We start from the raw sequence: 57671 nt of genomic DNA on the forward strand, positions 1-57671 counted from the left end.
CTGGAGGCAGCGCTTCGCCGATCGACATCAGCCAGCGCAGCGTGGACAGGCGCGCCGGGTGGACGTCGCTATCGAGCATCGCGCGCAGCATCGATGGAACGATTTCAAGCAGTGTGATGCCATCGTCGTCGATGGCCTGCATCAAACGTTGCGGGTCGTGCGCGACCGCGTCGGGCAGGATGTGCACCGTTGCCCCGAGCAGTGGCGCCGCCAGGAACTGCCAGACCGAGATGTCAAACGCGGGCGACGCCGTTTGCGCCAGGCGGTCATGCTCGCCAAGCCCGATGGCTGGCAGCTTTCCGAAGATATTATTGAGCATGCCGCGCTGCTCCACCATCGCCCCTTTCGGCTTCCCGGTGGATCCCGAGGTGAAGATGACATAGGCCAGGTTGCCGGGTGCGCTGGCCGCCAGGGGCGGCGACGCGTCGCCGTGGTGCGCACAAGCGCGCGCGTCGAGGCAGACAGGCGCCCTGTCGGTCATTGCCAGTACCTGGTCGGCCAGGGCCGCGCCGTCGCCGGCAACGAGCAGCAGCGGCGCGCCGCTCAAGCCGAGCAGCTCGGCCAGACGACGCGGCGGGTGGCTCACGTCGAGCGGCTGGAAGGCGGCGCCGGCTTTCAGGACGCCGATCATCATGGCCAGCAGATCGAGACCGCGTTCGGCCATCAGCGCGACGATGGTGTCGGCCTGCGCTCCGCGAGCCAGCAAGGTGTGGGCGATACGGTTGGAGCGCTGGTCGAGCTCCGCGTAGCTGAGCGAGTGGCCCGAGCACACAGCCGCAATGCGCTCGGGGTGGTGCGACGCGGCCTGCGAGAACAGCTCGGCATAGCTGCGATGGAGCGGGAAGTCGTGGGCACTGCTGTTCCATGCCGCCATTGCCTGCTGTTCGGCGAGCGGCAGCATGCCGAGTTTGCCGATGGCGCTTTCCGGGCATGCGATCATTTGCGAAAGCAGTTCGCGCAGATGCCCCATCATGCGGTCCATGGTGGCGGCGCCAAAGCGCGCCAGCTGGTAGGAAATGCGCAGGCCCAAACGTTCACCCGGCATCGCCATGACCGTGATGGGGTAGTTGGTATGGCTGCGGTCATGCAGCATGTCGATGTTGGCATCGAGCGCGCCGGCCGCTTCCTGCGCGCCGAATGGCGCATTCTCGAACACGACCAGCGTGTCGAACAGCGAGCGTCCGCGTTCGACCGCGCTGCAGCCCTGGATGTCCACCAGGGGCGTGTGTTCGAAGTCGCGCAGTTCCAGGTTGTGGGCCAGCAGTTGCCGCAGCCAGTCGGCCAGCGGCTGTTCGTCGGGGATCGCCACGCGTAGCGGCAGGGTGTTGATGAACAAGCCAACCATCTCCTCGGCGCCCTGCAGATCGGCTGGACGTCCGGCGACGGTGACGCCGAACAGCACTTCGGGCGCGCCGCTGTAGCGCGCCAGCAGCAGCGCCCATGCGCCCTGGACCCAGGTATTCGGCGTGAGCTGGTGCTGCTGGCAAAGCTGCTGCATGCGCCGGGTCTGGTCGACGCTGAGGAGGGCGTCGACGTCGGCGCAGCCGCGCGTCGCACCGGCCGGTTCCGGCGCGGCGACAGGAAGGCTGGTCGGTTCGGTGAAGCCGGCCAGTTCGTTCGTCCAGAATGCAGCGGCCGATGCGCCATCCTGGGCGGCCAGCCACGCAATATAGTCGCGGTACGGGCGCACCGGCCCCAGCGCGGCTGGCTCGCCGCGCAACGCGGCCCGGTACAGGCCAAGCAGGTCTTCCATCACCAGCCCGAACGACCAGCCGTCGCTGAGAATGTGATGGTAGCTGCGCGCGAGTTCGAATTGATTGTCCGCGAGCTGGAACACGCGCAGGAAGGTAAGGGGAGCGCGCGCCAGGTCGAAGCCGCGCATCGATTCGGCGGCCAGTTCGGATTCCAGTTGGCGTGACTGTGCATCGGCGTCCAGCATGCGCAGGTCATGCCATGCGAACGATGGCGCCAGCTCGCGCTGCACGTACTGCACCGGCGCCAGGTCGCCCTGCCACCAGAAAGCGGTACGCAGGATCGGATGGCGGGCCAGCAATTGGCTCCATGCGGTTTCCAGCGCCGCGCGGTCGAGATGACCTTCCCAGCGATAGCGCTGCTGGACCAGGTACACGCCGCTGTCGGGCGCCATCAGCGTATGCAGCAGCATGCCGTGCTGGGTGGGAGCCAGCGGATAGACGTCTTCCACGACGTTCCAGTCCAGCGGCAAGCTGGCCGCGTCCACGCACAGTGGAAATTCGGACGAGTCGGGGCGCGCTTGCGGGTCTTCGCACAGGGACGCCAGTTCAAGCAGACGGCCGACCATGCGCTCGCCTTTGCCGGTCAGTGGCCCCTGGCAGTCGAGTACCAGTTGTCCGTGGTTTACGCTGGCGCTGATGTGCAAGGCGTGGCCGCTGGCAGGGGCGCGGCTGGCGGCCAGTGTGGTCTCGAGGATGGCGTACGGTTCGCGGTGCGAGCCCCAGTCTCCGGTGAAGGCGACGCCGATTTGCGGCGCGGGCAAGGCAAGGAGCGGCTCTTTCAGATAGCTGTTGTCGGACAAATAGCGAAGCACGCCGTAGTCGCGTTGCGCGCTTGCGAGCTGCGTTTCGATGGCGCGCAGCTGTTCCAGCGGGCTCGATTCGGCAGCCATGCGCAGAAAGCATGGGACGTTGTGGGACAGTGCGCCGGCGATGCGCTGATCGCCTGGCCTGCCCGCGGGCAGGTCGATCAGCACGATCTCGCCCGCGAATTCGGCGGTCAGCGCCATCGCGATCAGCGTTGGCCAGCCGAGGTGCATGCGTTGGCGCAGGCGTTCCAGCTGCGCCGTCTGGCCGGTGGTCAGCGTGTACGCTGCCGGTTGGGATACGGCCGATGGGACGTCGACGCGCGCTACGTCGGTCTCGGCGAAACCGAGCCAGTGCTCCCATGCGTCATCGAGGTCGTCTCCATGGGCATGGCTATCCTGCTGCGCCGCCCACTCGGCGAAGTCGAGCTTCGATGGCGACAATGCCAGCGGCCGCTCGAAAGCGGCCTGCGACAGGGCGAGGTTCAGGTCCTCAAGCAGGACGGGCCACGATTCTTCGTCCGCCATCAATCCGGGGGCGGCCAGCAGCAGGGCCTGCGATGTTCCCGTATCCAGCAGCCAGGCCTGGAGACCGGCAACCGGGGCGGCCAAAGCGGCGAGGGCGCTTGCGTCGTCGAGCATGGCTGGCGCTACCTGCCGTTGCTGAACCGCTGCTGCTGTTGCGGCCAGGCTTTGGCGCCACTCGCCGCGCGCATCCTGGGCAATCTGCAGTTGGAGGCATTGATGGCGAGCGCACAGCGCCGCAAGCGCCACCTTCAGATGCTCCAGCGTTACCGGGCGTTCCAGGGCGATGCAACGCCAGGTGGCGGGAGGGACGCCATGTTCAAGGCGCGCGCGCTGGCCCGCGGAAAGCGGCAGTGCCCGGGTAGGCTCAGGTGCCGCGTCGGGCAAGCCCGATGATAAATGCGCGCTCAGTTGCGCCACGCTCCGGTGCGCGAACAGCTGCTTGGGTGTGATCTTGATGCCGTTCTGATTTGCCCTCGCAATGATTTGCAGGCTCAGGATGGAATCGCCGCCCAGCTCAAAGAAGTCGTCGTCGATGCCGATCTGGTCGCGTTTCAACACGTTCTGCCAGATGTCCGCCAGCGTTGCTTCCAGGTCGTTACGCGGCGCGATATGCTGGCGGGCCGACGACGCGCGGCTGTCCGGCAACGGCAATGCGCGCGTATCCGGCTTGCCGTTGGCGGTGAGGGGAATCGCGTCGAGCTGGATGAAGGTGGACGGGATCATGTGTTCCGGCAGGCGCGCCGCAAGGTCGCTGCGCAGTTTGTCGGACGACAGGGAGCCATTGGCGACGACATACGCCAGCAGGCGGGGGCCCTGGTCCGGCACTTCCGCAAGGCGCGCAAGCACCTGTACGATATGCGGCGACAGCTGCCGGATCTGCGCTTCGACTTCACCGAGTTCCACGCGATGGCCGCGGATCTTGACCTGGCTGTCCACGCGTCCAATGAATGCCAGCTCGCCATTGGCCAGCCAGCGTACGCGGTCGCCGGTGCGGTACATGCGCCGGGCGCCGCCGGCAAACGGATCGGCAACGAAGCGCTCCGCCGTCAATGCGGGCGCGCCCAGGTAACCCGTGGCAAGCGCTTCTCCGCCTATGTACAGCTCTCCCGGAATACCCATGCCGACCGGCTTGCGCTCGTCGTCCAGTACATACAGGCGACGGTTGGGAAGCGGTTTGCCGAGCGGGATGGCGGCATCGAAGGCATGGCCGTCGAGCCGGTTGACGATGGCGCCCACCGTGCTTTCGGTCGGGCCGTAGTGGTTGAAGATGCGCAGCGCTGGCGCCAGCGCGGCGATTTGACCCAGAAGTGCCGATTCGAACGCCTCGCCTCCGAAGACCAGCGTGTGGCGGGGAAGCAGATCGGCCGATGCATGCGCCGCCAGCAGGCCGCGCAGATGGCTCGGCGTGATTTTAAGGACGTCAACCTGCTCGCGCCGCATGAAGGCCGCCAGGGCGGCTGGCTGGAATGCGGTGTCTTCGTCGACCAGAACCAGCGTGCCGCCGCCGCACAGGGCGCCGAACAGCTGCGTGTGGCCAAGGTCGGCCGCGATGGTCGACACCAGCGCGAAGCGGCTTGCCGGTGGCAGGGCCAGCGTGTGCAGCACCCCATGGACATAATCGACGATGGCGCGGTGCGGCAGCAAGACACCTTTGGGCTGGCCGGTGGAGCCGGACGTGTAGATCAGGTAGGCCGCATGGTCCGGATGCAGTGATGCGATTTGCGGCCGGACGTCGTGCCCGGTGATCGATGCGAGACGGATGGTGGCGAGTGGCGTCGGCGGGTTCCAGTCATCCTGGCAGATGACGTAGCGCGCGCCGCTGTCGGCCAGCAGGCCGGCCAGGCGGGCCGGCGGCTGTTTCAAGTCGAGCGGAAGGTAGCAGCCGCCAGCCTTGAGCGTGGCGAGCATCGCAACGACGAATTGCGGCGAGCGCTCCAGCGCAATCGCCACGACCTCCCCGGCTTCAAGACCCAAACCGAGAACATGGTTCGCCAGCCGGTTTGCTTGCGACTCAAGTTCCGCATAACTGATCGTCCCTGCGGGACTCGTCACGGCCGCCTGTTGCGGCGCTACGTCGGCATGGCGCTCGAACAGCTGGTGCAGGCAGCATGCCGGCGCGTCCAGCGGCGTTCCGGTTCCCCACGCGATCAGGCGATCCTGTTCGATGGCATCGGCGCGGGCCAGCTCCTGGACCGGGGTGAGGGCATGGGCGGGCATGGCGCGCAACTGCGCGTGCAAACGCGCGATCATGGCGCGCACTTCGGTCTCGCCGAGGCGGGAGCGGTCGTAGCTGAGCGTGAGCTCCAGCCGTTCACCCGGTGCGACGATCAGCGACAGCGGATAGTTGTTGCGGCCCTGGGTCAGTGTGACGCTGCCGGTGTCCGGCGCTTCATCGCCGGTGCTGAACGTCAGCCCGCCCGCGCCGCTGCCGAGCGCTTCATCGAGGGGGAAGTTTTCGAAGACGAGAATCGATTCAAACAGGCTTTGCCCGGATGCGATGGCACTGTAGTTGCGCAGTTTGGACAATGGCGTGTATTCAAACTGGCGCAGTTCGATGTTGGCGTCTTGAATGCGGCGCAGCCACTCGCCCAGAAGCGGGCGGTCGGACCAGCCAGTGCGCAGCGGCAGCGTATTGATGAACAGGCCGACCATGTCGTCGGACCCCTGCAAGGCATCCGGCCTGCCGCCCGAGGTCACGCCAAAAAGCACTTCTTCGCGTCCGGCGTAGCCGCCCAGGAGTAGCGCCCATGCGCCCTGTACAACCGTGTTGAGTGTGACCTGGAGCGTGCGCGCGAGCGCGGCGATGGCTTCTGTTTCCTGGTCAGAGAGCAGCAGATGCTGTTCGGCGCAGGGCGCGCCGGCCGGAACCTCACGGCTTGCCACCAATGCCGGCAATGGCGTCGGTTCGGTGAAGTCATGCAGCTGGCCGCGCCAGTAGGTTTCCGCAGCGCCGGCGTCCTGCTCCGCCAGCCATCCAATGTAGTCGTGATAGGCGCGCACGGGTGCCAGGGCAGGGCTGGCGCGGCGGCTCAGGGAACCATAGATATCCAGCCAGTCGCGCAGCGCAAGGCCAACGCTCCAGCCATCGAGCAGGATATGGTGGAAGGTCCACACCATGTGCCATCGCTGTTCGGCCATGCGTACCAGGCAAATGCGCATCAGCGGCGCCTCGTCGAACGCGAAGGCCGCGTTGCGCTGTTCGAGTTCCAGCGCGGACAGCGCCTGGCCGGCGTCCGCGCGGGTGCGCCAGTCCAGTTGCGTTAGCGGGAGCGGCAGTTCGGTGTGGACGACCTGAAAAGCGTCATCCAGGTCCTCCCACACGAAGCCGGTGCGTAGTACCGCATGGCGTGTCATCAGCTGGCGCCACGCATCGGCGAACACTGTGGCGTCGAGAGCTCCCTCGATGGCCAGGCTGACCTGCTGGTGGTACACGCGCGATGCCGGATCGTAGTTCTGATGAAACAGCAGTCCCTGTTGCAAGGGTGACAGGGAGTAGACGTTCTCGATATTCTTCATTTCAGTTTGCTGAGTAATTTGTTAAGTGTCTGCTGGTTCATGCCTTTGGCCATCGGGAAGTCCGACGGCGTAAAGGCGCCGCTGCTGTGCTGGCAGTGATCGATCAGCTGGCGCAGGCGCTTCATGAATCCGAGGAGAAGCTGCTGTTGTTTTTCCTGCCGCAGGCGCTGGCCGCTGAAGCGCCATTCGACCTGCAGTACGTCCTGCTGGATGGCGGCGACGATCTCCAGTTCGTGCGTGCGCTGGTTGGACGGCGCCTGCTCGAGCGGGGTTGCTTCCGTCGCCAACGACAGCATGGCGTTGCTGTCGCCGCCATCAATGCGGCCAAGGTAGTTGAACAGCACCGGGCTGCGAGGGCGCTTGCCAAGCTGGCCATTGTCGCCAGCCAGGTAGCGCAGCGCACCGTAGCCGAAGCCATGCTCGGGAATGGCGCGCATCTGCTCCTTCACGGCCTGGATGACCTGCGCATCCGCCGCACCGGTGGGCAGCGACAGGTGTACCGGGTACAGCGTGGTGAACCAGCCCACGGTCCGGCTCACGTCCAGGTCCGCGAACAAGGATTCGCGTCCGTGGCCTTCCAGGTCCAGCGTGATGCCGTCGGCACCGCTCCATTCGCACAGAGTTGCGGTGAGCGCGGCGAGCAGCAGGTCCTGGACCTGGGTGCGGTATGCCTGGTGCGTTTTGTGCAGCAGGTCGGCGGTGGAAGCGGCCGAGAGCTTCTCGAGCAGCGCAACCTGGTCGCGGCCACGATTGTCGCCGTCAGTGCTATCGACCGGCAGCGGCGTGGCGGCTGGCTGCGCCTCCCAGTAGCCACGCTGGGCCTGCGCCTGGGCCGCCGCGTAATGGCGCACGCGTTCAGCCCATTGGCGCAGCGAGCTGGTTTTGGCTGGCTGACTGGCCGGCCGGCCATACATGGTGGCGAAGTCTTCCAGCAGGATGCGCCATGAAACGGTATCGACCACCAGGTGATGCGCTGCCAGATACAGCCGCTGTTCTCCGCCGGGCAGGTGCAGCAGGACGGCGCACAGCAGCGGTCCGCGCGCCAGGTCCGCGCTGGCGGAAAAACCCGAGAGAGCGTGTGGAATCGATTCATTGGCGCCCACGGTACGTTCGCCAAAGGCATAGGCTTCGCGCGCGTCGCCGTATTGCTGGCTCCACTGACCGTGTTCGAAGGTGAATCGCAGGCGCAGGGCATCGTGTTGTTCAACAAGGCGGGTCAGCGTGGCGTGGATCAGGTCTGCCGTGAGCGGGGCATGTGGACGCAGCAGGACTGACTGGTCCCAGTGGACCTTGTCGGCCAGGTCCTGCTCGAAGAACCAGTGCTGGATCGGCATCAGCGGCACTGCGCCGGTCAGGATTCCCTGCTCCGCATCCAGGGCGGTTACCGTGCTGGCGACCAGTGCGAGTTCTCCGACCGTACGTTGCTGGAATAACTGACGTGGGGTGATGGCAATTCCCTGGCCACGAGCCTGCGCAATGAACTGCAGGCCGACGATGGAGTCGCCGCCGAGCGAGAAGAAATTGTCGCCCAAGCCGACGCGTTCCAGCTTGAGCAGGCCTTCGAGCAGCGTGCATAGCGTGCGCTCGGTAGGGGTGGACGGCGGCTGGAACGCGGCCTGCTGTTCGCTCCATGCGGGCGCCGGCAAAGCCTTGCGATCAGTCTTGCCGTTGCTGGTGAGCGGAAGGCGATCGAGCATGACGAAGGCGGCGGGCACCATGTAGGAGGGCAGCTGTTCGCGCAGCGCCAGGGCAAGCTCCCCTGCCTTTGGCGCGTGGCCTTGGGCCGGCACCACATAGGCGATCAGCTGGCCGTTGGCGACGATGGCCACCGCTTGCGCCACGCTGGCCAGGGTGGTCAGCTGGGTTTCGATCTCGCCCAGTTCGATGCGCAGGCCGCGCAGCTTGACCTGATGGTCGAAGCGGCCCAGGTAGGCGATGCTGCCATCGGCAAGGAAGCGGCAGCGGTCACCGGTTCTGTAAAGGCGAGCGCCATCCCGGAACGGATGGGCGACAAAGCGCTCGGCGTTCAATTCGGGGCGGTTCAGGTAGGCGCGCGCCAGCCCGGCGCCGCCGATATACAGTTCACCCACTGCGCCTTGCGGCAGCAGCTGCATCGCCTCGTCCAGCACATACAGCTGCAGGTTGGCGATCGGCTTGCCGATCGGGACGAAGCGCAGCGCGGACGCCGGATCGCAGTGCCAGACGCTGACGTCGATGGCCGCTTCGGTCGGGCCGTACAGGTTGATCAGCCGGGCCGGATGGGCCTTGCAGAAGCGCTGCTGCAAATCGTAAGGCAGCGCCTCGCCGCTGCAGAACACCTGGCGCAGGCTGGTGCACGCGGCCAGGCCCGGTTCGGCCACGAAGGCTTGCAGCATCGACGGCACGAAGTGCAGCGTGGTGATGCCAGCCTGGCGCACCAGTTCGGCCAGGTAGCCGCTGTCCTGGTGACCGCCCGGACGCGCCATGACCAGGCAGGCGCCGCTCATCAGCGGCCAGAAGAACTCCCACACCGACACGTCGAAGCTGTACGGCGTTTTTTGCAGCACGCGGTCTTGCGCGCCGATGGCGAAGCTGTCCTGCATCCAGTGCAGGCGGTTCATCAGCGCCGCGTGCTCGGTGAGCACGCCCTTGGGCTGGCCGGTCGAACCGGACGTGTAGATCACATAAGCCAGATCGGACGGCTGGCTGATCTCGGCCGGTGCCGACTGCGGGTAGGCGTCGAGCCAGGCCGCATCGAGGCAACGGGCCGCGACCGTTTTTGGCAGACGCTCGAGCAGGGCCGCCTGGGTCAGTACCAGCGGCGTTTTGGCGTCGTCGAGCATGAAAGCGATGCGCGCAGCCGGCAGTTCCGGGTCGAGCGGCAGGTAGGCCGCGCCGGCCTTGGCGATGCCTACGAGGGCCACGACCATGTCGACCGAGCGCTCCATGCACACGCCGACAATGCTCTCGCGTCCCACGCCCTCGGCGCGCAGCGCGTGCGCCAGGCGGTTGGCGCGCGCATGCAGCTGGACGTAGGTCAGCGTGACGCCTTCGTACAGCAGGGCAGGGGCGTCCGGGCTGGCGGCCAATTGGGCGTCGAGCGCGGCCACCAGGGTTTGCGGGCCCGGATAGGCCTTGGCCGTGTCGTTCCATTGCACCAGCTGGCGATCGCGCTCGGCCGGCTGCAGCAGGTCGACGGGGGCATTGGCGATGGCTTGGCGCAGCACGTGCTGCCACTGAGCCAGCCAGCGCTCCATGGTGTCGGCGTCGAACAGGGCGCTGCGATATTCGAGCATGACGCTCAGCGCCTTGCCGTCGTCATGCACTTCCCAGTTCTGGTCGAACTTGGCGACGCGGCTTTCGCTGCCGATTTCACGCAGCGTCAGGCCGGGCCAGCGGCTGTCGTCGAGCCGGGCGTTCTGCATCACGAACAGGACCTGGAACAACGGTGTCTGGGCCAGATTGCGGTCGTCGACGAGGGCATCGACTACCTGCTCGAACGGTACATCCTGGTTTTCCTGGGCCGCGAGGACCTGCTGGCGTACCTGTTCGAGCAGCTGTTCGAAAGCTTGGCCGATATCGGAACGGATGACCAGGGTATTGACGAAGCAGCCGATGAGGCCCTGAGTTTCGAGCAGGCCGCGGTTGGCGACCGGGGTACCGATGCGCACATCGCGCTGGCCGGCGTAGCGGCCCAGGGCGACCTTGAGGGCGGCCAGCAGCACCATGAACACGGTCGCTCCATGGGCGCCGGCATAGGCGCGCACGTCGTCGGCCAGCTGTTCCGGCAGGCGCAGGAAACATGCGCCGGCGTCCTCGCCCGGCTGGGCGGCGCGCGGCCGGTCGGTCGGCAGGTCGAGCACGTAGCTGCCGTCGCCCAGGGTGGTGCGCCAGTAGTCGAGCTGGGCTCGGTTGCGCGCCTGTTGGGCGCTGTCGCGCTGCCACAGGCTGTAGTCGACATACTGGATCGGCAGCGGCGCCAGTTCCTGCGCATGGTACGCGGCGGCCAGTTCATCGATCAGCAGCTGGACCGACCAGTCGTCGGCCACGCAGTGGTGCACGGTCAGCATCAGCAGGACCTGGTCGTGGCCTTCCCGCTGGAGCAGGCGCGCGCGCAGCAGGCGGTCATGCGCCAGGTCGAACGGCAGCTGCGCTTCGTGCGCGGCGGCGTTTTGCATTGCCTGTTCCCAGGCTGCGTCGCTGGCAGGTGCGGCCAGCTCCAGCGGCAGGGGCAGCGATGCGTCTTCGTCGATCAGCAGCACGGCGCCGGCGCCCTGTTCAGCGATGCGGCTGCGCAGGATTTCGTGGCGCGCCGATACCAGTTCCAGTGCCCGCTGCATGCGGGCAGGCTCGAAGCGGCCGCGCAGCTCGATGGCCGAACTGATGTTGTAGGCGGCCGCCGGCGCGAGCTGGCTCAGGAACCACAGGCGCTGCTGGGCGTACGACAGCGGCAGCACGGCAGGCCGGGGCTGAACGCCAATGGAAGGGGCGGAAGGTGCGCCCGCAGCACCGACAAGCGGAGCCAGTTGCGCGATGGTCGGGTTGGAGAACAGCTCGCGTAGCTGCGGTACAACGCTGAAGCGCTGGCGCATGCGCGCGAGCAGCACAGTCGCGAGCAGCGATTGGCCGCCAAGGTGAAAGAAATTGCTGTGCCGGCCTATCTGTTCCAGTGGAATGGACAGGACCTCCGACCATAACCGGGCCACTGCCTGTTCTGCGCTGCTTGCCGGTGGTTCGATGGTTGTCGAATCCTGCACCATGTCCGGCGCCGGCAACGCCTTGCGGTCGGTCTTGCCGTTGCTGGTGAGCGGAAGCCGGTCGAGCATGACGAAGGCGGTGGGCACCATATAGGAAGGCAGCTGCAGGCGCAGGGCCTGCGCGAGCTGTTCGGACGTTGGCACGTGGCCGGCGGCAGGAACAATATACGCGACCAGCTGTTCGCGGGAGACCATTGCTACCGCCTGCGCCACGTCGGCCAGGGCGGTGAGCTGGGTTTCGATTTCACCCAGTTCGATGCGCAGGCCGCGCAGCTTGACCTGATGGTCGAAGCGCCCCAGGTAGGCAATGCTGCCATCGGCCAGGAAGCGGCAGCGGTCGCCGGTCCGGTACAAGCGCGCGCCATCACGGAACGGATGGGCGACAAAGCGCTCGGCGTTCAATTCGGGGCGGTTCAGGTAGGCGCGCGCCAGTCCGGCGCCACCGATATACAGCTCGCCCACTGCGCCTTGCGGCAGCAGCTTCATCGTCTCGTCCAGCACATACAGCTGGAGGTTGGCGATCGGCTTGCCGATCGGGACGAAGCGCAGCGCGGACGCCGGATCGCAGCGCCACACGCTGACGTCAATGGCCGCTTCGGTCGGGCCGTACAGGTTGATCAGCCGGGCCGGATGGGCTTTGCAGAAGCGTTGCTGCAAATCGTAAGGCAGCCCCTCGCCGCTGCAGAACACCTGGCGCAGGCTGGTGCACGCGGCCAGGCCCGGTTCGGCCACGAAGGCTTGCAGCATCGACGGCACGAAGTGCAGGGTGGTGATGCCGGCCTGGCGCACCAGTTCGGCCAGGTAGCCGCTGTCCTGGTGGCCGCCCGGACGCGCCATGACCAAACAGGCGCCGCTCATCAGCGGCCAGAAGAACTCCCACACCGACACGTCGAAGCTGTACGGCGTTTTTTGCAGCACGCGGTCTTGCGCGCCGATGGCGAAGCTGTCCTGCATCCAGTGCAGGCGGTTCATCAGCGCCGCGTGCTCGGTGAGCACGCCCTTGGGCTGGCCGGTCGAACCGGACGTGTAGATCACATAGGCCAGGTCGGCAGGCTGGCTGATGTCGGCCGGTGCCGACTGCGGGTAGGCGTCGAGCCAGGCCGCATCGAGGCAACGGGCCGCGACCGTTTTTGGCAGACGCTCGAGCAGGGCCGCCTGGGTCAGTACTAGCGGCGTTTTGGCGTCGTCGAGCATGAAAGCGATGCGCGCAGCCGGCAGTTCCGGGTCGAGCGGCAGGTAGGCCGCGCCGGCCTTGGCGATGCCTACGAGGGCCACGACCATGTCGACCGAGCGCTCCATGCACACGCCGACAATGCTCTCGCGTCCCACGCCCTCGGCGCGCAGCGCGTGCGCCAGGCGGTTGGCGCGCGCATGCAGCTGGGCGTAGGTCAGCGTGACGCCTTCGTACAGCAGGGCAGGGGCGTCCGGGCTGGCGGCCAATTGGGCGTCGAGCGCGGCCACCAGGGTGTGCGGGCCCGGATAGGCCTTGGCCGTGTCGTTCCATTGCACCAGTTGGCGATCGCGCTCGGCCGGCGGCAGCTGGTCGACGGGGGCGTTGGCGATGGCTTGCCGCAGCACGTGCTGCCACTGGGCCAGCCAGCGCTCCATGGTGTCGGCGTCGAACAGGGCGCTACGGTATTCAAGCATGACGCTCAGCGCCTTGCCGTCGTCATGCACTTCCCAGTTCTGGTCGAACTTGGCGACGCGGCTTTCGCTGCCGATTTCACGCAGCGCCAGACCGGGCCAGCGGCTGTCGTCGAGCCGGGCGTTCTGCATCACGAACAGGACCTGGAACAACGGTGTCTGGGCCAAATTGCGGTCATCGACGAGGGCATCGACTACCTGCTCGAACGGCACATCCTGGTTTTCCTGGGCCGCGAGGACCTGCTGGCGTACCTGTTCCAGCAGTCCGGGGAACGCCTGGCCGATGTCGGAACGGATGACCAGTGTATTGACGAAGCAGCCGATCAGGCCCTGGGTTTCGAGCAGGCCGCGGTTGGCGACCGGCGTGCCGATGCACACATCGCGCTGGCCGGCGTAACGGCCCAGGGTGACCTTGAGGGCCGCCAGCAGCACCATGAACACGGTCGCGCCGTGGACGCCGGCATAGGCGCGCACGTCGTCGGCCAACTGTTCCGGCAGGCGCAGGAAGCATGCGCCGGCGTCCTCGCCCGGTTGTGCGGCGCGCGGCCGGTCGGTCGGCAGGTCAAGCACATAGCTGCCGTCGCCCAGGGTGGTGCGCCAGTAGTCGAGCTGGGCGCGGTTGCGTTCCTGCTGGGCGCTGTCGCGCTGCCACAGGCTGTAGTCGACATACTGAATCGGCAGCGGCGCCAGTTCCTGCGCATGGTAGGCGGCGGCCAGTTCGTCGACCAGCAGTTGCACCGACCAGTCGTCGGCCACGCAGTGGTGCACGGTCAGCATCAGCAGGACCTGGTCGTGGCCTTCGCGCTGGAGCAGGCGCGCGCGCAGCAGGCGGTCGTGCGCCAGGTCGAACGGCAGCTGCGCTTCGCGCGAGACGGCGGCTTGCATCGCCTGTTCCCAGGCTTCGTCGCTGGCAGGTGCGGCCAACTCCAGCGGCAGGGGCAGCGATGCGTCTTCGTCGATCAGCAGCACGGCGCCGGCGCCCTGTTCAACGATGCGGCTGCGCAGGATTTCGTGGCGCGCCGATACCAGTTCAAGTGCCCGCTGCATGCGGGCAGGCTCGAAGCGGCCGCGCAGCTCGATGGCCGAACTGATGTTGTAGGCGGCCGCCGGCGCGAGCTGGCTCAGGAACCACAGGCGCTGCTGGGCGTACGACAGCGGCAGCACGGCAGGCCGGGGCTGAACGCCAATGGAAGGGGCGGCAAGGGCGCTTGACGCGCCGACAAGCGGGGCCAGTTGCGCGATGGTCGGATTGGAGAACAGCTCGCGCAATGCCGGCACGACGCCAAATCGATCGCGCATGCGCGCCAGCACGACTGTGGCGAGCAGGGAGTGGCCGCCAAGGTGGAAGAAGTTGTCATGCCGGCCGACGCGTCCTTGCGGCAGGCGCAGCACGTCGGTCCAGATCGCGGCAATGGCCAGCTCCGTTTGGTCCTCGGGCATGACCGACGGCGCCGATGGCGCGAGCGCTTGCGCTTCCACGCTGCGCGGCTGACGGTCTCCCGCCACAAGCGCACGCTGGGGAGCGTCAAGCACTTCTTCGAGCAATGCTTCCAGCTGGGCCAGCAGACGCTGCGCCGTCGCTTTCTCGAACAGGGCACTTGCGTAGAGCAGTTCCAGGTCCACGGGGCCGTCGTGCGGGCAGGCGACGTGCAGATCGAGCTCGCATTCGGACTGGGCCAGCGGCGTGTCGAGCGCGCGCATCTCCAGGCCAGGGAGCGACACGCGCGACTCCATCGTCAACTGCTGGGCGACCATCACCTGGAACAGCGGCGCGTGTTCCACGCTGCGCGGCACGGCCAGGGCGTCGACCAACTGCTCAAACGGCAGGTCCTGATGGCGCTGCGCTTCGAACAAGGCGTCACCGACGCGCCGGGCGAGCGTCGAAAAGCTGGGGCGGTCGCTGAACTCCGTGCGGATGACAAGGTTATTGAGCAGAATGCCCAGCATCGATTCGGTTTCCGCGCGCTGGCGGTTCGACGCTGGCGTGCCGATCAGGATATCCGTCTCGCCGCTGAAACGGTGCAGCAGCGCGGCGAAGGCGGCGAAAACAAGGCTGAACGCGGATACCCGGGTTTCGCTGGCGTGCCGGTGCAGCCGCTGGGAGAGGGCCGGCGGCAGGCGTAGTGACAGGCTGCCGGACTCGTAGTTTTGAACGGATGGACGCGGGTGGTCATGCGGCAGATCGAGCACGTAGCGTGGCTGGCGGCCGTCGACAGGACCCAGGGCGGTGCGCCAGTAGGCGAGCTGGCGTTCCAGCTCCGGCCCTTGCAGGTGCGCGCGCTGCCACAGCGTGAAGTCGGCATATTGAATCGGAAGTACGTCCAGCTTTGGCTCGGTGCCAGTGCGGTAGGCGGCGTAGCAGGCTGTCAGTTCGCGCATGGCCAGCGTGGCCGACCAGGCGTCCGATACCAGATGGTGCAGCACCACCGCAAGGACGGTGCGCCGCTCGTCCAGGCGCAGCAACTGGGCGCGTAGCAGCGGAGGGCTGGCAAGGTCGAATGGCTGGCGGAAGAAGTCCTCGAGCCGCCCGGCCAGTTCGGCCTCGGGCAGGTCGATCAGCGGCAGCGCGAACGGCGCCGTCGGCGCAACATGCTGCCATGCCTCGCCGCCTTCACTGGCAAACCCGGTGCGCAGTACTTCATGGCGCGCAAGCAGGGATTCAAAGCTGCGAACCAGCATGCCGGCATCCAGTTCACCGGTCAGCTCCAGCGCGAAAGGAATGTTGAATAGACTGGTGCCGGGATTGAACTGCTCCAGGAACCACAGCCGCTGCTGGGCAAACGACAGCGGCAGGCGCGCGGGCCGCTGCTGCGCCACGATGGCGGGCAAGAGCGGCTGGCTGTTCTGGCGCGCCAGGGTGTCGTCGATGGCGCGCGCCAGTTGGGCGATGGTCGGGAATTCGAACACGGCGCGTAGCGGCAATTCGAGCTTGAATCCGGTGCGAATGCGGGAAATGACCTGGGTCGCGAGCAGCGAATGGCCGCCCAGCGAGAAGAAGCTGTCTTCGATGCCGAGGTCCGGCACCGCCAGCACGGCAGTCCAGATCGCGGCGAGCTGCTGTTCGGTCGAGGTGCGTGGCGCGACATGGCGGCGCTGCTGCTGGCTCAGGTCAGTGCGGCGTGCGCCTAGTGCTTTGCGGTCCACTTTGCCGTTCTGGTTCAGCGGCAGGCGTTCCAGTTCCACCAGCACGGCCGGTACCATATAGTGCGGCAGTTGCAGCGCCAGATGATCGCGCAGCGTGTTCGCATCGACCTCATGGCCTTCCTTGCGCGACCAGTAGGCGAGCAGCTGGGTTTCACCCCGGGCGTCCGCCTGGGGCACCACCGCCGCTTCATTGACCGCCTCATGCTGGGCCAGCCGGGATTCGATTTCGCCCAGTTCGATTCGGTAGCCGCGCACCTTGACCTGCTGGTCGCGGCGGCCGAGGAATTCAATGACGCCGTCGGCCCCATAGCGGCCCATGTCGCCGGTGCGATAGAAACGTGCGCCGGCCTCGAACGGGTGGGGAACGAAGGCGGCGAGGGTGCGCTCCGGATCGTTGAGGTAACCACGTCCGACGCCCACGCCGGCCACGCAGATTTCGCCGGGCACGCCAATCGGAACCGCGCGCAGTGCCGCGTCGAGAATGAACAAGCGGTTATTCGCGGTAGGCCGGCCGATGGGCATGGCCAGCATGGCGTCGTTCGGCGGTGTGCTAATGGCGTGGAAGGCCACATCGTCCGAGCATTCCGCCGGGCCGTAGGCATTCATGAACGGGATCGAAGGGAAGCGCTCGAACCAGCTGCGGCACACGCTTGGCGGAAGTGCTTCGCCGGTAGGCAGGACCCAGCGCAGCGATGCGAGCGTGCAGTCCGGCGGGCACACGTCCAGCATGCCGCGAATGACCGTCGGTACCGCTTCGATCAGGGTCAATGCCGAGGCGTCAATCGCTTTCAGAAGCAGGAATGGATCATGGGCGACGGCGTCGGGCAGGATATGCACGGTGCCGCCCACCAGCGGCGCCGCCAGGAACTGCCAGACCGAAATGTCGAATGCTGGCGATGCGGTTTGCGCAATGCGGTCGTTTTCGTCCATGCCGAGCGTCGGGACCTTGCCGAAAATATTATTCAGCATGCCGCGTTGTTCGACCATCGCGCCCTTCGGCTGGCCGGTGGAGCCGGACGTGAAAATGACGTAAGCCAGGTCGCCTGGGTTGCCAAGTGGCGCCAGTGCACTGTCGTCGCCGCGCAGCCAGATCGATTCGGCCAGCAGGGCAACGGGACGGTGCGGCGCGCCGCTCATGACCTGGTCCAGCAGCTTGCCGCTGGTTTCCGATGCGAGCAGCAGCGGCGCCCGGCTCAACGCAAGGATGTCGGCCAGGCGGCCGGGCGGGTGCAGCACATCGAGCGGCAGGTAGGCCGCGCCAGCTTTGAAGACCGCGATCATCATGGTCAGCAGCGGCAAGCCGCGTTCGGCCATCAGCGCCACCAGCGTGTCCGGCCCGGCGCCGGCCGTGCGCAGCGCACGCGCGATGCGGTTGGCGCGGCGATCGAGTTCCGCGTAGGTGAGCGAATCGGCGCCGCAGACAGCCGCAACGCGATCCGGATGCGCGGCCACGCGTCGGGCGAACAAGGATGCGTAGGTCTGGTCGAGCGGGAAGTCATGTTCGCTCGCGTTCCAGTCGCGCAGCAGCGTGTTGCGCTCGTCCGCGGTGAGCATTTCGATGGCGGAGAGCGGCGACTGGGGCTGGGCCAGCATGCCGAGCAGGAGCTCGCGCATATGCCCCAGCATGCGCGCCACCGCGTCGCTGGCGAAGCGGCGGGTGTCGTACGACAGGCGCATGCCGACACGCTCGCCCGGCAGCACCACGGCGGTGAGGCCATAGTGTGTGTGGACGCTATGGTCCATGCTGTCGAACTTCACCGCCAGCTCGCCGCGCAGGAGTTTTTCGTCGACCGGTGCGTTTTCGTAGACCAGGATGCTGTCGAACAGCGATTCGCCGCGCGCGAAGTCGCTCCAGCCCTGGATGTCCACCAGCGGCGTGTGTTCGAACTGCCGGATTTCCAGGTTATGCGCCTGCACTTGCTGCAGCCACGCCACGACCGGCTGGTCCTCCTCCACCGCGACCCGCAGCGGAAGGGTGTTGATGAACAATCCGATCATCTGCTCGACGCCCGCCAGGTCGGCTGGGCGGCCGGCCACGGTGACGCCGAACAGGACATCGCGGTTGCCGCTGTAGCGGCTTAACAAGAGCGCCCACACGCCCTGGAACAGCGTATTTGGCGTGATGCGGTGGGTCTGGCAAAAGCGTTCCAGGTCCTGGCTCTGCGCCTGGTCGAGGAACACGGTCAGGTCCTGGACCTGCACGGCCGAGGTGTATTGCTCGCCGCGCGCGCCCTGATCGACCGCCAGGCCGGTCGGTGCGTTCATGCCGGCCAGTTCACGCTGCCAGAATTGCTGCGCCTGTCCGCGGTCCTGCTTTTGCAGCCAGTCGATATAGTCGCGGTAGCGGCGTGGACGCGGCAGCTGGGGTGTGCGCCCTGCGACCAGTTCCGCGTAGGCGTTCATGCAATCGATCGTCACCAGCGAAATGCACCAGGCATCCATCAGGATGTGGTGGAAGCTGCGGATGAACTCATAGGATTCGTCGGCCAGGCGCACCAGCCGGAAACGGATCAGCGGCGGTTTACTCAGGTCGAAGCCGCGTTTTTGCTCGTCCGCCAGCACTTGCTGGATGAAGGCTTCCTGTTCGGCGTCGTCCTGCCCACGCAGGTCGAACTGTTCAACCGGCACGTCAACGTGCTGGTGGACGATCTGCATGGGCTGCTTTTGCGTTTTCCACAAAAAGCTGGTGCGCAGCGCGGGATGGGCTTGCACCACAAGCTGCCAGGCGCGCAGGAAGGCCTGGCCATCGATGGCACCGCCGATGCGATAGCGGTCCTGCATCAGGTACACACCGGAGTCGCCGTCGAGCAGGGTATGGAACAGCATACCTTGCTGCAGCGGCGAAAGCGGGTAGATGTCTTCGATATTGTGGGCGTTGACTGCGGTCATCCAGGAAATCCTTGTTCTGTTATTTGTAATCGGCGAGCGCGTTACGAGGCGCTGTCCGAGTTAAGTTCGGCCAGCAGCTCTTCCAAGGCATCCTGGTCGAGGCCCGCAGCGGGGAAGTCTTGCGCCATCAGGCCAGCGCCGGCATTGGCCGCGCAATGCTGCGCCAGCTCCAGCAAGCCTTGCGCCACCGCGGCCGAGAGCTGGTGCAAGCGCTCTTCGGTGTAGTGGCCGCTGTCGGCCGACCAGGCCAATGTCAGCGCATGGGGCAGCAGGGTGGCGGCCAGCTGCAGCGGCGCCTGGGCGCGTGCCGGCTGGACCTCAAGCGCCGTGCCGGCTGCTTCGCTCACTGCCAGGCAGACGTCGCCGGCCGGTCCCGCTTCGGCTTCGCGGCGCAGCGCCGCCTTGGCTTCATGGGCGAAGGACTGCCAGCCGGTGTCGCCGGCCTGGAACGCGTGGTGCGTCACGTACTGGCCGTTGCCGCCGTCGTGCAGCCGTGTCAGTCGCAGCGGCCCGCCATCGCGCTCGGCCAGCAGGGCACGGGCCAGCGCCGCGGCCAGGACCTCGCCTGCGTCCATGCGGTAGCGTGTGGCGCCCAATGCAAATGCGTCCAGCATGGCGCCGTCGGTCCAGCTTTGCAGCCAGCCCACGTCGGCCTCGAAGGAGTCGGCCTGGCGCCACTCTGCCACGGCCGCCATGGCTTCAACGGTCTGGTGTTCGAACACCTGGCGCGTGCTGAGGGTAATACCGCTGCGGTTCGCGCGCGTGACAACCTGCAGGCTCAGGATGGAGTCGCCACCGACCTGGAAAAAATTGTCGGTCACGCCGATGCGCGGCAGCCGCAGCACGCCGGCGCAGATATCGGCCAGCTCCTTTTCGAGCGCGGTGCGCGGCGCCACGTACTGGTCGCGCATGCGGGCCGCGCTGTCCGGGTCGGGCAGCGCGTTGACGTCGCGTTTGCCGTTCGGCGTCAGCGGCATCGTGCGCAGGGCAATGAACAGCGCCGGCACCATGTACGCGGGAAGGCGTTCGGCAAGGTAGTTGCGCAGCGCGCCATCATCCGGCGGAGACGCCTGGCGGCCGGTAAAGTAGGCCAGCAGGCGCTTGCCGCCCGCTTGTTCCTGCGCCACCACCACGCAATCGCCGATGTCGCCATGTCCCAGCAGATGGCGTTCGATTTCCGCCAGTTCCACGCGGTGTCCGCGGATCTTGACCTGGTGGTCGCGCCGGCCCAGGAAATGCAGCCTGCCGTCGGCATTCCAGCATGCCAGGTCGCCACTGCGATAGGCGCGCTGGCCGCCGGCGATGTGCGCCTGGCTGGCAAACGATGCCGCCGTCTGTTCCGGATGGCCGCGGTATCCACTCGCCAGTTGCGCACCCGCCAGATAGATTTCGCCAGTCTCGCCGATCGCCGCCGCAGCGCCGTATTCGTTGACCAGGTCCACCGTCATGCCCGCAACCGGACGGCCGATGCCTGCCGCGCGCGCGCAGGTCAGCACCTCGGCGCTGGCCCATACGCCGCCTTCGGTCGGGCCGTATTCGTTGACCAGGCTTGCCTGGGGCAGCAGGTCGTGGTGGCGGGCCACCAGCGCGTCGGTGCAGGCCTCACCGGCGACGATCCATGTCGCGATCCCGGCCAGGCGGACGGGCGAGGCATGGTCGAGCAAAGCGCCGTACAGCGACGGCAGCGACAGGCTGTGGCTGACCGCATGCTTCTCTATGAGGTTGCAAAGGGTATCGAGCACCAGTTCGTCGCCGCTCGCGGGCAAGACCAGTTTGCCGCCTTGCGCGAGCGTCCAGAAGATGCCCGCGACCGAACTGTCGAAGGAGAACGAGGACAGCAGCAGGAATGCGCGCACCGGTTGGCGGTAGAAGGCCATCCGCACCTGGGTCGACTGGCTCAGGCTGCGGTGGCTGATTTCGACCGCCTTCGGCTGGCCGCTGGAGCCCGATGTGTAGATCAGGTATGCGGGCAGCGCAAGGTCAGCGATGAGGCCTGGATTGGTGTCCGGCAGCTGCGCATCCGATGGCGCCTCCTGGTCGAGCGCGATCGTCACATGCGGCGCCGTGCCTGGCTGCGCGGCATAGCCGATCACCTGGCGCACGCCGCTGTCCCGCACCATGAAGTCCAGGCGTTCGGACGGATAACCGGGATCGAGCGCCAGGTAGGCGGCGCCGGCTTTGAGCACGGCAAGGATCGCGACGTTCATGTCGTTACAGCGTGGCAGGACGATGCCGACGATGTCACCCGGTGCGACCCCGCTGCGCAGCAGCCGGTGCGCCAGCTGGTTTGCCCGGCTGTTCATCGCCCAATAACTGAGGGTGGCGCTGATATCGGCCAGTGCCGGCGCCGCCGGATGCTGCGCGGCCTGCCGTTCGATCAGGTCCACGATACTGATTGCCTCGACCGGCGGCCGATCGGCTGGCATGGCGACGATGGCGCGCTGCACGGGACCCAGCAGCGACACGCCGCCGGTTGGACGGCCACTGTCGTCGGCCAGCGCAGTGACGAACAGATCCCACTGTTCGGCGAGCAGTTGCAGGGCGGCCGCATCCCAGAGCGCGGGATCGTAGTCGAACGCGCAGGCGGCGCGCTGCATGCCGGCTCGTACGGACAGGCGCAGGCTGAAGCGGCGGGCAATGCACTGCTCCTGCATGACGGTGATGCCGGGCCATGCCGGCTCTTCGACGCATGCGAAGCCAAACTGCGGGACGGCGCCGCCATCATGGTAGTCGCGCCAGCCAAGCGCCAGGCTGGCCGCATCGCGCAGCGCGCCGATCTGGTTGTGCATCGACAGCTGATGATCGATCGTGGCACGCACCGGGAGCGCCAGCTCGTAGAGACCGAGCGCATTGTCCAGCGCGTCGCCACGGCCGCTATCGGTGTAGGCGATTTCCACCAGCGATTGTCCGCTCAGGCGCGACAGGAAAATCATCCAGGCGGCTGACAGCCATTGGGCCGCTGTGTATCCCGCAGCGGCGAAGACGGCGGCATCGACGTGCGTTGCCAGCGCCATCGATTGGGGCTGGAAGGCGCCGTTCGTTCCGCTTGAGCCAAGGCGCAGCGACAATGGCGGCGCCGGGTCGGCCAGTTGCTGCTGCCAGTATTGCGTTCCGGGCGCGTCGGGCGTTTCGAGCAGGGTGTTCTTCCACTCGGCGTAGTCGGCGTACTGCAGCCGCTCGCTGTCGGTGCCCGGCGCGATCAGCTGCGCGGCGATCAGCCGCAAGCTGGCGGAATCGGCATGGGTGGCGGGCGCGCGCAAGGCCAGCACATGGCGCTGATCGCCGATCTGCCACAGGTTCGCTTGCAGCGCGCTGGCATCCTGCTGCTGCGCTTCGCCGAGTTGAAGAACCGGTGCGGTCGCGCCGCCGATTTGCTGAATCGGCAGGCGCATTCCCGGCACCGCGCACAGGCGCGTGCTCAGAATCTCCTCGGCCTGCACCAAGGCCTGGAAGCGGGCGTTGATCGCGGCCGTATCGCAAGGGCCGTCGATCTGCAGGCGCAGGCTGGCCCAGTACGGATGGCTGGCGGCGCCGTCCTGGAGGCTCCAGCAGGCGGCTTGTTGGGGCGAGGCGCGAAAGCCGGTCACTTCGGTCATGTTCAACTCCATTTATTGATCCAGGTCTTTGCTGTAGAGCGCTTCGGCCATGCCGGTCATGATGGCGCGCTTGCCGGAAAACGGTTCGCGGCCGTGCACGCACAGCATGTTGTCGATAAAGAGCACATCGCCCTGCTGCCATTGGAACTTCATCAGGGACTGCAGGTACGCGGCGCGCAGCTGTTCGAGCACCTCCGGTTCGATCTCGCTGCCGTCGCCGTAGAAGGTATTGGTGGGAAGGTCCTGCGGACCGAAGCTGGCCTGCAGCGAGCTGCCGATGGCTTCCGGCAGGGTGCTCACGTTGAAAAAGGTGGCATGGTTGAACCACACCTCTTCGCCGGTGCGCGGGTGGCGCATGATGGCTGGACCTTGCTGGGTGGTGCGCAGGCGGTTGCCCGGCTTCCACTCGACCGTGATGCCGACCGAGGCGCAATACGCTTCGACTTCGGAGCGATCTTCGGTCTGGAAGACGGTTGGCCATGCAAGGCCGAAGCCGTCGCCGTAGTTACGCACGTAGAGCACTTTCTTTTCGCGGAATTTGTCGATGACCGCGGCGGGAATGCGGCGCATGACGTCGCGCGTGGAGCCGATCGGCGTTTCGCCGCGCACCTCGGGAGCCACGTGGCAGTAGAAGAACAGGCGCAGGGGGAATTTGGGCGAGTACGAGTGCTCGTTATGCGGGAAGATCATCTGGTCGGCCGGATAGTCGGTCGACGTATAAATGTTCCCGCCCACCCGGGTACGCGGCGAAGCGCGGAACTGGTACTCGAGCGCGCCGGGCGAGAGCGCTGCGATGACCTGTTCGAACTGCTCCACCGTATGGATGCCGAAATTGCGGAACAGGATGGCGCCATGCTCGAGCAGCTTTTTTTCCAGCGCTGGCCGCTGGCTTGCGGCCCACGCAACCAGGCTGACGCCGGCGGCGGCCGGTTCGATCACCAGCGGCAGCGTGGTGTCCGGGGAGAGCACGCGTTCCGACACGAGCGTATGTTCGGAAACGGTGATGGCTTTGCGGCGCATAAGGCCTGGGGCTGCGGGAAGATTCATATCCGGTCTCGGTGAAAGGGTTGGTCTATGCCTGTGCCACGCGGCGCCTGGCCGCGCCAAGCAAGGCGCGGCTGTCGGACGTTTGCCGCTGTTGGAGCGAGAGGCGCAATGCGTTGTCGCGCTCGCGCATCTGCTGCGTCAGCAGCGACAGGGGCAGCGGGAGCAGGGCCTCGAAGCCGTCGACCAAGCCGGTCCACAGCTGGACGAAGCGGTCGATGGCATGCTGGTCGAAGCGCGCGGTCTGGTACTTGAGGTTTGCCGTCACGCCGTTGGCGCCGTGGGTCAGGTCCAGCACCAGGTCGAAGGCGCCGCCGTCCTGGTACTGGGCGATGTCGGCGATGCGCAGCGCGCCCAGCGCGGTGGCGTGGCCGCGTTCCGGCTGCCAGTTCAGCTTTACCTGGAACAGCGGCGACTCCTTGCCGGAGCGCTCGGGCGCAATGGCCGACACCAGCAGGTTGAATGGCAGCTCCTGATGCGCGTACGCCGCCTGGGCGTCGGTAGCGACGCGCGAAAACAGCTTGGCCAGGCTCGGATTGCCATCGACGTCGCAGCGCAGCGGCAGCTGGTTGACGAAGAAACCGATGATGTCGTCCAGTTGCGGATGCGCGCGGCCCGCGACGTCGGTACCGATGATGAAGCGCTGCTGTCCGCTCCAGTAATGGAGGCAGGCGCCAAACAAGGTGAGCAGTCCCATGAACACGGTGCTGTTGTGGGAGCGGCAGTATTGTTCCAGCCGCGCCACCGCCAGCGACGCCAGTTTGAACGTGTGCAGTCCCTTGCCAGTGTGCGCGCCATTTTGCACAGGCAGCGCCAGGGTGTGCGGCATGTCGCTCAGGTAGCCATGCCAGAATTGCAGTTCGGCGTCGACCAGGGGAGCGGTCAGGCGCGCGTGCTCCCATTCGGCGAAGTCGGCATAGTCCAGCGGGCGCGGGCCGAACCCAGATGCGCCGCCGGTGCTGTGCGCCGCATACAGGCGGTCCAGATCGGCCAGGAAGATCTCGGCCGAGCGCCCGTCGAAAGCGATATGGTGAAGCCCGATCAGCAGTTCATGCTGGTCCGGCGCGCAGCTTGCCAGCGTTGCGCGCAGCATCACGCCGGCCGTCAGGTCAAACGGGGTGTCGCGTTCCTGCCTCACCATGCGGGCCAAATTTTCCTGCTGCTCAAGCGCGGGCAGTGCCGACAGGTCGATGCAGCGCAGCGGCACCGGCGCCCCCGGCATCGCTAACTGCAACGGCCCCTGGGTTGAATCGCGGTAGGCCGTTCGCAGCACGGGATGACGCTCGGTCAGGTCGTGCAAACTGCGTCGCAGCGCGTCGGCGTCGAGCGGGCCGCGCAAACTGAGACGAACCGCGATATTGTGTTCGCAGCTGCGCGGATCGAGGCGGTTCTGGAACCACAGGCGGCGCTGGGCGTGGGACTGGCGCTTCTCGGCGCGTCCGGGCAGGGCCGGTATCGCGTCGCTGCTCGCCTTCTGCAGTTCCAGGTGCCGCTGCAGGCCCTGGGCCAGCATGTCCAGCGAACCGGCACCGAACATCGTCTCGTACGGTGCGTGCCAGCCGGTGTGCATCCGCAGGCGGCCATGCAGGGTGGCGATGGCAATCGAATCGAACCCGAGCCCGATGAGCGTGGACTGCGGGTCGGGCGCCGCGCCCGGGCGCAGCGCGACGACCTGCAGGTTCAGCCAGGCGGCGCAGGCCACAGCCATCTCTTCCTCGGTGGCGCCTGCCGCGCGCAGCGTGGCCAGGTCGGGCAGCGCCTGCGGCAACGCCGTGCCGGCGGCTTGGCCGCCGGTGACAGCGATCACTTCCAGCGTGTTGTCCAGGTACTGGCGGCGCGCGCCGCTGCGGCTGATTTTTCCGCTGGTGGTCATGGGAATCGTGGCCGCCGCGATCAGGACGATGACGTCGACAGCGCAATCGGCCGCTTCCCTGACCGCGTCGCGCACGGCCGCGAACAGCAGCTCGCGCGCAGCGCCGTCGACGCAGCGCCGGTGCGGCTCGGCCACGATGACCAGCTGTTCGCGCGCGCCATGCGGATCGGGCACCGAAAACGCGGCGATGCGGCCGGCGCGGATGCCCGATTCAGCCTGGGTGACCGCGAACTCGATATCGTTGGGGTACAGATTGCGCCCGTTGAGGATAATCAGGTCCTTCAGGCGCCCGCAGATGACCAGCTGTCCTTCATGCATGAAACCCAGGTCGCCCGAGCGCAGGTAATGGGCATCGTCGCCGGCGGCGCGGGCACGGAACGTTTGCTCGCTGATTTCCGGCTGGTCCCAGTAGGCGTCGGCGTTGCTCGGGCCATGCAGCCAGATTTCTCCGATTTCACCCGGCGCGCAATGGCTCATCGTGTCAGGGTTGACGATTGCGATGCGGTGCAGCGCTTGCGCGGGGCCGCAGCCGACGAATTCGGCCGCGTCGCCGCTGTCCTGTACCAGGACCACGCGCCCGTTTTGCAGTGCGGTTTTGTCCAGGCGAAGCGTCAATGGCAGTTCGGATGCCGCTACCGTGCACACGCACAGGGTCGCTTCCGCCTGGCCGTAGCCGGGGCAGAGCGCCTGCTGGCGAAAGCCGGCGTCGGCGAAACGCGCGCCGAAGGCCGCGAGGGTGGCCGCGTGTACCGGTTCGGCGCCGCTGATGGCGTGCTTCCAGCAGCTCAGGTCCAGCTGGGCGATGGTGGCGTCGTCGATGCCCGAAACGCACAGTGCGTAGGCGGAATTGGGCGCGAAACTGGCCGTGCCGCGATAGCGGCTGATGGCCTGGAGCCAGACTGACGGCGACTGGACAAAACTCTTCGTTTCCATCAGCACGCAGCGCATGCCGGCGTAGATGGGCAGCAGCAGCCCGCCGATGAGCCCCATGTCGTGGTACAAGGGCAGCCAGTTGACCATGCAGTCATCAGGCAGGAAGTCGACGCCGGCGCGCATCAGCTCCAGGTTGGCCAGCAGATTGCGCTGCCGGACCACCACGCCTTTGGGCGCGCCGGTGGAGCCGGACGTGTACTGCAGGAAGGCGACGGCGTCGGGGGCGGACACGGGCCGCCGCCACGCCGGTGCGGCGGGCGCGGCGTCGAGCTGGGCGACGGTCAGGATGTCGACCTCGATGCCGAGCGAGGCGGCCAGCTCGCGCAGTACCGGCTGCGCCGCTTCGGTCGACAGGATCAGGGCGGGGCGCGCGTCGGCCACGATGTTGCGCACCCGGTCAAGGTGGCGCGGGCGGCGCGACTGGGGGGCGAACAGGGGCACGGCGATCATGCCGGCGTACTGGCAGGCGCAGAACGTATCGACATACTCCATGCCCGACGGCAGCATCAGGAGGATGCGCGCCTCGGGCGCATAGCGCTGCTGGAGCAGGGCGGCCAGGCTGACCGCGCGCTCGTGCAGCGCGGCGAAACTGGCGGTGGCGCTCACTTCGCGCCCGTCAGCGAGAAACTGCACGGCTGGGTGGCCGGCGCGGCGCGCCGCCTGGGCTTCCAGTACGTCGATGAAATGGTGGTGGTTCATGGGTAGGTTCACTTGGTAGGTCGTGGACGGCTCAGGCCATGGCGACGATGACTTTGCGCTCGCCCGAAAACGGGTTGCGCCCGTGCGCGACGAGCAGGTTGTCAAGCATGAGCACGTCGCCTGCCTGCCACGGGAAGGCCACCGCAGTGCACTGGTACACGGCGCGGATGGCGTCCAGCTTCTCGTCCGCGATCGGGCTGCCGTCGCCAAAGCACACGTTGCGCGGAAGGTTGTCGTAGCCGACCGCCTGCAACAGGTTGGCTCGCACCGTCGCGTCGTTGGCCGATTCGTGAAACAGGTGCGCCTGGTTGAACCAGACCCATTCGCCGCTGACGGGGTGCTGCAGCACCGCCTGGCAGCGCTGGCGCGTGCGCAGTTCATCGTCGGCTTTCCATTCCCATTCGATGCCATTGGCGGCGCAGTAGCTTTCAACCTGCGCGCGCTGGTCGGTGTTGAACACGCGCTGCCAGGGCAGGTCGAGGGCGACGCTGTAGTTGCGCACATACAGCAGTTCGCGGCGCGCGAATTCGTCGCGCAGTTCGGCGGGAACGCGCTGGTACACCAGGCGGCTGTCGGCAATCGGCGTTTCGCCGCCGGTCATGCTGGGCTTGATGCAGTGGAACCAGATCAGCGATGGCCACTGGCGCGTGTACGACTGCTCGTTATGCAGCGCAATGCTCTGGTGCGCCGGATACTCGGTCGAGCTGTAGACGCCCGCAAACACCTTGCTGCGCGGCGTGGAACCGAACTCGTAGCTGGCCAGCGGCAGGCCGAAGCTGGCTGCGAATTTCTTGAACTCCAGCGGCGTGGGCACGCCGAAGCCGCGGAACAAGACGCCACCGGCGCTGGCCAGCGCCGTGGCCGCCGTCTGCCGCGCGTCAGCTCCGATTGCCGTCAGCGCCTCGGGCTTGTCGGCCTGTATGACAAAAGGCAACGGCGATTGCAGGCAGTTGCCGGCCGTAATTACTGGCATGGTGCGATTCCTTGGAAGTGGGGGAGAAGCCCCTTGGTAAGCGGTGCTGCAACGTTGACGCAATCATAATCACGGCTGAGTTAAATGTAAACGATAATACGAACGATTCTCATTTATATTTGGATTTACAATGTCAATAAAGCTAGGTAATATCCGCTCCGGTCCTGGCGTGAAGTAGCGTAACGCGCGTAGTCAGATAGCAATCAAAAGCAAGCTGGAGTGAATTCATGAAGTTGTTGAACGTCAAAAAGAACAAGATGGCAGCCGCGGTTGCGGCAGCGCTGTGGCTCATGGCACCCGGAGTAGCCAACGCGGCCGATGCCGCGCCGCCGGTCGAGACGGTGATCGTCAAAGGCCAGAAAATCGACCGCCCGCTCGATGACACGGTGGCCAGCGTGGCAGTGGTGACGGCGCGCGATATTGCCGACCATGCCGATGCGTCGCTGACCGACATCATGGCGCGCCTGCCTGGCGTCAATACCCAGTCGGGCAACGAAACCTGGGGGATTCGCGGCGTGCCGGTGGCAGGCTTCGACGACCAGGGACCGGCTACCAGCAATGGCGCGGTGTCGGTGTATGTGGACGATGCATTGCAGCCGCACCGGATGCTGACCTTGAGCCCGTTACCGCTGTGGGATGTCGAGCAGATCGAGGTCTACCGCGGCTCCCAGTCGACCATGCAGGGCCGTAACGCGCTGGCAGGCGCGGTCGTGTTCCAGACCAGGAATCCGGGCTACACCCCGTCGCTGTCGGCGCGCATCAATGGTGGCAATCATGGCCAGCGCGGCGCTTCCGTGGCCGGTGGCGGCGCGATCGTCGATGGCAAGGTGGCGGCCCGTTTTTCCGCCGATGTGCAGAGCGGCGACGGTTACATCCGCAACGACACCCTGGGCAAGGATGCCAATCCTCAGCGCAACGTCAACCTGCGCGGCAAACTGCTGCTTGAACCAATCGATGGCCTCGACTTGCTGTTGACGCTCTCGCACGCGCGCAACCGGCGCGGCATCCAGGCGGTCAACCAGGGTCCGCAATACTATACGGTGAGCTATAACACCGGCGAGTTCGACCAGCTCGACCAGGACAGCGCGACCCTGCGCGCCGATTATGTCGTCAATCCGGCCCTGACCCTGACCAGCATTACGTCGTCCTCGCGCGGCACCTATGACTCGCTGCTCGACTTCGACCAGCGCGCCGACCGCACCCAGGAAGTGCTGCGGGTCCACAAGAACAAGCTGTTCAACCAGGAAGTCAGGCTGGCATACAAGGTTCCCGGCCTGCAGGCGCAGGCAGGCGTCTACTACGGCACCGTCAGCAACGACATGAACGACCGCCTCGATTTCAGCGGCGAGACCGTGGGCAGCGTCACCGGTACCACCCGCATCGCGAGCCGCAGCGTGTTTGGCGAAGTCAATTGGGACTTCGTTCCGAACTGGCAGTTGGTGGGCGGCCTGCGCTACGAGCGCGAGCGCAACAAAACGGCGCTGGAAGATGGGCTGGCCTCTGTGTCTTCGGTGAACCAGGTCAAGACATTCAGCGCCTTGCTGCCGAAGCTGGGCCTGAACTACCGCCTGGGGCCCGATCAATTGTTCGGCGCTTTCGTCCAGCGCGGTTACCGCAGCGGCGGCGTCAACGTGCGGGTCGGCACCGCGCACCGCGCTTACGATCCCGAGTACACCAATACCGTCGAGCTGTCGCACCGCGCCGCCTGGCTCGACAAGAAGCTGCGCACCACGGCCAATGTGTATTTCACCGACTGGAAGGACCAGCAGGTGGCGCTGCTTGACGCCGATGAGGAATTGCAAGTGGCGAACGCCGGCCACAGCCGCATGAAGGGCGTGGAACTGGGTGCCGAGTACAAGATCAGCCCGGCGTTGCAGTTGCTGGCGGGCGCTTCATACAGCCATACGCGCTATGTGGATTTTGTCGCCTACGGAGACACGCTGAGCGGGCAATCGTTCATTGGCGCGCCGCGCCGCAAAGTCAACCTGGGCATGGTGTATCGCCTCAACAGCGCGCTGACGGCCAGCGCCGACGCCATTTATCAGGATGGCAGCGCGTCGGCCTACCTGACCGATGCCAGCGGCAAGGTCAGCAGCGTGCGCCGCAGTGACGACGCGGCCCTGGTCAACGCCAATCTGGCCTACCGCTTCGGCAAGGCCACCGTCAGCGCTTATGTAAGGAATGTTTTCGACCGCCAGTACATTGCCAACAATCAGTCTGGCAGGGTCGTGGACGTAGCGGCGCCGCGCACCGTCGGCGTTGCTCTGCGTTACGACCTGTAAGCGCTGCGTTTGCAGCGACCAACCGAGTGAGAGGATCGACATGAATGCACCTGAAAGAGGGATGGACCTGGCTACCCGGCTGCGCCGGAGCCATACCGGCCTCGATGCCCTGTATTGCCTTGACAGCACGCCTGTGCTGGACCGGCAGAGTCGCCAGGAATCGAATGCGCGCAGCTATCCGCGCCGGATTCCCCTGGTGCTGGAACGCGCGAGCGGGATTTACGTTCAGGACAGCCGCGGACAGGTCTTCATCGACTGCCTGGCCGGCGCCGGCACGCTGGCACTCGGCCACAACCACCCGGTGGTCATGGAAGCGATCCATGCCGCCATGTCATCGAACCTGCCGATGCACACGCTGGACCTGACCACCCCGGTCAAGGATGCCTTCGTGCAGGAGATTTTCGACAGCTTGCCGCCGGCGTTCGCCAGGCAGGCGCGGATCCAGTTTTGCGGACCCACCGGCGCCGACGCTGTCGAAGCCTCGCTCAAGCTGGCGCGCACCACCAGCGGGCGCCAGAACGTGCTGGCGTTCCAGGGCGCCTATCATGGAATGACGCTCGGCACGATGTCGATCAGCGGCAACCTCGGGCCCAAGAATGCCCTGGGCAGCTTGCTGTCCGGCGTACAGATGCTGCCGTATCCGCACAACTACCGTTGCCCTTTCGGTACCGGCGGCGAACAGGCGATCGATTTGAACCTGCGCTATATTGAGCAGCTTTTATCCGACCCCGAAAGCGGCATCACGGCGCCGAGCGCCATGATCCTGGAGCCGGTGCAGGGGGAGGGCGGCGTCATCGCGGCGCCCGACCGCTGGCTGCAGGGCTTGCGCCGCATCACGCAGGAGCGCGGCATTGCGCTGATCGTCGATGAGATTCAATGCGGCATCGCGCGCACCGGCAAGATGTTCGCTTTCGAGCATGCGGACATCATTCCTGACATCATGCCACTGTCCAAAGCCATCGGCGGCGGTTTGCCGCTGGCGGTGGTGGTGTATCGCGAGGAGCTCGACGTCTGGCAGCCGGGCGCGCATGCAGGCACCTTCCGCGGCAACCAGCTGGCGATGGCGGCCGGCACGGCAACGCTGCGCTATCTCAAGCAGCATGCGGTGGCGGACCATGCGCACCAGATGGGCGAACGTCTGCGCGCCCATCTGCTCAAGCTGCAGAGCGCATTCGGCTGGATCGGCGATGTGCGCGGCCGCGGCCTGATGCTGGGCATGGAAATTGTCGACCGCGACGGCGAACCGGACGGGCAGGGGCATCCGCCAGTCCACACGGCCCGCGCCAAGCAATTCCAGCAGGCATGCCTGCAGCGCGGCCTGATCCTCGAACTGGGAGGCAGGCACGGCGCCACGGTCCGGCTGCTGCCTCCATTGATCATTACCGACGCGGAAATAGATTTTGTGGCGACAATTCTGTTCGCCGCAGCGGCTGCCATTTAGCGGAGCGCGCGAAACCCCGTTGAGGCGCTGCGCGGCCTTACTGGGCCGCCTCCCCAAACAGGCGCGTCAGCAACTGGCCGAACTTCTCCCTCCGATCGGGCTCTGTCGGCTTGATCACCCCGTGTTCCTGCAATACGGTGATCAGCTTGACCGGCCCGGTGCGATTGTTGCCCACAATCTCGACATGGCCCGCCTTCACTTCCACGATGTTGACCAGCGGGTCACGGTCAACCGCCGGGTTGCGTTGCTCGGCCAGGGAAAAAATCGCATCCGATTCCACGCAGGCGCCGTTGCTCATGCGCCGGCAGCTGCCACCTTCATCGGTGACGATCTTGAGAAAATCCTTCACGCGCGGATCGAGTGCGCCGGGCTCGACGATGAACGGCGACGTGTAGGTAATTTCCGACCATTTATCACCGGTGACAATCTGGCAGATCGGTGCAACCAGTCCAAGCGACAGCGTCCTCCACAGCGGGTTGCCGCAATGGCGCGCCGCTGCAATGCCACCGAACGGTCCGGATACGGTCACCAGGCGCATTGTTACATCCCCGCCTTCGATGGCGGCGGACTTGCTCACGGACATCGCCTTGCGGGCAATCAGGGCTCCCTGGCTGTGACCCATGACGGTAATGTGCTTGTTATCCAGTTTCTGGCTCAACTGATTGAGCGCCGTATCGAGCTGGCCGGCACTGACCACCAGGCTGTCGCGGTCGTTGTAGCTGAAGCACACGGTCTGCTGGCCATGAAAGGCCAGCACCTGGGCCATGCCTCGGTAGCGCCCGGCCGAGCTGAAACAGCCATGCACCAGCACGGTGACCGGCTGCTGGGCATTCAGTTTCAGGGTGTGGTCGCCGCTGTCGGTGCACTGGCTCAGGCCGGGAATCGTCAGGCTGATGTTGGCCGGCGGTAAGCGCGAACTATCAATCGTCATCAGCGGCGGCTCGCCCGGCGGCGGCGTGGCGCAACCCGTCATGAATCCAAGGGCGGCAATGGCCATGACGGCTGCGAAATTTCTTATCATTGAGTATTCCAGTGTAGGGGCGCGTATGCTGCCGAGTTTAGCTGATCGCCCCATCAACCGGGCCAATGGTGCGCGAATTGTGTGGCGATTGAGCGGGCTCAAGCGTCGAAAAAAGGGGCGATCACCTAAGTCGTTGTTCCGGGACCACCAAGCGACGTACCCGAGTCCGGCGGGGCTGGGCGAGGCGAGATGGCACATATGAGCAGGAAACCAAGCCTATCTCATGATGATGATGGCTCTACAGCCAACGTTTTCTCAGTTCAAGGTGCGCACGAATGGCTGGATAATATCATTTCCCTGGGGGAAATATCGCTGTTTGGGTGTATGATTTCGTATCGACAGAACGTTGTCCTGATCAGTGATTCCAACTATGCGACCGGGCGTCCATTTTCTTTCGGCGTGGGCTTGTGGCTTGGCCATGCTGTTCGGTTCCAGCGCGGCACTGGCTGGCTCCGCGAGCCCTGTGCCTGCTGATAGCTCCCGCATCATACGGCTATCCTCGCTCGAATGGCCTCCCTACACGGGCGCGTCGCTGCCGCGGCAGGGCGCCATGACGTCGGTGATCGCCGCCGCGCTGGCCAGCATGGGCTACCGCCTGGAAGTTCAATTCTTTCCATGGACCCGGGCCACGGCCCTCATCAAACACAATTCTCCCTTTGCCGGGTATTACCCCGAATACCTCTCGCCCGGGCTGGCACGCGACTTTCTCATTTCCGACCCGATCGGCAGCGGTCCGCTCGGCTTTGCCTACCACGCCGCCGCACCGGTTCAATGGGACACGATGACCGACCTGTCGAAGTACCGTATCGGCGTCGTGGAAGGCTATGTTAATACCGATGAGTTCGACACACGGGTGCGCCAGGGTAAGCAAAGGGTCGATGCCGCGGTGAACGACAAGCAAAACCTGCGCAAGCTCGCCGCCAGGCGCGTGCCGCTGGTGCTGATCGACCGGCGCGTGTACGACCATCTGATTCGCAACGACGCCGATCTGCGCCCGCTGGCGCCGACGCTGCGTTTCCATCCGCGCCTGCTGGAAGACAAGCAGCTCTATATCTGCTTTCGTCCCAACGCCGAGGGCGAGCGGGTGCGCGCGATTGTCAACCAGGGCTTGAAGCGGATCGATATCGAGGCTGTGCTCGCGGCAGCGTTGAGCGCTGGCGGCGCAAACTAGACGCGCGGACGGATTGCCACGCAGGGCTTCGAGGCGGGCGTGCGGTGGCTCAAGATTGGACAGCCGCCCTCAGCGCTGGGCCTGGCGTTGCGCCGGCCTCGACCAGGGCCTTCGGCACCTGGTGGGCCAGGAACTCGATCAATGCCCTTGTTTTCGCCAGTACATGGCGTGTCGGCGTCAGAATGCTGACGTCGAGAGAGGGAGCTTGCCAGTTGCCGCAGACCGGCACGATCACCCCCTGCCGGAGCAGGTCCCTGCTCAGCAACTCGGGCAAGATACCGACTCCCACGCCCGCCACCACGGCTTCCCTGACGAATCCGAGACTATTGACGCTGATGGGGCCGGCCACGGTGACAGTCTGGCGCCGATCGCCCCATAAGAACAGCCAGTCGGCCTGGTCGTCGATATGAGGAAAAAGAATGCACTGGTGGCGCACCAGGTCCTGCGGCTTGAGTGGCATGCCGTAGCGTTGAATATAGGCCGGGCTGGCAAAGGCACGTCGTGATACCGAGCATATCCGGCGCGCGACAAGGTCTTGATTGTGCACTGTCCCGATTCTCAGCGACAGGTCCATCCTTTCCTTGACCATGTCCAGGTTCTCGCTGCCAAGATGCAAATGAATTTTGGCGGCTGGATTGTTGCCGAGGAATTGCTCGATGGCCGGTCCGAGCAGGTGAACCGCAAGCTCGACTGGAGCGGAACAGAGGGTGGGCAGCTGCAAAAACTGCTCCTGGAGGAAGTGCTCGCCGGTGTGATGGGTTGAGCGCGATGGTACAGGGTGCCCATACCGATCCACGCCCGCTGCTGGGGATGCGCAGGCTTGAGCCGCAAGCGGCCGGCGAGGGATTATTTCTGGCAAAGCTACAGCCATCCTCGCTCGGCTGGGCGCTCGACCCTTTTCTGCAGGTCGACTGGTTTCGCATGCGTTTGCCATTTTTCCCTCCGCACCCGCATGCCGGCTTTTCCGCGGTGACCTTCATGCTTCCCCAGTCCCCCGGTGGCTTGATCAATCGGGATAGTCTTGGCAGCCGCAATCGCATCAACCCGGGCGACCTGCATTGGACCGAAGCGGCGCGCGGGATCGTGCATGAGGAAGTGCCGCAGGTTGATGGCGTCGATTGCCTGGGGTTGCAGATTTTCGTCAATCTCCCATCGCAACACAAGCTCGCCGCACCGGCGATCCATCATGTCGATCGCGCCGACGTACCGGTCGTCCAATTTCCGGGGGCAACGGTGCATTGTTACGTTGGCGATCTCGATGACGTCAAGGCTGCGCTCACCACACGGACCGCATCCGCACTCTGGAGCGTCGAGCTGAACGAGAATGCCGTCGTCAATCTTCCTCTTCCGCCAAGCTGGATGGTGCACATTCTGGTCACCGCCGGCGCCCTGCGGATCGGCGATTCGCTGCTGGGGGAGGGCGGTGTCGCCGGATATGCGGCCGGGACGGCGCTGGAAATTCGGGCTGCCACGGACGGCGCGTCGCTGGTCGTATTGGCCGGTTTGCCGCTGGCCGAGCCGATTGCGGTATCCGGTCCTTTCGTCATGAATGACGCTGCGCAATTGGTCGACGCCAAACGGCGCTATGCCAGCGGGGAAATGGGGTTCCTGGAAGCTTCCTGACCCGGGCAGTCCGCCCCCGGATACAACAGCCGTATGCCACCGGCGCCGGCGCCATCGCCGCAGCCGGTCACGGCGCCGCGGTAACGCAATTGCGCCCCAGGAGTTTGGCCGCATACAGGGCGCCGTCGGCGCGGTGCAGCAGTGCGGTCATATCGGCCTTATCGGCAGTGTTCACCGATGCGATGCCGATGCTGACCGTGACGGCAATGTCGCCGTAGGGGGTATGCACGGCGGTATCGGCCATGGCGCTGCGCATCCGTTCGGCGACGGCGAGGGCGCCTTCGGGATCGCAGTTGGGGAGCACGGCGAGCAGCTCCTCGCCGCCATAGCGCCCGAAGGAATCGTAATTTCTCAGCATCGAGTCCATGCGCCGCGTCGCTTCGCGCAACACCTCGTCGCCAGCCAGATGGCCGTAGGTATCGTTGATGCCCTTGAAGTGATCGAGATCGGCGAAGATCACGGACAGAAAATTCGGTGTCCTGGCATGCCGTGCGATCTCCTTTTGCAGCACGTCGAGGATCGCGCCGCGATTGAAGATGCCGGTCAGGGCGTCGCGCGTGGCCTGCCTGCGCAGTTCCTGTTCCAGGTCGACGATGCGGCGCCCGGCGCGCACGCGCACCCGCATCTCTTCGGCGATGAAGGGCTTGGCGATGTAGTCGTCGGCCCCGGCGTTCATGGCCGCGACGATGAACTCGGTCTCCGTGCGCGAGGTCAGCATGATCATGTAGACATACCGCTCCATGCCGGCCTGGCGGATGTTGTGGCAGACGTCGATGCCGTCCAGGCCCGGCATCATCCAGTCCAGCACCGCCAGCAAGGGGCCGTCTTCTTCGCGCAGGATCGCTTCGGCGGTCAGGCCATCGGCGGCGACAACGACCTCGTAGCCCCATTCGGAGAGCACGTCCTGCAGGTATAAGACGGAAATCGGATCGTCATCGGCGACAAGTACTTTCATTGGTTCAATTCCAGCGTCGTGGCAAGCGTGGCGGCCAGTTCATCGATGCGCAGTGCGAGGTAGCGGGCTGCACTGTCCAGGTCGTCGTGGCTGGCGTCATTGCCGCGCCGCGCCATGGCTTCGAGCGCGCCCGCGGCCTGCGTGGTGGCGTCGCCGGCCAAGGTCGCCGCCGCCCCTTTGACGCGGTGCGCCGCGCGTTCGAGCAGCAGGGGATCGGGCGTCGCGCGCGCGCTGTGCAGCTGGCGCACCAGCTCGGGCGCGGTATCGATGAACGATTTTGCCATGAGAATCAATAGATTGCGCTTCCCGCGTGCCCGTTCGAGCGCCAGGTCGGGGTCGAAGATGAACGCGCGGGCAGGCGTGCCGGCGGCCGGCTCGGACTCCGGTTCCAGCCCCGGCTCCAGCTCCGGTTCCGGCCCCGGTTGCCCTGGCGCCGGCGGCGCGTGCGGGTCCGACCAGGGACGTTCGAGACAGGCATACAGATCGAGCGGTTCGATCGGTTTCGAGAGATAGTCATCCATGCCCGCGTCAAGGCAGGTCTGGCGGTCGCCCGACATCGCATGGGCAGTCACCGCGACGATATGGATATGCGTGCCCGAGACAGCCTCGCGCCGGCGGATTTCGGCGGTGGTCTGATAGCCGTCCATTTCGGGCATCTGGCCATCCATCAGGATCACGTCGAACGACGCCTGCTCCAGCATCCGCAGCACCTCGACGCCATTGCCGACCATGGTGAAGGTGTGCCCGCGGCTGCGCAGGAGCTCGGCGATCAGCATCTGGTTGACCGGATGGTCGTCGGCGACCAGCACGCGCAGGCGTTTTTGCAGGGGCAGCGCGGGCGGCGGCGCGCTCGCTTCCACGCTCGCCCGTATCGGGCCATCGGCACGGCTCTCGACGATCCCCATCAGCACGTTGAACAGTTCGGAATGCCTGATGGGCTTCCTGATAAACGCCGTCAGCCCCGCCGCCAGGCCGGCTTGCAGCGCGGCGCCGTCGTCTTGCAGCGGCAGCATGACGACGATCGATGTCGGCGGCAGCGCGGCAGCGCCGAGGGCGACCCCGAGCGCAGTGGCACCCTCGCTCAGGAAGGAGGCGCCGCAGATGGCCGCGCAAAACGGAGCCTCGGGCGCCGCGCCGGCCTGCAGCTGGCGGGCCAGGTCGGCGCCGTCCCGCACCAGCAGCGGGCGCATTTTCCAGCTGCTCAGCAGGTTGACGACAATCTGGCCGGAGGTGGCATTGTCGTCGATCACCAGCACGGCCTTGTGCTGCAGTCCGGCCTCGCGCGGGCCCTTGCCCGGCGCCGCCGTGCGCTGCGCAACCTGGACCGGGACAGCGAAATGGAACTGCGTGCCCACGCCAGGTTCGCTGTCGACCCACAGCTGCCCGTCCATCAGCGCGACCAGCTGGGAGACGATTGCCAGCCCCAGGCCGGTGCCGCCGTATTCGCGGGTGGTGGAGGCATCGGCCTGGACGAACGACTCGAAAATATGCTCTTGCTGCTGGCGTGAAATGCCGATACCCGTGTCGCGCACGCTGAAGCGCAGCTCGGCGCTGTCAGCCTGGCGCGCTTGCTGGCTGACCGTCAGCACGACTTCGCCGCGCGCGGTGAACTTGATGGCGTTGCTGGCCAGGTTGATCAGTATCTGTGCCAGCCGCCCCTTGTCGGCGACGATGATGCGCGGGACTTCGGGCGCGACGTCGAACGCCAGCTCCAGGTGCTTTTCCGCCGCCCCCGCGGCCAGGGTCCGGAACACATTGGCGATTTCTTCGCGCAGATCGAACGCGGTCTTTTCCAGGACAAGTTTCTTGGCCTCCATCTTGGAAAAATCGAGGATATCGTTGAGCAGGCGCAGCAAAGAGTCGGCGGACGAGTCGATCAGTTCCATGTACTCATGCTGCTGAGGCGACAGTCCGGTTTTCAGCACCAGCCGGGTGAAGCCGATGATGCAATTCATCGGCGTGCGGATTTCATGGCTCATATTGGCCAAAAATTCGCTCTTGGCTTCGTTCGCCGATTCCGCTTTGTGCTTCGCTTCCTGCAACTGAATTTCAAACTTCTTAATCGCGGTGACGTCATGGTCGGTGCCGCGATAGCCGATAAAGGTGCCGTCGCGGTCGAACACCGGCACCGCCGACGATTCCAGATAGCGGTCGCTGCCGTCGCGGTGGCGCCAGCGTATCAGCCAGCCGCTCCAGCCCTCGCCGCGCCGCTGCAGCTGGCTTAACTTGCCGGCCACGATGGCCTGTTCGTCCGGATGCACGTAGCGCAGCATCGTCTTGCCTGTCAATTCGTCGGGCTGGTGGCCGAGCATGTCCTGGACCGCCGGGTTGGAATAGCGGATGCAACCCTGGCTGTCGAGCGACCATATCCAGTCCTTGGTGGTCTCGACGATCGAGCGGAATTTTTCCTCGCTCAAGCGGAGTTGATCTTCGGTCTGTTTGCGATGGGTGATGTCGTTGTACAAGCACAGCAGGTGGGGCACGCCGGACAGCTCCACCACATCGGCTGACAGCAGGACGCTGATCACGTCGCCGCCGGCCGTTCGCATGGCCGCCTCGAAGTCGCTGATCGAGCCTTCCTCGCGCAGCCGCGCCATCATCGACAGATGGGCTTCCGGCGCGAGCCAGTAATCGAGCGGGGTGGCGGGCCGCGCCAGCAGCAGGCTGCGCTCCTGCCCGATCAGTGCGCAAAATGCATCGTTGACCTCCAGAAAATAGCCATCGGCCATGCCGCTGACGGTGATGGCAACCGGGCTCATGCTGAAAATCTTGGAGAAGCGCTCTTCCAGCTGGCGCATGCGTTCTTCGACATTTTTGCGCTCGGTAATGTTCATCATGGCACCGATCATGCGCACCGCCGCACCCTTGTCGTCGTGGATGATGTAGCCGCGATCATGCACGTATGCAAACGTGCCGTCCGCGCACTGGAAGCGGTATTCGCCGGTCCAGTACTGGCCGCCGGCGTGGATTTCATCGTCGACCTCGCGCAGGACCCAGTCGCGGTCGTCGGGATGGATCTGATCGACCCACCACTGGGCCGGGGCTTCGGTATTGGCCATGTCGTGGCCGAAGGTATGCGCAATGCCCGCGTTCCACCAGATCTGGTCGGTCGCGAATTCCCAGTCCCACACCGTGTCGTTGGTGGCGCGCGCGACCAGGTTGAAACGCTCCAGCGTCCTGCGCAAGTCATCCTCGGCGCGCTTGCGCTCGCTGACATCGACCCCCACCATCGCATACGAACCGGGCTCGCCCTCGTGATGTTCGATACGGACCACCGAAAACAGGAAGGGGACCATGACGCCGGCGCGGGTGCACAAGGCGAATTCGCCGCGCCAGGCCGCCACCGACGCTTCCATGAAAATGCCCTGCAGGTAGCCGATGCCAGTCCCGGGGCAGGCAAACTCATTCATGGACAGGCCGGTGCAGTCTTCCTGCGCCGCAATGCCAAGCAAGCCGCGCCCGGCGCCGTTGAGATACAGGATGTGCTGCTCTTCCGAGACAAACGCCACCAGATTCGGGGTTGCGTCGAGAAAGGCGCTAAAGCGCGAACTGACTTCGGACGCCTTGCGCTCATTGCTGATATCGCGCAGGATCGCCACCGACAGGCGGCCACCTTCGTGGAGGGCCTCGCGCACCGCCAGATGCAGCGGGAACAGGCTGCCATCCTTGCGTTGTCCGTTCACTTGCACCCCGTGCGCCGGACCGGGCCGGGCGTGCTCGCCGGCCTGCGCCGGGCACGCCGGAATCAGCAGGGTCACGGACGTATCGAGGACCTCGGGCGCCGCATAGCCGAACATGGCGGCCGCGGCCGGATTGATCGATCTGATTTTACCGTTCTCGTCGATGGTGAGCAGTCCTTCGGCCATATTGTCGAGCACCGCCTGGATCTTGGCTTCGCCCGCGCGCGCCTTTTGCCTGGCTGCCAGCAGCGCGGCAATGAGTGGGGACACTTGCCAGTGCAGGAGCAGCATCCCGCAAACAAACAGCACAGCCAATACCGCCGCCATGGTCGATATTTGCGTGCGAATCGGCTCATACAGGTCGACCGCGTCTTCCTTGACCACCAGGCCCAGGCCGCTGGAGCCGACCGGTCCGTAGGCGGCGACGACCATCCGCCCGCGGTAATCCTTCGCCACGGCCAGTCCGGTCTTGCCATCGAGGGCACTGCTCATCGGCAGCCTCGCCCCGTCGCGCATGCGTGGCGCCCCGGTAAAACCACGCGCGTTCAGGCGCGTCGGCAGGCAATCCATGCGATCGTTGCCGGTTGCCGCGCAAATCGCGATATCGCCGCTTTTTCCCAGTAGCGCGGCATCGGCCAGCAGGGTTTGCACGATGGGCAGCTGGCGCTCGGCCAGGACGGTGCCGATGGCGACGTCGCCGTTTCGCACCGGCACCGCGATTTTTAATATGGGTACAGTCGACCAGAGCAGTTCCTGCGCATCGTTCAAGCGCAGGGTGATCGGCGCGCTGGCGTTGGGCGCGCCGGCGCGCAGCAGCATGCTCCCATTCCGGCTGGCCGCGGCCACCGAGGCGTAACCGTCGCTGAGCAAATGCTGTTCCAGCTCGGTCGCCATCGCGACGCGATCGGCAGCCTGGGGCAAGCCGGCGTATTCCTTAAGCAGGGCAGGGTCGCTCGCGAGCGAACGCGCCTGCAAGATCGTGTTTTCCAACACAAAGTTCAACAGCTGGGCGCGATTCGAATGCGCCGCGCGCAGATTCAGGTGCAAGGCCGCTTCGGTGCGGTGGGCCGACATGACCGAGCTGGCCATCCCGGCCGTCAGCGCCATCGACAGCAGGATGATCGTCGCGATGGCGGTGATGCGCTTGTCGCCGCGTTCGTGGCTGGCGCTGCTTGCTTTGACGGTCTGGTACCAGCGCAGCCATAATGCGCTGCCCAGCAACAGAAAGCCGAAGGCCGTGTGCGGCGCCATCCGAACAAACCGGTACCACTCATAGAGCAGTTCGAGCTTGAGCGAATGGCCGGTCATGCCGAGGATACCCAGCGATACCAGCGCCAGGCACAGCAGCTGGATCAGCCAGCTGGCGTTGCCGTCCGCGCTGTGCCGGTCTTGCAGCACGATGCAGGCGGCGGCCAGCCAGAAGCCGCCGCAGGTCAGTGGCGACATCCGTCCGGGATGGGGGTTGGGGTCGGCCAGCCATACATCGATGAACAGCTCGTCGACATGCAAATCGATGCCGAGAAGGTTTTGCAGCGCCACCACGCCGGCCACGGCAAGCATGGCGAGGCAAGCCCATGTGCGCGCCATGCGCGCCAGCCGCGGCCGCCGTTCGGAGACGGTCAGGGCGGCGCCGGCAAACACGAAACACAGCGCGGTATTGAACACCATCGCGACCGCACCGGGCACAATCTGCACCAGCTGCTGCGAGCGCAGGACCCAGCCGGCGATCACGCTAGCGCCCAGAAGCAACAAGAGCGCCCCAAGCAATCGTTGAAGCTGTGTGAATGTCACCACCGTTGCCTTTCGTGACGTTGAGCGCTGCGTTGGTCATGCCTTGGGCACGCCCAAGCATCCCCTTACAGCGCCAGGACGGCCGGCCGGGAGCGCTTTTTGGCGTCTCTGGCAATAAGGCAGCGCTCAAAAATGTGTGTTTTCCGAGACATTTGAGCGACTATACAAGATCGTTCGCGGCTTTCGATACGTTTCGGATGGGTTCGGCAAAAAAACCACGCGCCCAAGGCCGGCGGTGCGGAGGCCCACCTCGCCCGGCGGGACGGGGCCACTGACGCGCGCCAGCCACGCGACGTCCGCTTGCTTGTAAGTGCGGTGTTGCCTTGATGCGCCGCGCCGCGTCCGGGTCCGCGGCGCTCCCACATGCACGTGCGCGCTACACGGCGGCGATCGGGGCGGCGCCATGAACGCCAGCCATGGTTTTCCGGTAACGTTTTCTCAAGGGAATTATCAAATGGAATAGGTCAATTCGCTTCTGGCGCGGGACATCATCTGAAGACAGGTCAGTGATGCCGGTCCCTTTACATGCTGAAGGTGGACTTTCCGGGCGGGGAGTCGTACGCTTCTCCTTGGCTGGTCATCGCGACGATGCACAGGTGAGAAAATGACGAAAAGCACAACAACGCCTCTGGGCGGCCCGACGGAAGGCTCCGTGTTCCTGACACATTTGCTGCAGGAAGGCGACATCTTGCTGTGTACCGATCCGGATAGCCGGATCAGCAAGCTCATTCAGACAACGAGCGGCGGCGTCTTCAGTCACGCCGCGCTCTGTACCTATCCGCCCAATGTCATCGAAGCGACGTTTACCGGGGTTGCCGAGATATCCCTGGCCCGCTTCGGCTTGCACCGGCGCGCCTGCGGAAAGGTTCTGCGCTTGAAACCGGACGTTCCCAACCGTGACGCGATCCGTACCATCGCTGCGAAGCAAGCGTATCGGTACAGCACGCGCGAGTACGACAAGATCGCCGCGCTGGCGTCGCTGTTTCCGAATTGGGAACTCGACCCTGGCGCGCGCATGTTCTGCTCCTATCTGGTGGCCGCCGCCTATGCGCTGGCCGGACTGAATATCACGGCGCCGCGCAAGCCACCGCGCAAGACGACCCCGGCGGACATCGATGCCTCGCCACTGTTCGACGATATTACCGACAGCGTGTTGGCGCATGCTCAATTTCTTCCCGGGACACCGCGCTATTTCGTGGATGAGGGCTATTCCGATTCCCCGCCGCAGGAATACAATACTGCGCTACGGATTACGACCGAGAGAGTCTCGGCCTACCTTGAAAAACACGGTGAGCCACCGTTGGACGACTATGCTTCCGCGCTGGCGATTTACTTGCACTACCGCTCAAAGCCGTGGTTCGGCGAGTTCGACATGCTCTTCGGCAGTTCAATCGACGAACTCGGCGAGCCTGCGCTGGCGCGCACGGAGAAACTTGTTGCTGAGGCGCGCGAGCACGATGCCGGCACCCTGGTCCTGCGCATTCGTTGTTGCAGTCCCGACACGTATCCCATCATGCTGGCGCTCGTTGCCAACCGTATCAAAACAAGCGGGGCGCTGATCGCGGAACGTCAACGCGACATCCTGGCATTTCAAGCCGGCGCTGCCGACGGGCTCCATACCGCCGCCGTCCTGCTCGCTCATTCCCGGCGCATTCATGCCGGCTTGTCGGCAAACCTGGAAATGTACCGGAACGAACAGGCGTTCTTCCTGGCGCATCCACCATTCTGATGCGGGCCAGGCACAGGCCCAAAAAAACCGCTCACCGCCATTGCTGGCGCTGAGCGGTTTTTTGGAATGCAAAAGTCGCTTATTTATAGACGACTTGCGCTTTCAGGTTGGTCAGCACCTTTTTGGAAAACGCCTTGTACTCGGTCGCAATGGCAGGGGCGCAGACGTTGCCGCGGGTGCGGTCGTCGATCTCGCGCGTGACCGTCAGCTGGTTTCCCTTCAAGCGATAGCTCGCCTTGTAGCTGACGTTGGCCGACTTGACCGTCATGTTATCGGGCACGGCCAGCACTTTCATCTTCTTCGGGAAAGTGAACACATATTCTTCCAGGCTCGCCCCGTTGGAGCAGGAAAATTCGGTCAGCGTTTCGTCGTCGTCCGATCCACCGAGCATGAAGCTCGCAACGGGCGAGCTGCTGGTGAACAGCGGATGAATCACAAAGGCGCCCGCGCCGGGAAACTGGGTGAAATTCTTGAACTCGAAACTGGCCTTGTAGTTCAAGGTATTGATCAAGGCGGTCGGGTCGTCGCTTTCAAACTTGCCCGTGCCGGTATAGCCCATGCTCTTGAGCACGTTCTTGACCATGTCATCCATGGTTTCCTTGCCGGCACTGCGCAGGCCGTTGCGCAGGCCGAGGGCATACTCACCCTTGGTCGCCACGTCCACGCTGCCGGTCACCGAACCGTCATCGTTGATCTTGATGCGCGTTTTCATGGTCTGGGCATTCGATCCTGGCTGCGCGGCCGGGGTCTTGAGTCCTTCCTTGAAACCGTCGACCAGCAACGCCGGTTTGTCCTGCGAACTGTAGGGCAGCATGCCGAATGGCGTGGTGCTCGATGTCGAGTCGAGGAACAGGTCGAACGCCGGCAAGTAGTTGATCACGTGATTGACGCGCGATACCACCGGCACCTTGGCCAGCTTGAAACTGCTGCCCGCGTTGATCAGCGCCTGCGTGCTCTCGATCTTCCTGGCCGCCAGCAGCGCTTGCAGCAGCGTTGCGTGGTCCTTGCAATCGCCCATCTTGTTTTTCAGGATGAAGGAAATATCGTGGGGGACCACCGCGCCGGTACCGATGCAGTTGCCGGCGTAGGTGATGTTGGTGGCCACCCAGTCGTACAGGGCGCGCGCGGTGTCGCGCGGCGTCTTCTGGTCTTTGGCGATCTGGTCCGCCAGGGCCTGGACTTCCGCGGTCACGGCCGCTTTCGGCGTGGCGCGCGCGCCGTAGGCCTGGGCAATGTCCGCATATGATTTGAAGGTCGAAAACGCCAGTCCCGGCAGGGTGTCGACGTCATACACGGAATAATCGCGGCGCTTGTTCTTGAGCGGTACCTTGTTGGTGAAGCTCCACGACAGTTCCTTGCGGCCGTTCTTTTCGGTGCTGGCGACCGGGGTCAGTTCGCGCACGTCGAGCTGGGCCGCGAGCGCTGCCGGATAGTCGAGCGTGATCTTGACGTCGTCATAGGCGGTGCCGCGGTTGAAGTATTGGACGATCGAGTAATGTTTCGGGAACATCGGTTCGGTCTGCGTCAGCTTGTACGAAAAACCGACGGTATCGCCGACCGCCACTTCCGGGAACACCACCGTGAGCGTGGTCCGGTCGGAATACACCGGCGCATCCTTGTCGTTGCCGGTGTTGGTGACCACCTGGTAATTCGATTTGGGCGCCTCGATGCGGCGGCCGTCGGCCTTGATGGTGTAGGCGCTCAGCACTTCGGCTTTTTCAATGCTGGTGCTGTACGAGATCGAGGCTTCCTTGGCATTGGACAAGGCTTTTTCCTTGAGCACTTTCATCGCCCAGTCGTGCGTTTCGGCACTGGTGTAATCGTCGTTGAGCGAATACTTGACGTGATAGCGCTCGAGGCGGGTGTACAGTTCCGCCGGCTCCTCCGCCGGGGCGGCGCTGGCCGCGCTCGCGGGCAAGGTCAACATGAACAATGCGGCAGTGTGCAGTAATCTGGCTTTCAAGTGTTTCTCCACGTGGATTTGAACATTCTCACAACTCATTGTTGTTTTCTGGAAAGCATTATAAACCGGCACGAGGGCGTTGCAAATTGACTAGTTGAGTATTTTTCTATTTGTCGGTTTTTACAACTTTTTTGACGTGAAACCGGCGCGGCCGCCAGTACCGTGTCAACCGGCGCCGACAGGCGCATCACGATGCGCGCCTGGTTACGCCCATTGGCTTTGCCGTGATAGAGCGCCCAGTCGGCCAGGCGGATGCCGCGTTCCCACTCGACGCCGCCGTCGGCGACGCCGGCGACGTGGGCCGGGTCGGCGCCGGGCGCGTAAATGAGGAATTCCTCGCCGCCCCAGCGGATCACCATGTCGCTATCGCGCACCGCCGCGGTCAGCCGGCGCGCGACCTCCACCAGGACCGTGTCGCCCACGCAATGGCCCCAGCGGTCGTTGACGTGCTTGAAATGGTCGATGTCCATCAGGACGATGCAGTCGACGCTTTGCAGGGCATCGTTGCGCCGCTCGCGCTCGTCGTGCGCGGGGCGCGCCGCCATTTTTTCCAGGAACGAGCGCCGGTTTTACAGGCCGGTCAGGGCGTCGTGCTGCGAATGGTAGGTGAGCTGGGTATTGAGCTGGTTCAGGCGCACATTGCTGCCCGCCGAGCGCCGGTACAGCACATACACGAAGATGCCCGCCGCCACGGTCAGCAGGGCGGCGAAGGTGGTGAGCAGCTGCAGCATGCGGCGGCTGCGCAGGTCGGCGTCCTTGACCAGGTTTTCGCGGCGCAGCAGGTCGATCTGGCGCGTGCGCTGGCCGGCCTCGTATTCTTCCTGCAGGGCGGCCACGGCGCGGTCGCGCGCGGCGCGGGCATCGGCTTGCCGCGCCGCCTGCTGTTTGCGCACGGTCGCCAGCGCTTCCTTGTACAGGCCGGCCTGTTCCTGCATGCGGCCCTTTTCGTCGAGCATGGCGTAGAGATCGGCCGTGGCGCCGGCCTTGTCCAGATCGGCAATCACCCCATCGATGTAGGGCAAGCCTTCGGTAAAACGCTTCTGCCCCATCAGGGCGAAGCCGAGGTTGGCCCTGGCCATGAGGATCATGTTGACGTCGGTCACCCGCTCGGACGCTTTCATGGCCAGCAGTGCCTCCTGTTCGGCGCACACATAATCGTGCTGGCGCAGGAAATAATCGGCGATGTTGCCGCGCACCTCGGCTTCCAGGCCGGTCAGTTTGCCGCGTTTGGCGGTCTCGAGCGCGTTGTTGAACGCGGCGATGCCTTCCTTGTCCCGGTTTAGCTTGAGCATGGCGATGCCCTGCGTGAACTGCAGCCGCCCCACGGTGCGCATCGGCACGTCGCGCTCCAGCAGCGCCTGCCGGCGGCCGCAGGAAACGGATAGTCGATTATGGAGAAAATTGCCCGCACTGCTGCCACTCTTGTTGCAATCGCGGGCCTGGTTTGATGTGCATTCACAACATGAGTTGTATGTTCAATAATCAAGGCGTTGCCGTGGTTCAGGCCTGGATCACGCTCACGCGGGCAAAGCGCAAGTTTTCGAATACCTTGATGCGCCCCTTGAGCGGCCACCAGTCGTACAGGAAAATCTGGACCGGGCGCCACATCGCCACCCAGCCGATGATGGTCAGGCTTTCGCGGGCGATTTTCGCGGCGGGGCCGGGCATGAAGCTGGTGATCGCCTCGGCCAGCAGCAGGCAGGCGGCGACGAACACCAGGCCCACGCCGAGGCTGAGGCGGCCCAGCCGCAGCAGTTGCCTGAGCTCGCCGCGCACCAGTTCGATCTTGTATCCGTAATAATTGTGGATGGCCTCGCCCACCAGCGCGCCCGCTTCGCTCGCGGACGGCAGCTGTTCGACGTGGATGGTCAGGTGCAAGTGGCAATCGTGCGGCAGCGACAGCGCCCAGTTCTCGATGTACGCCTCGCACGCACGGTCGAGGTCCTTGTTCAGGAAGGGCGCCGGATCGAGCGAGTTGAACAGCTGGCGCAGCTCGCGTACGCGCAGGTCGAGGGTATGGGTGGGGTGCTGGCTGATGTGCATTGCGCGCGTTTCTCCTTGGCCGCCGCGGGCCGTCCGGCGCGCAGCGATCGCTGTATTCTACCCGTGCGCACGTCCTGTGCGTCAGTTGCGCGTGTCTTGCCGCCGTCCGCCCGGCGCATCGGGAGCGGTGCGGACGAGGCTTGAGAGGCGTCGACGAACAATGTGAAAATTGACATTGTTGTCAAAATGTTCGATCATTCCGGCGCCTCAACCACGACCGGAGGCAACGGCACGCGCAGCGCTTGCCCGTTCCTGCCTCCTGCCCGACCCGCCTTGACGATGCCCCCGCCTGTCCAGGTCCTCCAAGCGACGGTCGTCGCCGCGATGCTCGCCTGCGGCCGGGCGCGCCTGGCCGGTCCTGGCTAACATTTCCAGATAACCAAAGTCGGTAATCTTCGTGTTCACGCACGGATGGTGCCGATATACTTTTTTTACTTGCAGTATTCATAAACGGATTGGAACAGAGTGATGGGGAAGCAGTTGATTGCACATGGAGCGCTGGCGATGTTGTCGCTGGGCGTGATCGGCACGGCACAGGCGCAGCAGGCGGGCACGGACGCCGCCAGCCGCGCCGCCGCGCGCCAGGTCGCCGGGAACAGCGATTCCGACAAGATCGACCGCGTCGAGATTACCGCCACGCGCGCCGTCAACGCGGTCGACGTGCAGCAGGTCGCGGCAGCCATCACGGTGCTGCAGCCGGAAAGCCTGGCCAAATTCGGGCTGGGCAACCTGAGCGATATCTCCAGCCTGGTGCCTGCCATGAGCGTGCAGGAGCAGGGGCCAGGCGTGAACAACATCACCATGCGCGGCCTGGTGGTGCGCGGCATCGTGCCGTCCGAAATCCAGGATTCCTCGCTGGTGGCGGTATATGTGGATGACATGCCGGTGACGCTCAAATCGGGCAACCCCGATCTGCGGGTGCTGGACCTGGAACGCATCGAAGTGCTGCAAGGCCCGCAGGGCACCCTGTTCGGCGCCAGCGCCATGGCGGGCGCTGTGCGCCAGATCATCCGGAAGCCCGATACCAACGACCTGTTCGGTTCGGTGGAAGCGGTCGGTTCGCGTACCTCCGGCTTCGGCGGCACCAACCACAATCTGCGCGGCATGCTCAACGTGCCGCTCAGGGACGAGGTGGCGGGCCTGCGCCTGACGGCCTACACCGGCGCCGATTCGGGCTACATCCGCAACGCATTCAACGGCGCCACCACCAACGCCGTCTCGACCAACCAGGGCCGCGCCGCCTTGCGCATCCGTGCGCAGCCCGGCCTGCTGATCGACGCCAGCGTCACCGCCTCCAATATCAAGGGCGGCATCAATGATGCCTACGCCAGGCTGGCGCCGTTCACCACCTATGCGCTGCTGCCGCAGAAGAGCAACGATGCGCTGCAACTGTACAACCTGGCCGTGAACTACGATCTGGGCAGCGCGCAGCTGGTGTCGTCGACCTCGTATCTGCACCGCGACACGCAGTACGCCACCTCGGCCCAGTATCCGGCCACCGCCTTCATCTTCAGCGGCAAGCCGCCCCTGATGGCGTCGGCGTACACGATTGACAATGCCGTCACCGGCCTGGCCCAGGAACTGCGCCTGAACTCGCGCCATGGCGGCCCCTTGAAGTGGACCGCGGGCGCGTTTTTTGAAACCGGCAAGCGCAAGCTGCGCCAGGAACAGCCGACCGCCGGCTTCGACGCGCGCTTCGGCGAGACCCGCAACTTCCCCGGCTACAGCTCGCAGGCCAACGACCTGGCCAGCACGCCCGACAATTATTTCTCGGGCCGGCAAGATACCAGTTCGCATCAGGTCGCGCTGTTTGCCGAAGGCACCTACACCGTGTTCGACAAGCTGGACCTGACCGCCGGGCTGCGCCTGTTCAAAGGCAAGCAGGATTTCGACCTGCACTTCAGCGGCCTGTTCGGCAATCTGGTGGGCGCGACGCCCGGCGCGCCGGTCGGCAGCCCGGAAACGAGCAGCAGCAGCGCCACCGCCCAGGGCGCCAATCCGCGCTTCGCGGCCGCCTATCACATCGACCGGCAACACATGCTGTATGCGAATGTGGGCAAGGGTTTCCGCTACGGCGGCAACAACCAGCCGGTGCCGTTCAACTTTTGCGGCGTGAACGCGCCGGCCACCTTTGCGCCGGACAGCCTGTGGAGCTACGAAGCCGGCTCCAAAAATACGCTGTTCGGGCAGCGCATGACGCTCAATGTGAACGCCTACCTCACCAACTGGAACGATGTGCAGGTGTTTAACAAGTTGCCATGCACGTATTACTTCACCCAGAATGCCGGCAAGATCCGCAGCGAAGGCGTGGAACTGGAGACGTCCGTCAAGCTGACGCGGCACGCCAGCATCGGCTTGAATGCCGCCTACAACCATGCCTTCGCCAGGGATGCCGTGATCACCGGCATTGCGGCGCAGAATATCCCGGCCGGCGCGCGCACGCCGTACGCCCCGCGCGTGGCGGCCAGCGTCAGCGCCAGCTACCGCATTCCGCTGGCCGGCAGCGACGCGATCGGCCTGGCCGCCAGCTATGCCTACAAGGGCCGTGCCTACACCAACTTTGCCGCCGCCCAGGGAAGCTATGCGGAAATTCCATCATCGAACACGCTCAACGCCACGCTGACCTACCTCACGCGCGGCATCGAAGTGGGGCTGTTCGGCACCAATCTCACGAACGGCAACAAGGTGAGCGACGTCACGACCAACAGCATCGCCATCCAGCCCGGCGATACCTTGTTCATGGCGCGTCCGCGCACGGTCGGCCTGCGCGTCAAATCGCGGTTCTGATCGGACGGCGCTGCCGCGCGCGGGTCGGTGATGCGGCAGGTCAACATCTGACCTGCCGCAGCCACCCACAATTCCAGTGTGAGCAACCAAGGATGACTTATGCAATCACGACTGGCACGGCAGACGCCCTCGAACTACATGGATGCGGCGCAGCAGGGACAAATCCGCGGCGAACGCGCGCGCCGGCTGTGGTGGGCGGAGTGGCCCACCTGGCTGCTGATTGTCGTCATCCACGGCGGCTGGCTGGCCACGCTGGCGTTCTGGCGTGAGCTGGGTGCCCCCGCCGCCACCGGGCTGATGGTCTGGTGGTGCGCGTGGTACATGTCGCTTCAGCATGAATTGATCCATGGCCATCCCACCCGCTGGCCCGCGCTCAACCGCGTGTTAGGCACCTTGCCGCTGGCCGTGTGGTATCCGTACCGCCTGTATCGGGAGAGCCATCTGCGCCATCACGTCGATTTCCACCTGACCATGCCGGCGCTCGATACCGAAAGCTATTACGTGTCGCCGGCCACCTGGGCCGGCCTGGGCAAGCCGGTGCAGGCGCTGCTGTGGTTGAACAAGACGTTCTGGGGACGGATGCTGGTGGGGCCGGCCATCGCGATTGCCGGTGCGTGGGCGCAAGCGGTGCGCGAGCCGCTGCAGGGGAACTGGAGCAACGTGCCGATGTGGCTGCGCCATCTGGGCATGCTCGCGGCCATGCTGTGGTCGGTGGATGCGGTGTTCGGCGTGTCGGCACTTTATTATGTGCTGGCGATTTCCTATCCGGCCCAGTCGCTGGTGATGATCCGCTCGTTTTACGAGCATCGCCCGGCCGAAGAGCATAAGCAGCGCATCGTGCTCAATGAAGCGGGATTTGTCTTCCGCCTGTTATTCTTGAACAATAACTTTCATCTGGTGCACCACGATTTCCCGTCGCTGCCCTGGTATCTGCTGGGACGGGTGTATCACGCGCGGCGCGATGCCTATATCGCCCGCAGCGGCGGGTTTTACGTGCGCGGGTACGGCGAACTGATGCGCCGCTTCGGCGTGACGCCGGTCGACGCGCCAGTTCATCCTCATATGCCGGAGTCAGTCCATGACGTGGAGCGCCGCTTTCCCCATGTATAACGTGTCGGCCGGCGTCAGGGCAGGGTATGAAGCCCTGTTCGCGGCGCTGGTCGACGTGCTGCGCGCGGATGGCTTCCGCGACGCCGTCGAACTCGAACGCGCGCCCGTATTGCCGCACTTCTGGAAACGCCCCGACATGCTGCTCAGCCAGACTTGCGGCTATCCGTACGTCACCGGGCTGCGTGCTCATGTCGGGTTGGTCGCCACGCCCGTGTATGCGTTTTCCGGTTGCGAGGGGAGCGATTATTCGAGCGCCATCGTGGTGCGCGCCAACGGCGCCATCGGCGCGCTGGCCGACGCGCGCGGCTGCGTCGCCGCGGCCAATGACATCGATTCCCACAGCGGCATGAACGCGCTGCGCCATGCGGTGGCGCCGCTGGCGCGCGGCGGGCGGTTTTTTAGCGCGCTCAAGTGGTCGGGCAGCCATCGCGCCAGCCTGTCGCTGGTGCAGGCCGGCGAGGCCGACCTGGCGGCCATCGATTGCGTGACGCTCGGCTATCTGCGCCGGGAAGCGCCGTCCAGCCTGGACGGGTTGACGATCCTGTGCCATTCGGCGCCAGCGCCCGCCTTGCCCTTCGTGACCGGGGCCGCCGTGCCGCACGCCGTACGCCAGTGCCTGCAAAGCGCTCTGCTGACGCCGTCGGCGGAACTCGCCAGCCTGATGGCGGCTCTGTCGATCCGCTCCTTCGCGCAGTGCGGCGACGACGACTACGCCCGCATCGGCGCGCTCGCTGACGAAGTGCGTGCGTGTGGCTATGCGCAGCTTGCCTGACCGCGAAAAGACGCTGATTTTGACATAGATCAACGCTTGTTCATCGACATCAATCGCTTGCGATTGGGCTGCCTTATTTCCGATAGCATGTAAGCAGTGCATGCCTATTGCGCCGAATTAACACTTCACTTCCATCAGGTCGCCCTTTTGATATTGGAGAGCATCATGGCCGTCGCTCTTGATGAAATTAAGAATGCCGCAAAAACGTCACTGCAGATTTCCGCCAACCGCTACGGGCGTTCCGCCGTCGAATATGGTCAAGCCCTGCTCGATTTCGGCAGCGGCAGCGTGGGCGCCGGCGATGTGGCAAAAACCGGCGTGGAGCTGGCGCTGCGCGGCGCGATGGGCGCCGTGGACGACACCATCCGCTTCGGCACCGCGTATTTGAACTGGGCCTATGCGCTGGTTGGCGTCGGCCAGCCGCTGCCGGCGGCCGGGGTCGCGCCGGATGGTGATGTACCGGCAGCGGCTGCGACCGCCCGGAAAAAGTAACGCTCCGATGGCAAACAATCGCGTCCCGGTCCCCGCTGTGCCGGCGCTCGCCGTTGCCGACGATGCCGCCGCCAGCCCGGTCGAGCTGCTGCGCCTGGCGCTGCGGCAGGCGGGCTGCCTGCCAGCCGGGCCGGACGCGAACAGGAACAGTGCCATCGTTCTGCTCGACCTGGCCGCGTTCGCGTCCGACAGTCCGGTAGTGGTGCGCCGCGAGCTGGTCGAAGCGCTGCTCGACCTGCTCGCCGCCGATGGCTGGAGCAGCCTCGCCATCGCCTCCAGCGCCGACAGCGCCAGCACCTGGCTCGGCAACCGCGACGTTGCCGTGCTTGCGGACTTGCTCGGCTACCAGTACGTGACCGGCAGCGGCACGCCGTACGATGTCATCGACCTGTCCGAACAGCTGCCCGACTCTCCGCCAGGCGCCGGCTACGACCAGTGGGCCGGGCGCCTGTCGCGCGCCTGGACCGACGCCGGCATGCGCATCGTTTTCGCCAAGTGCCGGACCGACCAGCACGATAACGTGGCGCTGTGCATGAATACCTTGCTGTACGCGCTGCCGCTGGCCGACAAGGATGACCATTACCGGCTGCGCACCGATCCCTGGCTGGCCCTGCTGCCATTGCTGGAGACCAGCGCGCCGCACATCGCCATCGTCGACGCCTGCGGCGCGGCCCACGGCTCGGGCGGATTGCAGGCGCCGCGTGCGCTGGCGACCCACGCCATCATCGCCGGCAACGATGTACTGGCGGTCGACTGCGCCACCGCCATCAAGATGGGCGCCGATCCCGCCAGTTCGCCGCTGATCGCCGCACTCATCGCGCGCCTGGGCCGTCCCTCCCTGTCGGGTCTGGTCGGCTCGCTGGCCCCGTTTCCCGGCTTTCTGTTGCCCGATCCCATGCTGGTCGATGCCACGCGCCAGCGCCAGCGCTCGCCCACCTTGCTGCGCCTGAGCGCGCCGTGGCTGCAGCAGGTCGATACCGCCTTGTTCCCCTTCAAGCATCCGCTCGACGTCAAATGCAACCAGGCCATCGCGCCGCGCCTGGGGCGCCTGGACGACGATCCGTCCGCCAGGGCGCTGCTGGTCTACGCCAACTGGGCCCTGGGGGCGTGGGCGGCGGCGGTGGAAGCGGCGCGCATCGGCGGCGCCAAGGACCAGCTCCTGCGCAAGGAGGCGCGCATCTCCGCCAACACGCTCGCTTGCAGCGATGCCGATTTCCTCGCCATGGAGCGCGAGCTCGACGAATTGCGCGGCTGGCTGGCCACGCCGCCTGACGTCGCCAAGCCGCTGCGCTGGCGCCGCATCGAGCAGGCGGTGCTGTTCGAATACCAGCGCGAGTTTCCGGTGCCGCTGGCCGAGTTTGCCAGCCGCGTCGACATCGCCCGTTCGATCGAGTACATGAACGATTACATCGGCGGCGAACTGCGCGCGCTCACGCGCGACGCGCAGGGCAGGCCGCTGCATCAGGCCGAACGCAACGCCTACCTGCCGCAGCCGAATTATGTCGCCTGGTGGGGCGGCAAGGAAATCGACGTTTCCAAGATCGAGAGCGTGCACTATGGCGATGACGAGCAGCGCATGTATTGGAAAACGGTGCATTCCGAGAACGCGTCGGCAGTGTTCGACGACGGCATCATCACTTTCTCGGCGACCGGCGGCGGCACCCGCGTGAGCATTTTCGGGCGCCAGCTGTTTGCCCTGCCGCCTTTGCTGGAAAGCTTGCAGCTCGAGCGCTATCAGGAGCTGAAGGACCGCCTGACCGAGCACGCTTACGCCACCTTTTTCGCCCGCACCTTTTCCAATTTCGAAGCCTTGCTGGAAGGGCGCGAGATTGCCATCGGCATGGCCCGGCATGTCCCGTCCACGCCGCACGACAGCGCGCCGCGCCCGGTGGACGCGCTGGCCGAGCTGGCAACCAAACTGGGCGACCATGCCGCCGCCCTGTTCGAGGGCGTGCTGCAGCCCGGGGCGGCGCCAGGCAAGGCACGCATCGACAACGATGGCTTTGCCCATTTTGACGCGCCCGCCGCCGCATCGGCGCCGGAGAACGCGCTCACCGCATGGGTGGGCAGCTTCTGGCAGGGCTATGGCGAGGCTGTCGCCCGCGATCTCGGCAAGAGCGTGCAAGCGCTCTGGCCGCGCACCTGAGGGGAGGGCATATGCGCGCACTGGTGACGGGAGCGAACGGCCTGATCGGCGCTAATCTGTGCCGCGAACTGCTGCTGCGCGAGTGCGAGGTGCGCGCCATGACGCGCGCAGGCAGCGACAGGCGCGCCTTGCACGGCCTGGCGCTGGAGCATGTCGAGGGCGACATTTTCGATACCCCCGCCACTCTGGCCGCCTTGTGCGCCGGCTGCGACGTGGTGTTTCATGCGGCGGCGCGCTTCGCCTACAGCGGCATCAGCGCGGCAGAACTCGACCGTACAGCCCTGACCGGCACCAGCAACATGATCGAGGCGGCCGCGCTGGCCGGGGTGGGGCGCGTGGTGATCACCTCGTCGTCCGTCGTGTTCGGTTCGTCGACGGCCCCAGTGGTACGCGACGAGCACGGCGGCCCGGACGACGGCTTTGTCGAGCCGCCGTACATTCAGTCGAAAACCAAGCAGGACCGGCTGGCCATCGCCCTCGGCCGCGAACGCGGTGTCGAGATTCTGCTGGCCTGCCCGACCATGTCGGTCGGCCCGCACGCGACCGTGCTGGGACCGTCGAATGGCGTCATCGTGGCCTACCTCAACGATCCGCTGCGCCTGACCTATCCGGGCGGCTGCAATATCGTGTCGGTGCGCGATGTAGCGCACGGCCACTGGCTGATCGCCACGCGCGGCACGCCGGGGGAGAGCTATATCCTCGGGTCCGGGAACCTGGAATGGAATGCGATCCATGCCGCCATTGCCGCCCTGTGCGGCGTCGACAGCCCGCGCCTGGAAGTCAATCACACGGCGGCCTATCTGGCCGCCTCATACGAGGAAGTGCGGGCCCGCTTGCAAGGGCGCGCCCCGCTGACCAGCCGCGAGCAGGCGCGCATGATCGGCCGCTATTACTGGTATTCGCACGCCAGGGTCGCGCAGCTCGGCTACGCGCCCATGCCGGCCCGCGCCGCGCTGGCCGAGGCTTGCGCCTGGCTGGCGTCGAGCCCGCACATCAGCCGCGAAGTGCGCACCTCGATGACCCTGGCCGACGACGCGCACCGTGCGCGCGCCGGCATGCCATCCACCGAGGAGCTGCAATGACACCTTTTCATAGCTTTACCATGGTCAAGCGTCCGGTCGACCAGATCTGGCTGGTGATGCGCGATCACCTGGCCGAGCTGGCGGTACAGCTGGACGATCTCGATTCCATCGTGCAGCTCGAACGCAGCACCGGCAGCGATGGCCGCCTGCTGCTGGTGAACCGCTGGCAAGCCCGGCAAACCATTCCGGCGATGCTGCGCGGGGCGCTGGGGGGCGAGCTCATTTCCTGGGTCGACCGCGCGCAGTGGGACGACGCCGCGCACGTCTGCGAATGGGCCATCACCCCGTCGGTACTGCCCGAGCACATCGAATGCCGAGGCAGCACGCGCTACGAGCCGGCCATGGCCGGACGCGGCACCCGCGTAACCTTCGACGGCAGCTTCACGCTCAAGCCGGGATTCCTGAACCGTCTGCCGGCCGCGTTCGAACCGGCGATTCTGAGCCTGGTCGAGAACATCGTCTCGACCCTGATCCCTCGCAATTTGTCCAAGGCCATCAATGCCGCCGCCGAGTTCAGCGGTGCGCCAGCGCCGGGCCAGACCCTGGCGCCGCCGGCGTCACCCTAGCAGCCAGGCGTGGTGGAAGCCCAGGCGCGGATCGGCCAGCGGCGACATCCACGAAAAATACGTCTGCAGCGGCGGCATCTCAACGCGCAGGCGCAAGGTTCCGGTAGGGTAGTCGTAGATCGTGATGTGGTTCAGTCCACGGTTGGCCGTGAACAGCAGCGACTGGCCGGCCGACAGCTGGCAGCCATAAATGGAATCGAGCAAGGACTTGCGGGACACTTGCAGCGCGCCGAGGAAGTGCTGGCTGTTTGAAAAGAAATTGCCACGCGTGAAAACGTCGGCGACCTGGGAGCCCACCTCGCGCGGCCGGTTCAGCTGCGCCGCGGCGTCAGGACGTTCGTCGACCAACTGGCGGTAGCTGGCGAAGGTGGCCAGGTCGATGGCGATCACGTTCTGGCTGCCGCCGTTGCAGAAAATCAGCTCGCTATCGGACAGGCAGACATCGGAATTGATGTGCGCCGGGATCTCGCGCCCGGCCGCCCAGTGGCGCAGCACCTGGCCGCTGGCCGCATCGATTTCAAAGGCATATTCTTTCAGAAAGGCCATGGCCCACTCGTGATAATCGACATGATCCTGCGGCAGCACCCGGAACGAGACGCCGTAAAACCGGTCCTCGGCCGGATGCGCGGCCACGTGCCAGCAGGTGGCCGGCAAATCGACCACGCGCACCGCCATCGATTCGAGGTCCAGGATGGCGACGTGGCAGGCTTCGCCACGGCGGCCGTCGTGCGGGCTGTCCATCGAGCCGTACACGATGTAGCGGCCCGAGGCGCTGCGCTTCATGCCGTGCGGCAGCTTGAGCCGGTGCGCGCACAGGCGTTCGCCGTGCTCCAGCGCATCGATGGAAAAGCGGTAGAAATGGGCACCGATCACGGTGATGAATTC

At 65.4% G+C, this 57671-nt stretch carries 26 protein-coding genes and 1 pseudogene (2 of these 27 cut by a window edge); 12 read left to right on the plus strand and 15 right to left on the minus strand.

The features are described from left to right. The 6 genes in view from CR152_RS19170 to CR152_RS19195 are tightly spaced (at most 52 nt apart) and all read right to left on the minus strand, a layout consistent with a single transcriptional unit that may run on beyond the window. On the minus strand, window positions 1–6601 hold the 5' portion of the coding sequence (locus CR152_RS19170) for a non-ribosomal peptide synthetase (protein WP_099877211.1). It extends 2384 nt beyond the left edge of the window; the window shows 6601 of its 8985 coding nt (coding positions 1–6601); its start codon is at window positions 6599–6601; its stop codon lies off the left edge, out of view. Beyond that, entirely contained in the window at window positions 6598–19014 is a 12417-nt protein-coding gene (locus tag CR152_RS19175; RefSeq protein WP_099877214.1) for a non-ribosomal peptide synthetase, read from the minus strand. The genes CR152_RS19170 and CR152_RS19175 overlap by 4 nt, the downstream gene beginning before the upstream one ends. Before the next feature lie 41 nt (window positions 19015–19055). Continuing rightward, window positions 19056–22610, minus strand: a complete 3555-nt coding sequence (locus CR152_RS19180; RefSeq protein WP_167399921.1) for a non-ribosomal peptide synthetase — start codon at window positions 22608–22610, stop codon at window positions 19056–19058. A gap of 12 nt (window positions 22611–22622) precedes the next feature. After that, complete coding sequence (locus CR152_RS19185; RefSeq protein ID WP_208640147.1) at window positions 22623–23630, minus strand: TauD/TfdA family dioxygenase; 1008 nt, start codon at window positions 23628–23630, stop codon at window positions 22623–22625. A 52-nt stretch (window positions 23631–23682) separates the two neighbouring features. After that, entirely contained in the window at window positions 23683–27159 is a 3477-nt protein-coding gene (locus tag CR152_RS19190) for a condensation domain-containing protein (protein ID WP_099877222.1), read from the minus strand. A 31-nt stretch (window positions 27160–27190) separates the two neighbouring features. Further along, window positions 27191–28132, minus strand: coding sequence for a TauD/TfdA family dioxygenase (locus CR152_RS19195; RefSeq protein WP_099877225.1), 942 nt, complete (start codon window positions 28130–28132; stop codon window positions 27191–27193). Window positions 28133–28359: 227 nt separating this feature from the next. On the opposite strand from CR152_RS19195, the gene CR152_RS19200 reads away from it, so the two are divergent. Together CR152_RS19200 and CR152_RS19205 are read left to right on the plus strand one after the other, a co-directional pair. Continuing rightward, window positions 28360–30414, plus strand: coding sequence for a TonB-dependent receptor (locus CR152_RS19200; protein ID WP_208640148.1), 2055 nt, complete (start codon window positions 28360–28362; stop codon window positions 30412–30414). 40 nt (window positions 30415–30454) lie between these two features. Next, on the plus strand, window positions 30455–31855 hold the full coding sequence (locus CR152_RS19205) for a diaminobutyrate--2-oxoglutarate transaminase (protein WP_208640149.1): 1401 nt from the start codon (window positions 30455–30457) through the stop codon (window positions 31853–31855). 37 nt (window positions 31856–31892) lie between these two features. Here CR152_RS19205 and CR152_RS19210 read toward each other — a convergent pair whose 3' ends face one another. Next, window positions 31893–32876 carry an esterase/lipase family protein gene (locus CR152_RS19210; protein ID WP_208640150.1) on the minus strand — a complete coding sequence of 328 codons (984 nt, stop codon included), beginning with the start codon at window positions 32874–32876 and terminating at the stop codon, window positions 31893–31895. Between the two features lie 550 nt (window positions 32877–33426). Here CR152_RS19210 and CR152_RS19215 point away from each other — a divergent pair. Then, entirely contained in the window at window positions 33427–34047 is a 621-nt protein-coding gene (locus CR152_RS19215) for a substrate-binding periplasmic protein (protein ID WP_157778595.1), read from the plus strand. A 49-nt stretch (window positions 34048–34096) separates the two neighbouring features. On the opposite strand, the gene CR152_RS19220 is transcribed toward CR152_RS19215, so the two are convergent. Next, complete coding sequence (locus CR152_RS19220; RefSeq protein WP_157778596.1) at window positions 34097–34768, minus strand: substrate binding domain-containing protein; 672 nt, start codon at window positions 34766–34768, stop codon at window positions 34097–34099. Window positions 34769–34815: 47 nt separating this feature from the next. Here CR152_RS19220 and CR152_RS19225 point away from each other — a divergent pair, with 47 nt between their 5' ends. Then, window positions 34816–35670 (plus strand): pirin family protein, encoded by an 855-nt coding sequence (locus CR152_RS19225; protein ID WP_099877234.1) that lies wholly within the window; start codon window positions 34816–34818, stop codon window positions 35668–35670. A gap of 67 nt (window positions 35671–35737) precedes the next feature. Here CR152_RS19225 and CR152_RS19230 read toward each other — a convergent pair whose 3' ends face one another. Next, entirely contained in the window at window positions 35738–36625 is an 888-nt protein-coding gene (locus CR152_RS19230; protein ID WP_099877236.1) for a GGDEF domain-containing protein, read from the minus strand. Beyond that, window positions 36622–42054, minus strand: a complete 5433-nt coding sequence (locus tag CR152_RS19235; RefSeq protein WP_157778598.1) for a PAS domain S-box protein — start codon at window positions 42052–42054, stop codon at window positions 36622–36624. The genes CR152_RS19230 and CR152_RS19235 overlap by 4 nt, the downstream gene beginning before the upstream one ends. 646 nt (window positions 42055–42700) lie before the next feature. Here CR152_RS19235 and CR152_RS19240 point away from each other — a divergent pair. Then, window positions 42701–43825 (plus strand): YiiX/YebB-like N1pC/P60 family cysteine hydrolase, encoded by a 1125-nt coding sequence (locus CR152_RS19240; protein ID WP_099877242.1) that lies wholly within the window; start codon window positions 42701–42703, stop codon window positions 43823–43825. Between the two features lie 79 nt (window positions 43826–43904). Here the strand turns inward: CR152_RS19240 and CR152_RS19245 are convergent, their stop codons facing one another. The 4 genes and pseudogenes from CR152_RS19245 to CR152_RS19260 form a co-directional block, all read right to left on the minus strand. Next, on the minus strand, window positions 43905–45788 hold the full coding sequence (locus CR152_RS19245; RefSeq protein WP_167399922.1) for a DUF3857 domain-containing transglutaminase family protein: 1884 nt from the start codon (window positions 45786–45788) through the stop codon (window positions 43905–43907). A 35-nt stretch (window positions 45789–45823) separates the two neighbouring features. After that, a pseudogene (locus CR152_RS19250) lies at window positions 45824–46345 on the minus strand (GGDEF domain-containing protein); the annotation flags it as partial. A gap of 12 nt (window positions 46346–46357) precedes the next feature. Further along, the gene (locus CR152_RS19255; protein ID WP_157778600.1) at window positions 46358–47128 is read right to left on the minus strand and encodes a hypothetical protein; all 771 of its coding nucleotides are present in this window, start codon (window positions 47126–47128) and stop codon (window positions 46358–46360) included. A gap of 160 nt (window positions 47129–47288) precedes the next feature. Further along, window positions 47289–47831, minus strand: coding sequence for a hypothetical protein (locus CR152_RS19260; RefSeq protein ID WP_099877254.1), 543 nt, complete (start codon window positions 47829–47831; stop codon window positions 47289–47291). A gap of 468 nt (window positions 47832–48299) precedes the next feature. Between CR152_RS19260 and CR152_RS19265 the strand changes: the two genes are divergently transcribed. From CR152_RS19265 to CR152_RS19295, 7 genes are all read left to right on the plus strand, one after another. Then, window positions 48300–50618, plus strand: coding sequence for a TonB-dependent receptor (locus tag CR152_RS19265; protein ID WP_099877257.1), 2319 nt, complete (start codon window positions 48300–48302; stop codon window positions 50616–50618). Window positions 50619–50717: 99 nt separating this feature from the next. Continuing rightward, window positions 50718–51728 (plus strand): fatty acid desaturase, encoded by a 1011-nt coding sequence (locus CR152_RS19270; RefSeq protein WP_099877259.1) that lies wholly within the window; start codon window positions 50718–50720, stop codon window positions 51726–51728. Beyond that, window positions 51697–52500, plus strand: a complete 804-nt coding sequence (locus CR152_RS19275) for a phosphate/phosphite/phosphonate ABC transporter substrate-binding protein (RefSeq protein WP_229413452.1) — start codon at window positions 51697–51699, stop codon at window positions 52498–52500. Before CR152_RS19270 ends, CR152_RS19275 begins: the two co-directional genes overlap by 32 nt. A gap of 96 nt (window positions 52501–52596) precedes the next feature. Beyond that, window positions 52597–52992, plus strand: a complete 396-nt coding sequence (locus tag CR152_RS19280) for a hypothetical protein (RefSeq protein WP_157778601.1) — start codon at window positions 52597–52599, stop codon at window positions 52990–52992. Between the two features lie 7 nt (window positions 52993–52999). After that, window positions 53000–55138, plus strand: a complete 2139-nt coding sequence (locus tag CR152_RS19285; RefSeq protein WP_167399923.1) for a DUF362 domain-containing protein — start codon at window positions 53000–53002, stop codon at window positions 55136–55138. Window positions 55139–55149: 11 nt separating this feature from the next. Continuing rightward, window positions 55150–56220, plus strand: a complete 1071-nt coding sequence (locus CR152_RS19290) for an NAD-dependent epimerase/dehydratase family protein (RefSeq protein WP_157778603.1) — start codon at window positions 55150–55152, stop codon at window positions 56218–56220. Next, window positions 56217–56786 carry an SRPBCC family protein gene (locus tag CR152_RS19295; protein WP_157778604.1) on the plus strand — a complete coding sequence of 190 codons (570 nt, stop codon included), beginning with the start codon at window positions 56217–56219 and terminating at the stop codon, window positions 56784–56786. The genes CR152_RS19290 and CR152_RS19295 overlap by 4 nt, the downstream gene beginning before the upstream one ends. Here the strand turns inward: CR152_RS19295 and CR152_RS19300 are convergent. Further along, window positions 56778–57671: the 3' portion of a hypothetical protein gene (locus CR152_RS19300; RefSeq protein WP_208640151.1), read on the minus strand. Its footprint extends 396 nt past the window's final position; only the last 894 of its 1290 coding nucleotides appear in the window; the start codon falls outside the window, past its right edge — the gene reads right to left on this strand; it ends in the stop codon at window positions 56778–56780. The genes CR152_RS19295 and CR152_RS19300 overlap by 9 nt on opposite strands.

Origin of the sequence: Massilia violaceinigra (assembly GCF_002752675.1) — a bacterium.
Lineage (GTDB): Bacteria > Pseudomonadota > Gammaproteobacteria > Burkholderiales > Burkholderiaceae_D > Telluria_A > Telluria_A violaceinigra.

Bases quoted from the DNA above. Each gene is read 5' to 3' on its own strand.
- CR152_RS19175 (WP_099877214.1), bottom strand. From the start codon at position 19,014: ATGACCGCAGTCAACGCCCACAATATCGAAGACATCTACCCGCTTTCG.
- CR152_RS19180 (WP_167399921.1), bottom strand. From the start codon at position 22,610: ATGACCGAAGTGACCGGCTTTCGCGCCTCGCCCCAACAAGCCGCCTGC.
- CR152_RS19185 (WP_208640147.1), bottom strand. From the start codon at position 23,630: ATGCGCCGCAAAGCCATCACCGTTTCCGAACATACGCTCGTGTCGGAA.
- CR152_RS19190 (WP_099877222.1), bottom strand. From the start codon at position 27,159: ATGAACCACCACCATTTCATCGACGTACTGGAAGCCCAGGCGGCGCGC.
- CR152_RS19195 (WP_099877225.1), bottom strand. From the start codon at position 28,132: ATGCCAGTAATTACGGCCGGCAACTGCCTGCAATCGCCGTTGCCTTTT.
- CR152_RS19200 (WP_208640148.1), top strand. From the start codon at position 28,360: ATGAAGTTGTTGAACGTCAAAAAGAACAAGATGGCAGCCGCGGTTGCG.
- CR152_RS19205 (WP_208640149.1), top strand. From the start codon at position 30,455: ATGAATGCACCTGAAAGAGGGATGGACCTGGCTACCCGGCTGCGCCGG.
- CR152_RS19210 (WP_208640150.1), bottom strand. From the start codon at position 32,876: ATGATAAGAAATTTCGCAGCCGTCATGGCCATTGCCGCCCTTGGATTC.
- CR152_RS19215 (WP_157778595.1), top strand. From the start codon at position 33,427: ATGACGTCGGTGATCGCCGCCGCGCTGGCCAGCATGGGCTACCGCCTG.
- CR152_RS19225 (WP_099877234.1), top strand. From the start codon at position 34,816: ATGGTACAGGGTGCCCATACCGATCCACGCCCGCTGCTGGGGATGCGC.
- CR152_RS19230 (WP_099877236.1), bottom strand. From the start codon at position 36,625: ATGAAAGTACTTGTCGCCGATGACGATCCGATTTCCGTCTTATACCTG.
- CR152_RS19240 (WP_099877242.1), top strand. From the start codon at position 42,701: ATGACGAAAAGCACAACAACGCCTCTGGGCGGCCCGACGGAAGGCTCC.
- CR152_RS19260 (WP_099877254.1), bottom strand. From the start codon at position 47,831: ATGCACATCAGCCAGCACCCCACCCATACCCTCGACCTGCGCGTACGC.
- CR152_RS19265 (WP_099877257.1), top strand. From the start codon at position 48,300: ATGGGGAAGCAGTTGATTGCACATGGAGCGCTGGCGATGTTGTCGCTG.
- CR152_RS19270 (WP_099877259.1), top strand. From the start codon at position 50,718: ATGCAATCACGACTGGCACGGCAGACGCCCTCGAACTACATGGATGCG.
- CR152_RS19275 (WP_229413452.1), top strand. From the start codon at position 51,697: ATGACGTGGAGCGCCGCTTTCCCCATGTATAACGTGTCGGCCGGCGTC.
- CR152_RS19285 (WP_167399923.1), top strand. From the start codon at position 53,000: ATGGCAAACAATCGCGTCCCGGTCCCCGCTGTGCCGGCGCTCGCCGTT.
- CR152_RS19290 (WP_157778603.1), top strand. From the start codon at position 55,150: ATGCGCGCACTGGTGACGGGAGCGAACGGCCTGATCGGCGCTAATCTG.
- CR152_RS19295 (WP_157778604.1), top strand. From the start codon at position 56,217: ATGACACCTTTTCATAGCTTTACCATGGTCAAGCGTCCGGTCGACCAG.